Raw genomic sequence first — 54,530 nt, 5'->3', positions numbered from 1 at the left:
TTGGTTTTAGGGCGGCTTCGCCACCCAGCGCGGGGCAAGCCCGCTCACTACAGAGAGACTTAGTTCGCCATGTCCCTCAAAATCACCGCCATTGCTTGCTCTGGCGTCGTGAAGGCCGTGTCGACCGTCAGCGGTACTTCATCCCAGTCTTCGTACTCATGCGCCAACACCGACTCCCAACTGGGTGGAACCAGGCCGGGAATATCCCCCGTTCGGGTCTCCACCCGCCGTTGATGTTCCTGCCTGTCAGAACAAATCACCCGAATATCCAGCAACGCCACACCGGCCATTGCCGCCGTTGTCTTCCATGCCTCCCGGCTTTCCCTGACCGGGTTCACGCAGTCAGCCACCACCCTCTGCCCCAATTGCAGGTTGCTCAACGCCAAGGCATTCGCCACCCCATAACCGCTGGCGCCCACATCGCCCGCCAGCACGCCCCCATCACGGATCGCCTGCTCAATCACATCAATGCGTAGATACACCGCGCCGATCTGGCGTGCCAGTGCCTGGGCCAGGGTGGTCTTGCCGGTACCGGGCAGTCCGCTTAAGACAATTAGCATGGGTGGCTCTCGATAAGGTTGGGCCGCTTCAGGGTATCCTTCAGTTCCTCACCGGTCGACCACAGGACAGCCCATGCCCCTGCCGTTTGTGAAAATGCACGCCCATGGCGATGACTTCATCATCATCGACCGCCGTGGCCTGGACGATCCGATCACCGCGAAAATCGCCCGCCAACTTGGCAACCGCCACACCGGCATCGGCTTCAACCAACTGGCTGTGCTGCTCGATTGTGATGACGCCGCGGCGCGCGTCAAGTTCTGGAACCCCAACGGCACGCCGCTGGCCACCTGCGGCAGCGCCACCCGTGGCGTGGCTGATCGCTTGATGCATGAAGCCGGCACAAACTCGGTGGTGCTGCGTACCGATCGGGGCTTGCTGACCTGCGTGCGGGCAGCGGGGCGGCAGGTGTCGGTGAACATGGGCGAGCCGTCGCTGGACTGGTCAGCCGTGCCGCTGGCCGAGTCCATGGACACCCGCAGCTTGCCCATCGATGGCAACCCGGCGGCGTGCAGCATGGGCAACCCGCATTGCACCTTTTTTGTAGACGACATTGCGGCTGTCGACGTGGCGGCTTTGGGCCCGGCGCTGGAAATTCACCCGTTGTTCCTGGCCAAGACCAATGTGCATTTCGTGCAGGTGCTTGACCGTGGGCACATCCGCCTGCGCATCTGGGAGCGCGGCGGTGGCGTGCCGTTGGGCTCCGGTTCGTGCTGCTGTGGCGCGGTGGTCAATGGCATTCGTCGTGGGCTGCTGGACGATACTGTCGAAGTGCTCTGCGACGGCGGCACGGTCACCGTGCAGTGGGCAGGCGAGGGCGGGGTGGTACTGACGGGCAGCGTCGAGCCGGTGATGCAGGGCAGCGCCTACCAGGGCTGAAAGTTGACGGTAAACGTGGTGCCGCCCGTGACACAGGAACTCACCGCCACATCGCCGCCATGCACCCTGGCCAACTCGCGCACGATATACAGGCCGAGGCCCACGCTGCGCACATCACTGCCTTGGTCGGTGCCACGGGTCATGGGTTCGAACAGTTCGGCGAGCAAGGCTTCGGGGATGACCTTGCCGTGGTTGTGTACTGAGACCTCGCAGCTATCCTGCCCCAATCGTGACGTGACGGTGATCGGCCGTTGCAGGTCGCCATACGCCACGCTGTTGGCCACCAGGTTGCCAATGATCTGCTGCACGCGGTCGGCGTCCAGGCAAGCCTCGCCACTGCCCTCGGCGAGATGCGCCAACGTTGCGGTGGGAAACGCCACGCGCAGTTCATCTACGGCCCGATGAATCACCTCATGCAGGTCCAACGGCGCCGCCTTGATGGTAATGCCCTGGCCAACGCGCGCCTGGGTGAAGTCCAGCAGGTCGGCGATCATGCGCTGGGCCCGCTCGGACGACTGGCCAATATGCCCGAGCAGTTGGCACTCCTTGGCGGTGCGTTCGCCACGGTTAAGAAAATCCGAGGCCATGCGAATGGCCGTGAGCGGGTTTTTCAAGTCATGGCTGACAATCGCCACCATCTGCTCGGCAAACAGCGCCCGGCGCTGAGCGATGGCATAGGCCTCGCTCAATTCGGCTTGGGCCAGTTTGAGCGCGAGTTCGGTGGCGGTCTTTTCCTGCAACAGTGCTTCGGCAAAGTTGCGTGCATTGAGCAACTCGCGCTCGTACTTGTCGCGGTCGGTGGTGCCGAACAGCGCCAGGTCGTACACCGTACCGTGGTCCTGCTCGCGCTTGATGCCGTTGAGCAGCACGGTCAGCTTGTGGCCGTCACGGTGCAGCATGTCGAGTTTCACTTCGGTGACGCTACCGCGCAGGCGCAGCATCGGCGCCAGATGGGTCTGGTGGAAGATCCGTCCGCCCATGGTCAGCAAATCCTGGAAACGCTTGCCGCACAGTTCCGTGGTGCTGAATCCCAGCCACTCGCTGAAGCGCGTATTGGCTTGCAGGATCGTGCCGTCCTGCGCCGTGACGGCGAGGGCGCAGGCGGCGCTGTCGAACAACTCAGACGGCATGGGCGGCCGTCCACGGCGCCAGGAAGCTTTCCATGGCCGCCGCGCACGCTTGCGGCGCGCTCATGTGCGGGCAATGGCCGACGTTGTCCACCAGGCAATAGGTGCTGTTGGGTAGCACGCTGTGCAGGTATTCGCCCACGGCCACGGGGGCGATCAGGTCGTCGCTCGATTGCAGGATCAGCACCGGAGTGGCCAGGCCGATCACGTCCTGGCGGTTGTCCGACATGAACGTCACCCGCGCAAATTGCTTGGCGATCTCAGGTTCGGTGCGGCAGAAACTGTCCGTCAATTCCTCGCTCAACGCCGGTTGCCCAGGCGCGCCCATGATCACCGGGGCCATGGCGCTGGACCAGCCGAGGTAGTTGCTGTCGAGGGTGTCGAGCAGGTCCTGGATATCCGCCAGCTTGAAGCCGCCGACATAGCCGTCGGCGTCGATATAGCGCGGCGAGGGGCCGATCATGACGTGGGCGGCTATGCGGCCGGGGGCCTGGCGGTCGGCGAGGGTGCCGATCATGGCGCTCACCGAATGGCTCACCAGGATCACCGGGCCTACCGCGAAGGCGTCGATGATCTCGTTCAAATCACGGGCGTAGCCGTCCAGAGCACTGTATTTGGCCTTGTCGAACGCACTGAGGTCCGACAGACCGGCGCCCACCAGGTCATACATCACCACGCGAAAGCGCTCGAAAAATGGCGGTGCGAGATAATTCCACATAGCCTGGTTGCAGCCGAAGCCGTGGGAAAACACCAGGGTCGAGCGGCCGTTGCCCATCACACTGACATTGTTACGGTGGCGTAGGTCCATGGGCTTCCCGTTATGGCGTTTTGCTATGCGTGCAGGGAGTTTAGATAGTCAACGGCGCGGGGTCACGCGATATAGCGCGGATAAGGTAAAGTCGCCGCCTTCAGGAAGAAACTTCAGGTAACAAACATGATGGCGATTCTGCGGCAGTCCGTCTTGAACCTGGTGGCGCTGGTGGTCTTGGGCCTGGTGGGCACCGCCCAGGCCGACATTTCACCGATTGGCGTCGCCCTCGACCAGCGGGTGATCGACCTCACCAACACCCTGGATGCCTCGACCACCACCCGTCTGAAAACCCAATTGGCCGACCTCGAACAGCGCAAAGGCTCGCAAGTGGCCGTGCTATTGGTGCCGACTACCGGCGGCGCGAGCATCGAGGACTACGCGAACCAACTGTTCCGCGCCTGGAAGCTGGGACGCAAGGACGTCAACGACGGCATCCTGCTGGTGGTGGCCAAGGAGGACCGCAAGGTGCGTATCGAGGTGGGTTACGGGCTGGAAGGCACGCTCACCGATTTGCTCGCGCACCGCATCATCGAGGAACACATCACCCCGGCCTTCCGCCAGGGTGATTTCGTCGGCGGTGTCTCCCAGGGCGTGAATGACCTGGTGGTGCTGGTGGACGGCGGTGATTTGCCAGCAGCCGCAGGCACAAGGGTCAATCCACAGTTCATCGCCATGGCGCTGGCGTTTGTCATCGGCGCCATTGGCGGCGTGTTCATCAGTGCGGGCAAACTGCGGTGGCGCCGCGCGTTGATTGCCGCGGTGGTTGCCACGTTGCTGCTCGTGATCGTGGGTGAAGGCCGCGACTGGGCGATGTTTCTGCTGGTGATGCCACTGATCATGCTGATCGGCGGCGCGACCTTCGGCGCATTGTGGATGGCGCGTTCGGTGTTTTACGGCGTGATCGGGCTGCTGGCCTACATCCTGGGCTTGGTGGTGGTTGATCAGCGCTATGCCGACGTCAACTTCATCCACTGGCTGGTCTTTCCACTGGGCGCGCTGGTGGTGCTGGGGCTGTACCTGGTGCTGCTGGTGATCATGAAGGATGCCTGGAAGCAGAGCCGCGTGGGTTTTATCGCGCGGCTACTGGCGGCGGTGGGGGTGTATGTGGCGGCGGGGGTGTTACTGGAACTCGGCCGTGATGGCTGGCTGTTCGCGTTCCCGATTGCCTCGTTTGCGGCGCTGTTCATCTTTGGCAAGACCAGCGGCGGGTCGGGGTCTTCGGGCGGTGGCTCGAGTTCGAGCTCCAGCAGCTCCAGTTCCAGCAGCAGTTCATCCGGCGGCGGTGGCTCCAGTGGCGGTGGCGGGGCGTCCGGCAGTTGGTGAAGCCGCTAGCGCGGCTTGTAGCCCACCCAGCCTTTGAAGCTGAAGCCGGCGTAGAACAACTCCACGCCGTCAAAGCCGGCTTCTCTCATCAAGACTTCATCCGTCTCGGGTGACAGCACCGGCAATTTCTCGCTGATTGCCGCAATCGCGCGCTCGGCATCCACCGCCGGCACGCCCGAGTCCACCGCGAACGCCGCGTAGCGCTTCAACCACCGGACTTTATCCTCCGGCGCTTGCGGGAAACTATGATGGGCCACTACCAGCGGCGCGCCCGGCAGCAGGCGTTGCCACAACGCCTTGAGGGTTTGCAGGCGCTGCTCGGCCGGGATGAAATGCAAGGTCAGCAAGCACGTGGCGCCGTTGAAAGGCCCCAACGGCGCCGTGTCGATATAGCCTTCATGCAACTCGGTGCGGTCCATCAACGGGCCCAAGGTTGCCTCGGCCAGCTTCAGCATCTCGGCTGAAGGGTCCACCCCCACAAACCGCCAGCCCGGTTCTGCGTCCGCAAAACGCTTCAATTCCAGGCCGCCGCCGGCGCCCAACACCAGCACATTGCCGGCGGCTGGCACGCTTTCGCGCAGCAGCAGGGTGGTCATGCGTTGCAGGCCATCAAAGCCCGGCACCAGGCGCACGGGGCCTTCGGCGTAACGGGCGACGGCATCCGGGTCGGAAAAAAAGCTCATGCTGGGCTCCTGCAAATTGGGCGGGAATAAACCCTACTGCGGCAAACCCGCAGAGGCAACATTCATGGTAAAACGTCGCTCCTCACCCCTCAGAGTATGGACGCTCGATGTCTGCCATTCTTCTTCGCGACGCCACTCCCGACGACGCCCTGTGCCTGGGCGTGCTGGGCATGCAAGTGTTCCTCGACACCTACGCGACCCAAGGCATTCGCGGCTCGATTGCCACTGAAGTGCTTGAAGCGTTTGCGCCGCAGGTCATGGCCCGGTTGATCGCCGATCCTGGTATCTCGCTGCTGGTGGCCGAGTCCAACCAGCACCTGGTCGGCTTTGCCCAGGTCAAGCTCAACGCCTGTCACCCGATGATCGAAGCGCCCGACGTCGCTGAACTGCAACGCCTGTACATCCAGGAACGTTTCACCGGCCTGGGCATCGGCTATCAGTTGCTGCAAGCGGCAGAGCAATGCGCGACGCTGGGTGGTGCTTCGCTGTTATGGGCGACGGTGTGGGACGGTAACAAGCGCGCCCTGGGGTTTTACCCTCGGCGCGGGTATGGGCTGCTGGGCTCGCCGGTGTACACCTTCCAAGGGGAGAGCCATGGGAATCGGTTGTTTGGCAAAGCCCTGGGCGTCACAGCGATTTAGACAGAAACACCCGGCTGCTGCCCTCAGGCTCGCACGGTAGCTCGCCAAAACGTACCCAGCCATGCTTCTCGTAAAACCCCGGCGCCTGGAAACTCAGGGTGTACAGCACCGCGTTGCGACAGCCCCGGCGCCGGGCCTCATCTTCGAATGTTTGCAATAACTGGCTGCCCAGTCCCGTGCCACGCAGCGAGTCGGGCAAGTGGAACAGGTCGAGAAAGGCCATGCCCAATGTGGTCTTGCCAGTGATGCCGCCGAGGATTTGCTGGGTCTCGGGATCCTTGATCAAAACCGTCAGCAGACGCCGATCGTTATAGCCGGTGATGGCTTCATTGAACGCCGCCAAGCCGCCGCCGAGGATACGCTCGGCGTCGGGATTGGGTTGGTCGCTGATTTCAATATGCGCTGCGTTCATCTCTAGAGCGCCATGACCATTTCATGCCACGCCATGCCACCGTGATCCGACGGCGACGGCTGCACATACTGATAGCCCATGCGCTCATACAGCGGCACGTGTTGCTCCTTGCACATCAAATGAATCGTCTGCTTGCCCATGCGGCGCATGCGCTGCACAAACTCAGTCATCAACATTTTCGAATAGCCCTTGCCCTGATGCGCCGGGTCGACCACCACCGACATGATCACCACATTCGGCGCGTCGGCCGAGTGGCCCACCAACTCCTTGAACGCCTCGTCCGACATCACCACTTCGTGGGCGCAGCCACAATTGATGAAACCCACCACTTCACCCGCGGCTTGCAGGATCAGAAAGCCTTGCGGGTACTGGGCAATACGCGTGGCGATCTTCTCCAGGGTCGCGGCTTCGTCGCCTTCGTAGGCGCTGATCTCGATGTCAAAGCAGCGGGCGGCGTCGGCGGGGAGGGCGTTGCGGAAGGTGAGGGCGGGCATGGGCGTTTCCTGAGGCGTTGAGCGAGAGGCCACATGATAGACAAACATCGACCCCAGCAATACAAATCCCCTGTGGCGATGCGGTTGTTGTGGCGAGCGGGCTTTCTGTGGTGAGCGGGCTTGCCCCGCGTTGGGCTGCGCAGCAGCCCCAAAATCAGCAATGGAGAAATGCCTGAAGCACTGCATTCATTCTTAATGACACCCCCTTCTTAATGGGGCCGCTGCGCAGCCCAGCGCGGGGCAAGCCCGCTCACCACAGGAAGCCTACTCATAGCCACCCCATCAGCCACAAAAAAGAGCGTCCGATTGGCCGTCCAAAAGCCAGAAAACCCGCCAAAGCGGGTTTCCTCACAACTCAAATCACATCAACTCACAACAGCAGACCCAAACCCCCGCCGCTCAATTACCGTAAACACATCCGCCACATCCTGGACCATGATCCGGGCGGTATTGGCGACGGTATTGATATCGTGCTCGGCATAGTCCGACACATTGGAACAGGCCATCAGGTGCAGATAGGCAAGGGCGGCGTTGAGACGCTCACTGGCGCACGCATGCAACTCGCTGAGTGGCGCTTCGCTGTCGATGAGCAGGACGGGGTAGTCGGTTGCGGTTTGGGACATGGGGGTGAAGCGGCGGGGCGGATTTTGATTAGTCATAAGGTTCGATTCTATTTTGGGTAAAAAGAACTGCCACCTTGCTGCTGCGAAACAGATGGGGTGGCAACTGTGCGCGGGTTCGCAGACCAGGAAGAATCACCCCCGGCAGACCCGAAGGTCTCCCACGCACAGCCGCCATAAAGCGAGACTCAGGCGGGCTCCGCCTGTGGGTCTGATGACTGTGCAGGTTGATTCTATTTATGTAGGGCTGCGAAACCCCGTCGTTGTTCGATACCAACGAGCGCAGAACTATAAATGGCAAGCGCCGCATGTGCAACTGTAGCGACAAGTGATTAAAAGCCCTCATTGCGTTCTGACTGATGTTAGGAAGCTATCGAAAAGCTGTATCTCACAAACAGATTTTTTCGTCGAGGTGCAGCGAGCCCGAAACGAAGTATTTATCCTACAAACACTTGACGTCCTCTGCGACATAACGCAGTGTGTCATTGCGCCATCATAGAGCCACTAGTTGGATTCTCAATCTAAATGCTACAAGGAGAGAGCAGTTTATGTCAGATTTTGTTGAAGTTGAATTTATAGGTGTTGAAACTTCGAAGAGTGGCGATGCAATTACTATCAGGTATTCGAAAGGTGGTGAGATGAGCGTTCATATTGTTGATGGTGGGTACATAGATACAGGTACTCAAATAATCGATAATTTGAAAAAGCATTACGGCTCAATGGTCATTGATAACGTAGTGCTTACGCACCCTGATCGTGATCATGCTAACGGTTTAAGGATTGTCTTAGAGGAGTGTGATGTTAAAGCGTTATGGTTAAACCGGCCGTGGATTTATGCACAGGAGCTTTTGCCTCGCTTTGCTAATTACAATTCCGCAGATGCATTAGAAAGGAAGCTTAAATCTATTTATGACGCATCAGCGGCACTGGAGGAGATTGCAATCAGAAAAGGCATTCCTATATATAGTCCTTTTCAGGGAGAAGTTATAGGTGCGTTTCATGTTCTTTCACCTAGTCGAGAAAGATACCTTGATCTGATAGTTGAATCAGAGAAAACACCAGAGGCAGAAGAGCGTGGACTAGTTACGGAGTCTATGGAAGGCTTTAAACGAATTTTGCGCGCAGCAGCTAATCTCATTCGTGGCGCTTGGGGGCATGAATATTTTCCTCCCAGTGGTACAAGTAGTGAAAATGAAATGAGCGTCGTCCAGTACGCTAATATCAACGGTGCCAATATTGTGCTTACGGGCGATACCGGAAGAGATGGTTTGAAAGAGGCGGCGGATTACGCTCCATATGTAGGTCTGCAACTTCCCGGCGTCAATCTTTTCCAAGTCCCTCATCATGGCGGGCGACACAACGTATCAACTGAAATATTGGATCGTTGGCTTGGCCCCCGCTTAGATGATCAGCCTAAAAAAACTACTTGGAGTGCCGTTTGCAGCTCTGCTAAAGCTGATGAAGATCATCCTCGCAAAAGTGTAGTGAGAGCGATGCTTCATCGCGGCGCGCATTTTTCAGCAACAGAAGGTAGGAATATATACTGGGCTCGTGGTGTATCTAGGGATGGATGGAATAGTCTTCCGCAAATCGCTTATCCCGAAGAGTTAGAACAGTGATGGGTGGGTGAATTGATATTCATAATAGTCATATATATTCTAGGTTTGTTGGTGGGCGCTACCTATGCTATAGGCTCAATGGCTTTAGGGTGGCTTCCTTTACCATATGAAGTCCTTCGGATCCCTCTTATGTGTGGAGCAATTGCTTGTACAGGAGGTTCCCTTTACTGTCTGAGGGCTGTTTATTTAAACCGTTGTGTTCACAAGAGGTGGGATAGGGATTGGCACGTTTGGTATTTTATTAGACCTATAGCCAGTACCGTGGCAGGGGCAGTTAGCTATCTGTTTTTGAAAGCTGGGCTTTTGGTGCTGGAGTCAAGCTCAAAGAGTGATGCTACAGAGATAGGTTTTTTTGCGTTAGCTTTCATAGCTGGACTAAATGTTGATAAATTTATCGCCAAGATTGAAGATGTTGCGAAGGCTGTCTGGGGTATAGATAAGTCGAGATCCTCACAAGAGAAGAGCTGAACTCTCTAATAGAGATGGCGTGATAGCAGCACTATGTAAAAAACCGCTCGGTCCGATTAGTTTGGTCGGTCTCGAGCGGTTTCAAATAATTTCATGTCATCAAGTGTTCGTTCAAACCCCACCCACCAACTTCCCCCCGTCCATCCGACGCTTATACGCACTGTCCCGACTCGCCAGCCAGAAATACAACGGCGACGTCACCACCAACCCCACCACCCAGGACAAATCCGCCCCGTTGATGTGTTCCGAAATCGGCCCCACGTACAGCGGTGTGTTCATGAATGGAATCTGCACCACAATGCCGACCGCATACGCCAGCAGGGCTTGCGGGTTATAGCGCCCATAGATCCCGCCATCCACGCGGAAGATCGAGGCAATGTCGTACTTGCCCTTATGGATCGCATAGAAGTCGATCAGGTTGATCGCCGTCCACGGCACCAGCACCACCAGCAGCACCAGCACCATGTCGACGAAGTGACCGATGAAGTCCTTCGAGGCGAACACGGCCGCAATCGCGCAGGCGGCCAATACCAGGATCGAAATCAGCGCGCGGCTTTTGGCCGTTGGAATCCAGCGGTAGGCAAAGGTTTGTACCAGGGTGATGATCGACAGTACGGCACCGTACAGGTTGAGGGCGTTATGGCTGATCACGCTGAGCAGGAACAACACCAGCATCAACGGCCCGATAGCGCCGGTGGCGAGTTTGACCGCGTCCATGGTGTCCATGCCCACCGGCGTCGCCAGCACGGCGACCGCGCCGAAGATGAACGACAGGCTGGAACCCAGTGCCGAGCCGAGGTAGGTGGTCCAAAAAGTGGAGGCTACCGGTACGTCGGCGGGCAGGTAGCGCGAGTAGTCCGACACGTAGGGGGCAAATGCGATTTGCCACAGGGCCGCCAGGGACACGGTCGCCAGCACACCTGCGATGTTGAAGCTGCCACGTGTCAGAAAATCCGTGGTCTGTACGTGGGTGAAGATGTAGCCGAAGCCCAGCACGATACCGGCGCCCAGCACCCAGGTGCCGATACGGTTGAGCACATGGATGAAGCGGTAGCCGATAATACCGATGATCCCGGAGCCGATGGCGCCGATCACGATGCCCACCGGCACCGGTACTGCGTCGACCACGCCGTGCAGGGATTTACCCGCGAGCACGATGTTGGAGGCGAAGAAACCGATGTACATCACGCCGGCGATCACCACCACCAGCAAGGCGCCGAGGGAGCCGAACTGGGCGCGGCTCTGGATCATTTGCGGGATGCCCATTTGCGGGCCCTGGGCCGAGTGCAGCGCCATCAGCACGCCGCCGACCAGGTGGCCGATGAGGATGGCGACGATGCCCCACACCAAGTTGAGGTGAAACAGTTGCACACCCAGCGCACCCGTGACGATCGGCAGCGGCGCGATATTGCCGCCGAACCACAGGGTGAACAGGTCTCTTACCTTTCCATGGCGATCTTCCGGGGGCACGTATCCAATCGTGTGTTTTTCGATAAGCGGGGCGGAGGATGTTGCAGTGGTGACCATGACGAACTCCAAGGCAAGGTGAGTACGTTGACGTACTTCGCTGTGCGCCACGTGCGCGGCGCTTTGTTGTTGGAGTGATGATCTGCAATGGACGCGGGGAGGTAAATTAGTAAGTTTGTTGCTATAGACCTTAAAAAATATAGCTCGCAGCCTTGCTGCGCTCCGGTATGTTGCCTACACCTGTTTTGCGGGCGAAGTCCCACGTTTCTGGAGGTCCCGATGGCTGCGTACAACCTGCGCCAACTCAGATATTTCGTCACCACGGCCGAATGCGGCAGCGTCGCCGAGGCCTCGCGCAAGCTGTATATCGCGCAGCCGTCGGTGTCCACGGCGATCAAGCAGCTGGAAGACAGCTTTGGCGTGCAGCTGTTTATCCGTCATCACGCCCAGGGGGTATCACTGACGCCCAGCGGCGCACGCTTCTATCGCAAGGCCCTGGAGCTGCTGCGCGTGGCCCATGAGTTCGAACAGAACGCCCTGGCGGACAATGACGTGGTGGCGGGGCAGATCGATATCGGCTGCTTTGAAACCGTGGCGCCGTTGTACCTGCCGCGTCTGATCGCGGGCTTCAAGGCGCGTTGGCCGGGGGTGGAGATCCGCATACGTGATGGCGAGCAGCAAGAGCTGGTGCAGGCGCTGACGGCGGGCAGCATTGACGTGGCGATGCTGTTCGAGCACGACCTGGGCGCGACCATCGAGACCACGCCGTTGATGCCGCCGCAGCAGCCTTATGCGCTGTTGCCGGCCGATCATCGTTTTGCGCAGCAGGCCAAGGTGTCGCTGGCGGACCTGGTGCTGGAACCTATGATCTTGCTGGACGTGCTGCCGAGCCGCACCTACTTCGTCAGCATCTTCGAAGAGCGTGGGTTGACGCCGAATATCGTGTTCAGCTCGCCGTCGATCGAGATGGTGCGGGGGATGGTGGGGCGGGGGTTCGGGTTTTCGATCCTGGTGACCAAGCCCTTCACCGAGTACACCTATGATGGGCAGAAGGTGGTGTGCGTGCCGTTGGCGGAGACGGTGACCGGCTCAGGCTTGTCAGCGGTATGGTTGCGCCGCGCGCCGTTGACCAAGCCGGTGCAGCTCTTTGTCGACTACTGCCGCGAGGAACTTGCCCGACTCTTGGGTTGAGTGCAAGGCCAAAAATGTGGGAGCGGTTTGCTCCCACATTTGATTGGTGTTCGGCTCACGCGCGAATAGAATCCAGCATCCGCCCCAGCATTGCATCACACTCCAGCAGTTGTTCCACCTTCACAAACTCATCCGGCTTATGCCCCTGATCCATACTCCCCGGCCCGCACACCACCGTGGGAATACCCACCGCATCAAACAACCCACCTTCAGTGCCAAACGCCACCGTGCCGAACTCCCGTGAACCGGAAAACGCCGCGATCAACTCTGCCGCCTGGCTGCGCTCATCGGTGACCAAACCTGGGTAGGCCGACAGCTCGGTAAAGCGAATCGCACTCTGCGCACTCACCGCCTGCATGCGCGGCAACACCTGCTGCTCGGCGTAGGCCTTCAGTTCTCCAGCCACTTCGGCGGGGTCCTGCGACGGCAACGCACGCACTTCAAAATCAAACCGACAATCCGCCGGGACGATATTCAGGGCCTTGCCACCGCTTATCACACCGGTTTGCACCGTGCTGAACGGCGGATCAAACCGCGCATCCTGGGTCTCCCGCAGCCGCTGGCCAATCCGTCCCAGCTCACCAATCAGCTCGGCAGCCTGCTCAATCGCATTCACCCCATACGGCGCATAGGCCGAGTGACACGCCTCGCCGTGCACATCGCAGCGCATGGCCAACTTGCCCTTGTGGCCGAGTACCGGCTTGAGTTCGGTCGGTTCGCCGATGATGCACAGCATCGGTTTCACTGGCCGTTCTTCAAGCACTTTGAGCAACGAACGCACACCCAGGCAACCGACTTCCTCGTCATAGGACAGGGCGATATGTACCGGCATCCGCAACGGCGCCGCGACCAGCGCCGGCACCAGCGCCAATACACAGGCAATATAGCCCTTCATGTCGGCGGTGCCGCGGCCGAAGAGCTTGCCGTCGCGTTCGGTCAATTCGAACGGCGGCACGGTCCAGGGCTGGCCGTCCACCGGCACCACATCGGTGTGCCCCGACAGCACGATCCCCGGCAACTCAACCGGGCCGACGCTGGCAAACAGGTTGGCCTTGCTGCGCTCTTCGTTGTAGACCAACTCGCTGGATACCCCGAAACCGGCCAGGTAATCGCGTACAAACTCGATCAGGTGCAGGTTGGATTCGCGGCTGGTGGTATCGAACCCCACCAGCGTCTGCAGCAGATCGCGGCTGGTGCTCATCGGTCGTCTCCGGCCACGCCGTAGCCGGGGGAACGGTCCGGGGCGAGGGCGCGGTCGATGTAGTCCTGCACTTGCGGGCGATAGGCATCCCAGAGCTTTTGCAGTTCAAGGATCGGCTGTTCGTCAGCCCAATCCACGCGCAGGTTGATGATCGGCCAAGTCAGTTCGCCCACCACCACCAGCGCGGCGGAGTGCACCGGACCGGCTTCGCCACCGGCGGCAATGGCAGCGTGCATCGCCGCCAGCAGGCGATCGGCCAACTGGCCTTCGCCTTGCTCAAAGGCCGTGACCATCGCTTCGATCACCGCGTGGTCGGCGAGCATGTTGCCCGCCGCCACACACTGTTCGCCCGACACGGCGTTATGGGTGCCGAGGGTTTCGCTGCCGCTGAAATGCACGCTACGGCCCAGGTGATCAATCGCCGTCAGTTGCCGGTACTGGCTGTAGCCGTTGCGCGTCAGGGCCTTGTCGATCGCGTCGGCAGGGGCGAGGCCTTGTTCCAACAGGTCCAGCACGTCCGGGCCCAGGGCCGGGAGGGTGATGTTCTGGGTCGACACCGCGCCCACACCGGGCCGCAGCCATGGGCAACGGGCACCCACGGCAATGCTCGATGAGCTGATGGCAATGCCCAGCTGGCCGGTTTCGGCGCAACGGCCGACGATTGAAAAGGTCATGTGCGGCTCCTTACTCGGGAATAACGGCGATCACATCGATTTCCATCAACCACTGTGGCTGGCCGAGGGCCGACACCACCAGCCCGGTGGAAATCGGGAACACGCCCTTTAGCCATTTGCCGACTTCCTGGTACACCGGTTCGCGGTAGCGCGGGTCGATCAGGTAGGTGGTGGTCTTGACGATGTGCGACAGGTCGCTGCCGGCCTCTTCCAGCAGCTGCTTGACGTTTTTCATGGCTTGCTCGGCCTGGGCGCGCGGGTCGCCAAGGCCGATCAGATTGCCCTCGAAATCCGTGCCCACCTGGCCGCGCACGTACACGGTGTTGCCGGCGCGCACGGCCTGGCACAGGTCGTTGTCCAGGCTCTGGTTAGGGTAGGTTTCCTTGGTGTTGAACATGCGGATGCGAGTGTGAGTAGGCATCAGAAAAACTCCGGGAATAAAGGGATCAGGCACTGACAGGCGAGGGACGAACCACCGGGGCGGCTTCGCGGTATTCAAGGTATTGACGCTGGATCGCGATGTGGTCGGCCACATACTTGGCGTCATGCCAAACGCCCCAGATAAACGACGAACCCCGGCGCGATTGCCACGGCAAGCCGAGGAAGTAGATCCCCGCTTCACTGGACACGCCACGCTGGTGCTGGGGCTTGCCGGCTCCGTCGAAGGCGGCGACCTTCAACCAGCTGTAGTCCACGGCAAACCCGGTGGCCCAGATGATCGAGGTGACGCCGGCCTGGGCCAGGTCCAGGTCCAGGATCGGATTTTTGATGCAGTCCGCATCGGGGAACACGCGACGGGCCTCGGGCTCCAGCGGCAGGTCAACGCCGTTGCGCTCGATATAGGCGTCGGCCGCATCCAACAGGGCCAGGTAGTTTTCATCGCCGCGTGCCAGGTTTTCCACCAGGTTTGGTTGAAAGCGGGCGACGCTGCCATCGAACGCTTGCGTGAGGCCGACCAAGGTCATGCCTTGCTGGGCCAGCTCACGGAAGTCGATGGTCTTGCCGCCGTGTGCACCGCTGACCGCGATGGTCACGTGCTCGCGGCCGGGTTTCATGGCCGCCTGGTCCCACTCGCCCAGCACCCCCAGCCACCAGCAAAAGTCGCGGTTGCGATAGGCGCGAGGCGGGCGGTCATGGGCGCCGACCGAGAGGTACACCTGGCGCCCGGCGCGCTGCAACTCATCGGCGATCTGCACGCCAGAGGAACCCGCGCCCACCACCAGCACGGCGCCGGCCGGCAGTTGTGCGGGGTTGCGATAGTCGGCGGAGTGGATCTGGTGCAATGCCGCGTTTTGCGGCGCGATGGCCGGAATCACCGGTTTCTGGAACGGCCCGGTAGCGGCGACCACACGGTTGGCCTCGATCACGCCTTCGCTGGTGTGCACGGTAAAGCCAGGGCGACCGACATTACGCACCACCGACAGCACCTCCACGCCGGTACGGATCGGCGCGTTGAACTTGCGGGCATAGGCTTCGAAGTAATCCGCCACACGCTCTTTCGGCGCAAACCCATCCGCAGCGACCGTGTCGAATTCCAACCCCGGAAAGCGGTCATGCCAGGCCGGCCCATTGGCCACCAGCGAATCCCAACGCCCGGTGCGCCAGCGCTCGGCAATACGGCTGCGCTCCAGCACCAGGTGGGGCACACCTTGCTTGCTCAAATGCTCGCTCATGGCCACGCCAGCTTGGCCGGCGCCCACCACCAGCGTGTCTGTTTTTGTTATTGCTTCAGTCATGTCTCTGTCCTTGCGTAATGCAGTTGGATTCAGCGTTTGCATGACTTCAAGGCTAGGGGGAGGGGGGTTATAAATAAAATATTATTAAGCTGGGAAGTGAGCATAAATATCGGATGCAGAGCTCATCTAGAACTCCCCGGAATACTTCACCGCCGCCGCCGCCCGCGACGGTACATCCAGCGTGCGCAGCAGCGACGACACATGGATACGCACGGTAAACGGCGAGATATCCAGGGCCTTGGCGATTTCCTTGTTGGTCTTGCCCTGGGCGATCAAGCGCAGCACGTCCTGCTGGCGGGCGGTGAGGGTGTGGGTGTCCAGTGGCAGCAGGCCGGAGGGGGCGAATTTGACCAGTACTTCGCCTTCGCGGATGGCCAGCAGCGCCTGGCCGATCTCGTCGGGGGCGATGTTCTTGCCGATGAAGCCGTCTGCGCCCAGGGCCATTACCTGATCGATCAACGCCGGGTCATCCACCATCGACACCACGATCAACGTGGTGCGCCGCAGTTGCTGGCGCAGGTCGACCAATTGGCTCATGCAGGTCAGGCCGGGGAAGCGCAGGTCGAGGATCAGGGTGTCGACCTCGCCGCTTTCGCGGATCAGCGCGAGTACCCCGTCGAGGTCGCCGGCTTCCTGCACCACGGCGTCCGGCAGCAAGCGCTGCACGGTGCGCAGCATGGCTTCGCGAAACATCGGATGGTCGTCGGCGATGATGATGCGGCCGGTCATGTGGGTGCTCCTTCCTGGGGCAAAGCTGTGCGGTTGCATGCTACCTTATCACCGCGTCCGAGGCCTGCCTGTGACGCAAGTTGGATTTGTTGATTGCCGCACAAGGACGTAACCCCATGAGTCTTGAGACCAACTCCGAACTCGACCAGGCCAACCTGCGCATTGTGGTTGCCTCCATCGCTATCGTTTACATCAGCGTGTTGGGCTTTCTGCCCGGACAGTCGGTGGACACTTACCTGCCGGTGATCCTGTATATCTTCCTGTTCCTGCTGGCCTCCATTGTGTTGCGTCAAGTCATCGCCCGATGGCCAGGACACTACCCGGCGCGGCGGATTTTCGGGATGCTTCACGACTACACCGGCACCTCGTTTGGCATGGTAGTCGGTGGCGAGGCAGCACTGCCGTTGTATGCGGTGATGGTGTGGGTCAACCTCGGCAATGGCATGCGCTACGGCTCGCGATACCTGGCGATTGCCACGGCGTTGGCGTTGCTCGCGCTGTTGATCGTGTACCGCCTCACGCCGGTGTGGCAGGCGCAACCTTTCATGGTGTTGATGCTGATGATCACCAGCACAGTGATCCCGGTGTACGCGCATATCCTGCTGGAGCGCACGCGCAAGGCGTCCGAGCAAGCCATCGCCGCCAACCTGGAAAAATCCCGTTTCCTCGCCCAGGCCAGCCACGATCTGCGCCAGCCGATCCACTCCATCGGCCTGTTCACCGCGTGCCTGCGCGAAGCCCGGTTGGGCGATGAAGAGCGGCGGCTGGTGGACAACATCGACCGGTCGCTGCTGAACGTGTCGCAACTGTTCCGCTCGATTCTCGACCTCTACACCCTCGATAACGGCCGTCTGCTGCCCAAATACCAGGCGGTGCACCTGGGCGAGTTCCTTGCCGATCTGGTGCGGCAGAACGCCGAGGCCGCACGTTGGGCGGGCGTGGAGCTGCGTCTGCGGCCGTGTGCGCACTGGGTGTTGGTTGACCCGGCGCTGTTGGCGACCATGGTGCAGAACGTGCTGTCCAACTGCTTCAAATATGGCGCACAGCGTCCGGTGCTGATCGGCGTGCGTATCCGCGACGGCGGCTTGGCGGTGGAGATTCATGACCGGGGGCGGGGGATTGCCGAGGAGCATCTGTCAAAGGTCTTCGAGGAGTTTTATCGGGTACGCCACCTGCGTGACAAAGACGTCGAAGGCGTGGGCCTCGGGCTGTCCATCGTCAAGCGCCTGGGGCAGTTGATGGGCGTGCACGTGAGCCTGCGCTCACGGGTGGGCCGTGGCACTTCCGTGAGCCTGTATGGCCTCACCCTGGCCACCGCGCCGCGTGCAACAGCACCGCGCGACGACACGCGCCAGGCCGGGTTGCTCACCGGTTTGAAGGTATGCCTGGTCGAAGATGACCACAACGTGCTGCTCGCCACCCAGGCGCTGCTGGAGCGCTGGGGGTGCGAGGTGCAGGCGGAGTCTTCGGGGCGTGATCTGGTCAGTGACTGCGACATCATCGTCGCCGACTACGACCTGGGTAACCACGCCACCGGCATCGAATGCATCGACGCCCTGCGCGAACAACGTGGCTGGGCGGTGCCGGCGCTGATCCTCACCGGGCACGATGTGGAGAAAATCCAGGCCGCGTTGCACGACCGTCAGATCGCCATTCTCTCCAAGCCTGTGCGCCCCGCGGAACTGCGCGGTGTTCTGCGGGAACTGAGTCAGGAGGCGGTTACTGGGTAAAGCCCTGAAGTGGGTTGCCGCGTGCGCCTTTGGGCTGGCAGTAGGCGGCAGGTTTCATCATGCCGAAGCTGGCCACGGCAAACATGCCGCCGCTGGCACCGCTGGGCACCGAGCAATTGTACTCGCCGGATGCTGCGCTGGCGACGTAGTAGGTGGTCATCGAGTCGCTGCGCACGTTGGAGATACGTTTGACCGGTTCGCCCAGGTTGGTTTCCGACAGCGTCTTGAGATGGTCTTCAGTAGGCTTGATATTGCTGCAGCCGGCCACGCCAATGATCAAGGCGCCCAGCAGGGTGAGACGGGTAACGGAGGATTGCAGTTTCATGGTGCTTCTTCCTTGGGGTTGTTATGGTTTTTCCAGCGCACAACGCGCCCACGCGCAAGGGATGCACGGTGCCGGGAGAGCGTTGGAAGTGCCGGGGAATATAGCGCCGCAAGGGAGAAGGGTCGATTAGCACAAGTGTGCTAATGGCACGATGATTTCATGGAGGAGGCGTGAAATGCTGGAGATAAAACGGGCGACCCCAGGGGACGCCCAAGTGGCGTTCGACATCCGCTTGCAGGCCATTCGCAGCCAATGCATCGGCGCTTATACGCGTGAGCAAATGCTGTTGTGGACGCGGGGTAAGGCCGAGGATGGTTACAGCGCGCTGATGAATAAACCGTTTTACCTGGGATGGCTGAACGGTGAGGCGGTCGTCACTGGAATGCTTGACCTGGACAACAATGAAGTAGGCGCCCTGTTCGTATTGCCCGAGTGCAGCGGTCGCAGATATGGCAAGGCGATGCTCGACCACCTTGAGACAGTGGCGCGGGAGCTGGCGATTGAAACCGTGGTGCTGGATGCGACGCTGAATGCGGCGAGTTTTTATCGGGCGTGTGGGTATGTGGGGGATGAACAGGCGGTTTATCACTCACCGTCGGGGTTGACGTTGGCGTGTATCCCGATGACAAAACAACTGATCCCTTGACACCACTCGTCATTGACGCGCAAACGCTACGCGCAACCGCTCAATCACTCGATGCACGGTGTCTCCCTGGATGTGTGGTGGCGTGGGACTTTCGCCAAACTCACGCCATACAAACAACGTCAACTCAGCGCCATCGGTCAATGTTTGCGCCAGTCCCTGTTTGCCAAAACCCTGCAGCAGCCGATAGCGCTCGTCCCGCCAAAACGCTTCCTCCACCCAGTCGTACACCGGGATGAAATGAAAATGCAGCGGGAACCCCGGCATGTGCCCGTAACGGCTGATGTACAGCCATTTCGGTTTCAGCTGCGCTTCCATCACCCGCTGAGTCTTCGCCAGCAACCCACCTAATTCGGCGAGCGCCGCTTCCGGCATGTCGGCCAGGGAGTGGATCGGCGCCTTGGCGCCCAACATCAGGTAGCCGGGCAATGCTGAGGCCAGGTGGTGGTTGAGCAGCCAGTGTTCGGTTTCGTGAAGGATGTACGCGGGGTCGATGTGCATAAGCGAATCCAGGGGAACGTTGCGAGCAGGATACCTGTATCCCAAAAAAGCGTTTGATCTGTGCCTATCGCCCGTTGCTTCAGATGAATAGCCTCAAGCCTCGCTAACCAACCTTCGAGCTCATGATGGAACTCACTGCCGTCCCCTTTGGCACTACCGACTGGTCCACTGTCGAACCCGTGATTCATCCGGGCGTTATCGGCAAGGCGTTATGGCGCACCTGCCACTTCGGCACCACCCGGGTGCGCATGGTCGAATATACCCCAGGCTACCTGGCGGATCACTGGTGCTGGAGAGGGCACATTCTGTTGTGTCTTGAAGGCGAGTTGCACACTGAATTGGAAGACGGCCGTCAGTTCACCCTGACGGCCGGAATGAGTTATCAGGTGGGCAATGACATGGAAGGCCATCGCTCATCGACGAGTATTGGCGCGAAGCTGTTTATTGTGGATTGAGGCGCACGATCAACTTGCCGAAATTGCGCCCTTCCAGCAGTCCGATAAACGCCTCGGGTGCCTGGGCCAGTCCGTCGACAACATCCTCGCGCCATTTGAGTTTGCCTTCAGCGATCCACTGCGCAGCTTCTTTCAAGAATATGTCCTGTTGCTGATCGACAAATTCGGTCTGGATAAATCCGCGCACGGTCAGGCTCTTGGCGAGGATGTCATGCATTGTTGCGGGCAATCGGTCGATCGTTGCTTCTTGAAGGGCGCCATCGTTGTAATGGGCGATCAGACCGCACACGGGTATCCGTGCAAAACCATTGAGTAGCGGTCGCACGGCGTCCCAGACTGGCCCGGCGACGTTTTCAAAGTACACGTCGATACCCTTGGGGCACGCCTTGGCCAGCTGTTCGGCAAAGTCCGGGGCGCGGTGGTCTATGACTGCATCAAAGCCCAGTTCGTCCTTCACGAATGTGCACTTGTCCACTCCACCGGCAATGCCCACGGCGCGTGCACCGTGCAGGCGAGCGATCTGGCCGACCACTGAGCCGACTGCACCGCTCGCCGCTGCGACGACGACCGTGTCGCCGGGTTTGGGCTTGCCGATATTGAGCAGGCCGGCATAGGCCGTGAACCCCGGCATGCCCAGCACGCCGAGGGCGGTGGTCAGCGGTGCGATGCCTGGGTCCAGGCGGCGCAGGTCTTGCCCCTCAGACAACGCGAAGCGCTGCCAGCCGGCGTAGGCCAAGACGAAATCGCCTTCGTGCCAATCGGCATGACGTGAGTGTTTGATACGCGCCACGGTGCCACCGACCATCACTTCACCGATGCCCACCGGCTCGGCATACGATTTGGCGGCACTCATGCGCCAACGCATGTAGGGGTCGAGAGACAGGTAAAGGTTTTCCAGCAGCACCTGTCCATCGACCGGCTCTGGGATGGGTGCGTATTCGAGGCGCAAATCGCTGGTCTTCGGTCGGCCATCGGGACGAGCGGCCAATACGATGCGTGGGTTCCGGGTGTTATCCATGATGTGTCTACTCACTGATTGAACAGGCTGAGCAGCGTAGTCATACGGTGGGTATCAAGGTAGGCTGATAGCAGTTGATTCAGAGTTATGCCAAACATGATATCCGACGCGTTTGAACCCTATTTGCTGCGTACTTTTGTTGCGGTGTGTCATCACGGCAGCCTCAGTGGCGCTGCGCAACAGGCGGGCAGGGCACAATCGGCGCTAAGCGCGCAGATTCGCCGGCTGGAGGAGTTGCTCGGTCAACGCCTGCTGCGTCGCACCGGGCGTGGTGTAGTGCCGACCACTGAGGGCGAATTGTTGCTCAGCTATGCCACACGCATTCTGGCACTCGGCGAAACGGTGGCGACACGCTTGAAGGAACGTACGGTGATGGGCACGGTGCGCGTCGGCCTGTCGGAGGACATCGCCGTCTCAGCGTTGCCGGCTGCCCTGGGCCGTTTACGCCGGGCCAGCCCCCACGTGCACCTGGACATCACCGTGGACCACGGCGATGCCCTCGCTGAACGCTGGCACGATGGTTTGCTCGACGTGGCCGTCGGCGTGAGCTCGGTATTTGCCGCCGACCCCGTGCATACCTGGAACATGCCGCTGTATTGGGTGTGTGGGATCGATGATGAGATCGACCCGACGTCGGCGTTGGATGTGATCGTGTATGCCGAACCCTGCGCGTGGCGGCGCCTGATGTTCGACGCGTTGTTGGCCGCCGGCCGCGATTTTCGCGTGACCGTCACCAGCCCGAATATCGGCGTGATCATGGCTGCCGTGGAAAGCGGCCTGGGCGTCGCATTACTGCCGGCAGAAAATATTCGCCCGGACACCCTGCGTGTGATCTCGCTGGGCCCCAGCGGCAGTCAGGCCTTGAGCGTCAATTACGGATTGTTCGCGGTACCACGTCAAACCAACAGTATTCGCGCAACGGTCGACCTGCTCAGCGAGAGTTTTCACCTGATGACGCAGCCAAGGCCAGGTGGCCTGATCCCTTGCGATACACCCCACCCAACTCCCGCGCCAACCCAATGAAGTTCTGCAACGGCGCCGACGGATTGAACGTGCGTCGCACCAGCGTGATCGGCGCCAGCAGCTTGGGCCGTGCGTCTTTGATCCGGCAATACACCACGCTTTCGCGGTGCACATCGCGCATCGACGCCGGGACCACCGAGATGCCTTCGCCGGCGGCTACCAGGCTGACGTTGGTGAGCATGCGTTCCACTTCAAAGGCGATTTTCGGTTCGAAACCAGCGTTCTGGCAGGCCTTGATCAGGTTCGCGTACATCCCCGGTGCGCCAGGGCGACGTACCAGGATGAAGCGTTCATCCTTGAGGGCTGCGAGGGGAATGGCGCTGGCGAGTGTGTTCAGCAGCGGGTGGCCGATGGGCAGGGTCAGCAGCATTTCTTCATTGAGCAGGCGATGGAACGTCAGGCTCTGGTGCGTACTGACCGGCGCGCGCAGGATGCCGATGTCGATGCGTTTTTCGACACTGTCTTCGGTCACTTCGCGGGCGCTGCCTTCGTTGATCGACAACTCCACGCCGGGGTAGCGCTCGCGGTAGGCACGGATGATCCGAGGGATCAGCGGATGGGCGGCGGCGGAGCTGGTAAAACCGATGACCAGCGTGCCTTCGATGCCCTGGGCGGCGCGGGAGGCTTTGAGCGAACCCTGTTCGACACGGGCGAGGATGATCCGCGCTTCATCGAGGAACACCAGGCCGCCGGCGGTGAGGTCGACGCCCTTGGGGTGGCGCTTGAACAGGTCGAAACCCAGCTCGGTTTCGAGGGCGCGGATCTGTTGGCTGAGGGGCGGTTGTTGCATGTTCAGGCGCGCGGCGGCACGGGTGAAATGTCGCTCTTCAGCCACCATGATGAAATAGCGTAAATGGCGAAGTTCCATGGTGGTATATCCCGTGACAAGACTTTATTATTTGCGGCCGGCAGCGACCGTGGCGCCCAATATGCCCAAAGCGGCAAGGGGCGACAATAACAATAAATAAAAACAGGCTGGAGTACCGATGCCGACCCGATACGCCAAGAACGGAACCCTGCCTATTCTGATTGCCATCGTACTTGGCATGATGTTGGGCCTGGTTTATCCGAACCTGGCGATTGAGATGAAAGTGCTCAGCGACGCCTTTATCAAGATGGTCGGCTGGTTGATGCCCTTCCTGTTGTTTGTGCTGGTGTCCACCGGGGTCGCGGGTATCAAGCGCGAGCCTCATCACCGCCATGTTGTGCGGCGGATCATTGTGTATTTCCAATTGATGTCCTGTGCTGCGCTGATGCTCGGCATGGCCACCGGCTGGGTGTTCAACCTGGAACACAGCGTGTTGCCGACGCCACCTGTACTGCCGGAAAACTTCTTGCATGAGCTGTCGCTGCTGTCGGCTTCCTCGACGTTGTACCGCGTGTTTACCCAAAGCCTGGTCTTGCAAGTGATGTTTGCTGCGATGGTCTGCGGGCTGCTGCTGGGGCGGGGCAGTGCGCTCGGCAATCGCTGCCTGGGCTGGCTGGAAACGGCGGTGCAAGGGCTGTTCTACGTGCTGCGGATTATTCTCACGTTTGCCCCGTTGGCAGCGTTTGGGGCGATGGCCTTCGTGGTGGGTAAATACGGCGTGAGTTCAGTATTGCCCCTGCTGAAGTTTGTCGTGGTTATTTATCTGGTCAGTGCGCTGTTTGTGGTTTTAGTGTTCGCCACTATTACGCGTCTGGTCGGGGTGAAGTTATCCCGATTGATTGTGTATTTAAAAGAAGAGTTATTACTGGTGACATTTACCGGCTCTTCGGTCGCCGCACTTCCAGGCTGCGTGAATAAACTTGAGGCGCTGGGCTGCGACCGGCAATTAGTGCGCCTGGTGTTGACCACCGGCTACACCTTCAATCTGGCCGGCACCAACCTGTACCTCACCACCGCGATCATGTTCCTGGCCCATATGGCCGGGGTCGAGATCGCCTTGCCGGAGTTGCTCGCGGTGCTGGTGATCTGCCTGGTGACGTCGCTGGGCTCTACCAGCGTGGCGGGTTCGGCGTTGTTCACCCTTATCGCCACCTTGAACATCCTGCAACTGGTGCCGCTGGAAGGGGTGGGGCTGCTGCTGGGGGTGGAACGCTTGATGAAGTGCCGCTCGTTGACCAATGTGCTGGGCAACTGCGTGGCGTGCCTGGCGATTTGTGGGTGGCAGCGATCGATTGAGCGTGGGGTGCTGCAACGGGAGCTGTCATGAACTGGCTTTATGTAGTGAGCGGGCTTGCCCCGCGCTGGGCTGCGCAGCAGCCCTAAAACCATTCACCGCATTCATCCAGACCGAATGCAGTGTTTTTAAAGGGCTGCGTCGCAGCCCAGCGCGGGGCAAGCCCGCTCACCACAGTAGGAAACCGCAACATTTGGGACTGGGTGTTAGCCCTTGAGCTTATCGAAGGCCTTATCGAGATTTTCTTCAGCGCCCTTGAGCTTCTCACGCCGCTCTTTCAACCATTGCTGATCGCCTTCCAACGTCTTGCGCGCCTCCACCAGCATGCGCTTGACCTCCTGCGGCTGTGGCCCGCCCGTGCCTTTGCGGGTCTGCACCATGGTGGTTGGCGACAGCGCCGCACGGAAGCCGGCCTCGTCCAGCGGCAAGGTATTGGGCGTCCACTTGTACTTGTCTGCCGCCTGGCGATACAGCTTCTGCGCGTCGGCGTAGGGGAAGGTTTTCGGCGTGGTGCCGTTGCTGCGCGCTTCGGTGACGATCAGCGAGGCAAAGCTATGGCCAATCCGGAACGGCACCTTGAACTGGCGCTCCAGGGTGTCGGCCAGCTCCATTGAGGTGGTCCACTCCGATTCCAGTTCTTCCAATGCGCGCTGCGGGTTGATCTGCAGCGCGTCGAGCACGGCATCCATGCTGTCGAACATTTCCTGGGTGGAACGGAACACGCCCAGGGAATCGAACGCGAATTTGTAGTCGGTCATGCCGGTGGTGACGTTGTGCGCGCGCAAGGTCACCGTCTGGGCCAGGCCGACCACATCCGAGGCGGTCTCGCGGGCTCGCATCAGCAGGCCTGGGTTGCGTTTTTGCGGCATGGCGCTGCTGGTGTAAGTGGCTTCTTCATCCAGCAGCAGCCACGGGCGGATCTGGTGATACTGGGTGTGGATGTCGCCAATCATGGCGCCCACGCGAACCGCCGATGACGACGCCAGGTTGGCCGCCTCGATTGGGATGTCATAGGTCGACACCTGGCTGGAATCCAACGAATTCTCACGCACGCCATCAAAGCCCAGCAACTCGGCCAAGCGCTCGCGGTTCAGCGGGTAGGCCGAATTGGCCAGCACGGCGGTGCCCATCGGGCTTTTGTTCAGGCGTGTGTACAGCTCGCGGATGCGCTGGCCGTCACGGTCGAACGCGGCCTCAAAGGCCAGCAGGTAATGCGCATAGCTGATCGGCATCGCCTGCACGCCGTTGGTGTAGGCCGGCACCAGGGTATCGACGTTCTTGTCAGCAATGTTCAACAGGCGCAGGCGCGTGGCGTTGAGGGCTTCGCTGTAGGCCAGCACCTGGCTGCGCAGGGCGGCCAGGCGGTAAGTGGCGAGCATGTCCTGGCGACTGCGGCCGGAATGGATCAGCGAGGCCTCGGGACCGATCTTGTCGGTCATGATTTTTTCCAGTTGCAGCACATCGCTCGGGCGCGTGCCGCCGGGCTGGTCGGCCTGGGCGATCGCATAACGCACGCCGCCAGCGATCTTCTGGCCCATCTCGGGTTTCACAATGCCTTCTTCGGTGAGCATCACGATCGAGGCTTTGTTGATGCGGTTGAGCCAGGCGAATTGAGTCTGGGTGGGATCGCCTTTGGCTTTGCGCTCGGTTTGCGCACTGTCCGGTGTGGCGCCGACTTTTGCCGCCTGGGCGGCGCATTGTTCGGTGGTGGTGCAGGGCAGCTCGCCGGTGTTGGCCGCGTAGGCGCCAACGCTGTTGAACAGGGCGAAAGCCACCGCCAGGTGCAGCAGGCTTTTAAGGGCGCGGGGGGATGTGTTCACAGGAATACCCGATTTATTGTTGGAATTGTGAGCCGTCAGGCTATCGAGTCTGTTTTCAGATTGAAAATATATAGTAAGTGTCGATGGCAGAGCTTTTAGGTATGGATACCGCATTGGATTGAATGCGCTAGCCCTGTAATGCTGTTCAGGCTTTGAAGTCTGTCTTCACAATGCTTGTGCTATACCGTTCATTTTCTGCGGAACCCTTTATGCGCCAGGATCAACTCGACGGGCTGGTGACCTTCGTCTGCGTCGCTGAATATGCCAGCTTTTCGGCCGCCGCCGTGCGCCTGGGTGTGTCGCCGTCGGCGGTCAGCCAAGTCATTCGCAACCTGGAGCGGCGCCTGGGCGTTGCGTTATTCAATCGCACCACCCGCAGTGTCAGCCTCACGGAAGCAGGTCTGGGCTTCCTGGCCAAGGTACAACCGGCGGTCAGCGCCTTGACGGCTGCGGCCCTGGAAGTCGGTGACAGCAGCGGCTCACCCTCAGGCTTGCTGCGTCTCAACGTGCCGCGCGCCGCGTACATGACCGTGCTGCAACCGGTGCTCGCGGCATTTCTGCAGGTGCACCCGCAGATTGACCTCGAACTGACGATGGAAAATGCCCTGGTGGACATCGTGCGCCTGGGCTATGACGCCGGTATCCGTTTTGGCGATTTCGTCGAGCAGGATATGGTCGCGGTCAAGGTCGGCCCCACTCTGCGCATGCGTGTGATCGCATCACCGGCCTACCTGGCCCGGCACGACGCACCGCAGCACCCCAGCGAATTGCTCCAGCACAACTGCATCACGTTTCGTGCGTCCAGCGGCGTGGTCGAGCGCTGGGACTTCGCCAGGGGCCTGGAAACCCTGCAACTGCCGGTGCGCGGGCGGATGATCGTCAACGACTCGTCGGCCCTGGTGCAAAGCGTGCTGGATGGCCTGGGCATCGGCTACATGATCAGTGGCCACATCGACCCCTTTATCGCCCGTGGTGAACTGGTCAGCCTGTTCGAGGACTGGTGCCCGGCCTTGCCCGGCTTCACCCTGTATTACTCCGACCGCCGTCGCGTGAGCCGCAAGCTGCGCGCACTGATCGACTTTCTGCGCGAGCCGTCCAGCCTCGCGCCGTCGCCACCACTGCAAGTACTTTAGTAAGTTTGCCTTCATAGCCTATGCGGGCTGGCGACGTTCTGTGCCGCGCGGCGTGGCATTGACCTTTTGTTTTGGCACCTATGCGGCGCAAGTGGCCGAAGTCAGTGTGGAGGCGGGCCAGGTGCGGGTGCACAAAGTCACCTGCGTGGTGGACTGCGGCCGAGCCATCGTGCCCGACAGCGTGGTCGCGCAGATGCAGGGGGGGCAATCTTCGGCCTGACGGCGGCGTTGTTCGGCAACATCACCTTCAAGGACGGGCGAGTGGAACAAGCCAATTTCGACAGCTACCGCCTGCTGCGGATGAATGAAGCGCCGCTGATCGACACGTACCTGCTGGACAGCGAGGAAACGCCGGGCGGGATTGGCGAGGTGTCGACGGTGACGATTGCCCCGGCGGTGGTGAACGCGGTGTTTGCGGCGACGGGTAAGCGCGTGCGCCGGTTGCCTATTGTTGTGTGACTGATTCAAGCAGGGCTTTGTGGAGGGCAGGTTGGCCTGTGGTGAGCGGGCTTCTGTGGTGAGCGGGCTTGCCCCGCGCTGGGCCGCGAAGCTGCCCTAAACCGGTTGCCGCGTTATACCTGAATGAACGCGGTGATCTTACTTGGGGCCGCTCCGCAGCCCAGCGCGGGGCAAGCCCGCTCACCACAAACAAGCCCGCGGACCACAGGCAAGTCTGCTCACCACCACAGCCTGCCCATCACAGAGCCTCATGCCTCAATGCATCTTGCTGTGGTCCATCCCATCTACGCCACGGGCCGGGGCCTTCACTTCAATTGCCTGCTTTTCGCCCTTGGCATTTTGTACGGTGAGGGTCAGCGGTACTTGGTCGCCTTCTTTGATCTGCCCAGTCAGGCCCATCAGCATCACGTGGTAGCCGTTGGGGTCGAGGGTCACGGCCTTGCCGGCAGGCAGGGCTACCGAGTCCACCGGGCCCATGCGCATGACGTCGTCCTTCATGCTCATTTCATGGATCTGCACGTCCTTGGCCACCGGCGAGGCCACGCTCAGCAGTTTGCTGTCAGTGTCGGCGGTGACGGTCATGAACGCGCCGCTGGACGGCTGGCCCGGCACGGTGGCGCGTACCCAGGCGTCGGTGACTTGCACCTGGGCGCTGGCGTGGGCGGCGAGGCCCAGCAGGGTCATGCCGATGAGGGTGCGTTTGAGGTGTTGAACGGCAGTCATTAGCAGACCTCCATGACGGTGAGCAGGTCTTCTGCGCACTCTTTAGCGGTAAGGGATGCCTGCAGGCCCAGGCGCAGGTTGCCACGGGTGTCGAACACGAAACTGGTGGCGGTGTGGGACAGGGTGTAGGTGTCGCCGGCGGGGATCTTTTCATAAAAGATCCCGAACTCCTTGGCGGCCACGGCGATTTCTTCCGGGGTGCCGTACAGCGCTTCGAAGCTCGGATCGAAAGCCTTGACGTACTTGTCGAGAATCTCGGGGGTGTCGCGTTCCGGGTCCAGGGTGATGAACACCACTTGCATGATTTCGCCGTCGCGGCCCATCAGCTTCTTGGCCTGCGCAGCGCGCGCCAGGGTGGTCGGGCACACGGCCGGGCATTGGGTGAAACCGAAGAACACCACCGGCATCAGGCCACGGAACGAGCTCAAGGTGACGGTTTCGCCGTCGGTGTTCTTGAGCTTGAAGGTACGGCCCATGATTTTGTCGCTCAGGTCCTTGCCGTACTTGAAGTTCAGCTTGGGGCTGTAGTCACAGCCGCCCAGCAGGCTGCCCAGGCCCAGCAGGCCCATTCCGGTCAGCACTTTGCGGCGGGTGAATAAGGTACTCATCAACTGTGCATCCTGTGAAACGCCTGCATTGCTCTGGATCAATACGTCAGGCTTTGAGGGCGCCCAGTCTACCAACCCTGGGAAGTGCACGTAATCTGCGACGTTCTGCCACAGGGGCCTGCGACACTTCATCCTTGAGCGGCTCTGGTGGTAGAGTCGCCGCCATGAAATTGAGCCACCCCGACCGTTCCCTGATTGCCTGGGCCCTGTACTTCTGCGTGCTGATGAACCTGTTCGTCTGCGGTTTGGGGCATGGGCAGATGATGGGCCAGGAGCTGAATGGCATCGGCGGGGCGTTCTGTTCGGTGGACGGCAAGCCAGCGCCACTTTCCGACAAAGGGTTGGGCAGCCCGTCTTCCAGCAACATCTCGAACTACTTTGCCTGCCCGGTCTGCAACGCCTTGACGGTCGCCCTGGTGTTTTTGGTCGGCTTGGCCTGGTTGCTCGGCCTGGGACAAACCCCGCGCCCGGCCCACGAACGGCGCAACAAGGCGCCGCCGCGCTATTCCTGGCCGTCGGCCAACCCCCGCGCTTCCCCCGCATTCTGACGTATGCCTTGGGCCTCCCGTGATCGGGAGGCATTCCCTCGTCATGACAGTGAGTGCGTTTCATGAACCACCTGTTGCCCGCAGGCGCCAGCCGCCTGGTCAGCAAGGCGTCCCGCCGCCTGCACGCGGAACCGACGCTGCCTGAATACCCAAGTAATTCGCGCAACTTCGTGCACCTGGATGCGCGGTTGTTGCCGTATTGGCACACCCTGTTCGATATCTGCCCGGCGCTGCTCAAGCTGGATCCGCCTGAAGGATTGAACCTGTTCCGCAGCTTCATGACCTGGGCTTATCGCCATCGGCCGCCGTTGGATTGGACCTATCACCTGAATGTCTGCCGTTGGCTGCTGGGCTCGCCGTATCGGGCGCAGATCGACGACGAACCGATCGAGGCGTTCATGGCGGCGGCTGCCGCGCGCTGGGTCAATACGGACGCAAGCCAGGCCCAGGGAGTGGCCCTGGCCTGGCAGGCGTCACGGGTTGTCGATTGGAAAGACCCCCGCTTTTTCGGGGCCGAACCGCAGGCGTTACCGCCGTCTCCCTGGGATTTCGCCTGGTGCCCGTTAAAGGCGTCGGGTGGTTTCAGTGGGTGGTCGTCGGTGCCTTGAGGTGCTGTCGGATCCATTGCTCGACGTCTGTCACCGCAATGCGCTGCCCGGCATTGAAGGTCACGGCGGGGTCCCAGGCCACGCCGTTGCCCTGGGCGAATACGGCGCGGTACTTCTTCAGGTTGTCGTCGGGGGCCTGGGCCAATTCTGCCAGCAACCTCGGTACCGACCAGGCTTCGCGCTGGAGTTGCAGGCCGAGGGTGGCGTCCACGGTGTCCGCCAATTGCCCATAAGTCAGGGTGTCGCCGGCGGTGAACACCACCTGATTGTTCAGCGCCGGTTCGGCCAGCACGATGCGCGCGGTCAACCGGCCGATATCCTCCGGTGTGGTGACCGTGACGGCGGTGTCCCAGTCGCCCAGGGCATGCACGCGGTTTTGCGCCAGGTCGACTACGCCAAATGACGGCTCGAACAGAAAACTGGTGAACATGCCGGTGGAGATGATCAGCCATTGCGTGGCCTGTTGCCCGCGCAGCAGGTCGCGCACATCCAGTTGTTCGTCGAACGTGTCTTGCGGGCTGCCACGACCGATCACGTCGTAGTCCACACCGAATTGCCACGGCACATAGCGCTGCACGCCGCCTTCAATGGCCGCGCGTGCCAGCTTGCGTTGGGTGCCGGGGCCGGCGGCGAAACCGGTGCAGCAGATCACAGTGTGGAAAGGCGCAAACCGTTCGGCGAGCGCACCTTGGCTATCGTTCTGTAGATCACCGGCGACCAGTTCAATACCGCGCTCACGCAGGGTGTTGGCCGCCGCCGAGTGCAGGCTGGCGGGGCGCAGCAGTACAGCGATGCGTGTGGTGCGGGGTTCGGCCAGCTCGGCCAGTGCGTGCAACACGGCCATGCCCAGTTCGCCGGCACCGAGTACCAGGAGAGAAGAGGGGGTCATAGGAGGCTCCGTCTGTGTGGAAAGTCGTGGCATGCTTGCAGAATTAATCGCTGCGCATAAGAAGGCACACCCGTGATACCGAGGCTCTCCCATGGATAACGACGAGATCATCCGCCGCTCGCAAGCCGCCTGCGACGCCCTCAGCGCCGACGACGATGGCCTCAAGCGCGAGGTGCTGACCCACGCGGGAAACCGCTGGTCCTTGGGCATCGTGCATGTGTTGGGGGTGAGCGGGCGCCTGCGTCACGCCGAGATCGGCCGGCGCATGCAGGGCGTGACCCAACGCATGCTGACCCGCACTTTGCGCCAGCTGGAACGTGACGGTTTAGTGCTGCGCCATGACTTTCGCGAAGTACCGCCCAGGGTTGAATATGAGCTGTCGAGCCTGGGCACGGAACTGCTGGTGCATATGATCCCGCTGTGGACCTGGGTGGTGGAGAAGGGCGATGAATTCCGCCGTGCGCGTGAGCGGTTTGATCACGCCTGATCAGGCAAACAGCCGCGTCTTGAGAAAGTCGATAAACACGCGCAACTTGGGCGACGGGTGCCGGCTCGATGGCCACATCATGCGAAAGCTGCCACGCTCGGTGCAGTCGTGCAGCACCTGCACCAACTCGCCGCTTTCGAGCCATTCACGTATGGCAAAGTCAGGCAAGTAAGCAAGGCCAATGCCCTGGCGCGCAAAGCACACCCTGGCTTCAAGGTTGTTGCAGATCATCGCGGCGGGCAACTGCATGTCCAGCTCGACGCCGTCCTGGCGCAGCGGCCAGCGCTGCAACTTGCCGGTATTGGGGAAGCGGAACAGGATGCAGCTGTGCGCGGCCAGGTCACTCGGTTGCCCAGGCGTGCCTCGGCTGGCGAGGTAGGCAGGGGCTGCCACGACGATCATCCGGTAGTCCCCGACCAGCCGTGAACTCAAGCGCGAGTCCGGCGCCTCACCGCTGCGCAGCACCGCGTCGTAGCCTTCTTCCACCACGTCCACGCGGCGGTCGGTGAAGCTCAGGTCCAACTCGACGTCGGGATAGTCCTTCTTGAAGTCGGCCAGTACCGGCAGAAACGGATGACCCACCAGCGGCAGGCTGACCTTGAGACGGCCACGGGGTGCCTGGCTGACCTGAGACAACTCCGCCTCGGCTTCCTCGATCTCCAGCAGGATGCGCCGGCTGCGCTCCAGGAACAGTTCGCCCTCGGCGGTCAGGGTCACGCTGCGCGTACTGCGGTGAAACAGCCGGACGCCCAGGCGCTCCTCCAGCCGCGCCACGCTTTTGCCGACCGCCGATGCAGTGATGCCCAGCACACGCCCGGCGCCGACAAAACTGTGGGTGTGCGCGACCTGCACAAAGGCATTCAGGGTGGTGAGGCTGTCCATCGATGCACCGAATGGCGACGGGAAGTGCCGCTACCCTAGCGCAATTGCCGGCATTGCGGAATGAAAGCTCCGCAGACACAGGAACTGCCCCCTACTTAATCCCGTGAAGCGCGGTTCTTATCCTTGCGCCAAATCCTTCACGAGAGACTTGAACATGACCGACATGATGCAGCGCTGGGAAATCCCGAGCTTTGGTCTTCACACCTTGCACCTGGCCCGCGTGCCGCGACCGGTCGCCAAGGCCGGGGAAGTGCTGGTGCGCGTTGCGGCGGTATCGCTCAACTACCGTGATGCCGAAGTGGCGGAAAACGGCATGGGCGCCAGCCTGCAATTTCCCTTCACCCCGGCCTCGGACATGACGGGCACGGTGGTGGCGGTGGGCGAGGGCGTGCAACGCTTCAAAGTGGGCGACCAGGTGCTGTCGAGCTTCTTTGCCGGCTGGGTCGATGGCCAGCCCTTGTCCTGGGCCGAGGCACCACCGCAAGGCGGTCCGATCCCCGGCATGCTCGCCGAATACGTGGCCACACCCGCCGAGTGGTGCGTACTGGCGCCACGCTCGCTGAGCGCTGCTCAAGCCAGCACCTTGCCCGTGGCGGGGTTGACGGCCTGGATGGCCCTGGTTGAACTCGGCCACCTGCACGCCGGCCAGACCGTCGTGGTGCAAGGCACCGGCGGCGTGTCGCTGTTTGCCGTGCAACTGGCGGCGGCCCACGGCGCCCGCGTGATCATCACCAGCAGCAGCGATGACAAAATTGCGCGTGCCGTTGAGTTGGGCGCGACCCATGGCATCCACCGTGGGCGCGTGCCGGACTGGCACACCGCGGTGCTGGAGCTCACCGGCGGACGCGGCGCCGAGCATGTGCTGGAAATGGCCGGCGGCGACAACCTGGCGCGCTCACTGCAAGCGGTGGCCAACGGCGGGCGTATCTCGGTGATCGGCTTGCTGGAGAGTGACCAGTTGAGCGCGCCGCTGATGAGCCTGCTGGCCAAGCGCGCATCCATCGTCGGCGTGGCCGTGGGCCCGCGCCGCGGCCTTGAAGACCTGATCCGCAGGGTGGATCGACACACCCTTGCCCCGGTGATCGACCACACCTACCGGTTTACCGAGGTGCCTCAAGCCTTCGCCCATTTGCAGCGTGGCGCTTTCGGCAAAGTGGTGATCGAGGTCAGCCCGTGATCTACCTCATTCTTGGGTTGTTCGGCCTGTACACGTTGGAGTTTGGCGTGGTGGGCATTTTGCCGATGATCGTCGAGCGTTTCGGTATCAGCGTGTCCCAGGCGGGGTGGTTGATGGGCTTGTTTGCGTTGATCGTCGCGGTGCTGGGGCCGTTCCTGGTGTTGCTGGCCTCGCGGCTGGCGCGCAAGAAGATCCTGGTGGGGGCATTGCTGGGGTTCTCGGTGTGCAGTGTGTTGTCGGCGTTCGCGCCGAACTTCGAAACGCTGATGGCGCTGCGCGTGATCCCGGCCATGCTGCACCCGGTGTTTTTTGCTGCGGCATTTTCCACGGCGGTCTCGCTGTACCCCAAGGAGCGCGCGGCCCATGCCACGGCCCTGGCGGTAGTGGGTACCACCCTCGGGCTGGTGCTGGGCGTGCCGTTGACCACCTGGGTGGGCGCGCGTATTTCCTATGAAGCCTCGTTCTACTTCTGTGCACTGGCGACGGCAGTGGCGGCGTTGGGTGTGTGGATCAAACTGCCCGATCATGCGCGCGCGGCGCCGTTGAGTTTCGGCAAGCAACTGGCCGTGCTGCGCAGCCTCTCGGTGTGGCTGGCGATCATTGCCACCGTGCTGGTATTTAGCACGATGTTTTCGGTGTACAGCTACGCCGCCGAATACCTCAAGACCCAGGTCGGCATGGACGGCCAGACCATCAGCCTGATGCTGGTGATCTTTGGCATCGGCGGTGTGGTCGGTAATCTGCTGGTGGGGCGTGTGCTCAGTCGACACCTGGTGGTGACGGCCGTGGGGTATCCCGTGGTGTTGGCAGTGGCGTACCTGGTGTTGTATGGCTTTGGCAGCCTGTCGTGGGTGTCGATGAGTGTGATCGTGTTGCTCTGGGGCGCGGCGCACACCTGCGGCCTGGTCGTCACGCAAGTCTGGCTCACGTCTTCGGCACCCCAGGCGCATGAGTTCGCGACCAGCCTTTACGTGTCGTCGGCGAATGCCGGCGTGGTGATCGGCGCGTCCATGGGCGGTCTGTTCATCAATGCCTTCGGCACCACCGGGGTGATTGGCTGCGGGTTGGTCTTTGCCGGGTTGTCGCTGCTGGTGATTGCCTGGAAGGCCCTGGCATTCAGCGATGCCAAGGGCCTGCCTGCACGGGCGTGATCAGCGCAAGGTATACCCGCCGTCCACCACCCAGTCCTGGCCGAATACGCTGCGTGCGCCTTGGCTCAGCTGGAACAGGATCACATCGGCCACCGCGCCGGGCTCCAGGAACTGCCCGTCGAGCAGCCGTGCGTTGACGGTCTTCGCCACGGAGCCGAGTGTCTCGTCATTGAGCCCCAGCGTGCTCCAGATCGGGGTGGCGGTCGGGCCGGGCGAGACCATGTTCAGCCGAATGCCGTGGGGCGCCAGCTCCACCGCAAGGGTGCGAACCTGGGCCCGCAGCGCGGCTTTTGAGGCAATGTAGGCGGCCAATCCGGGAAAGGTCACCTGCTCCAGGAACGTCCCGATGAACACGACCGACGCCTGCGCTGCCAACTGCCCGCGCAAGGCGCCCAGGGTGTTCAGCGCGCCGGCCCCGTTGATCGCCCATTGTCGGTCAAACGCCGCCAGGTCGAGCCCGTCGGCCAGTTGTGCAATCCCCGCGTTTGGCACCAGGCAATCCACTGGGCCGATCGATGCTGCCAATTGCGCCAGGCGTGCCAGGTCGGCAGCCTTGGTCACATCCCCGCTGAGCCACGACAACTGCTCGCCAAACGTCTCGGCCAGCTCGCCAAGCTCACCCCATTGACGCGACATCGCCACCACCTTCGCACCGCGTTCGAGCAGGCGCTGGGTCACGGCCAGGCCGATACCGGAACTGGCGCCGGTGACGACGGCAAGGCGTTGGTTGAATTCATTGCTCATGGTGATCTCTCTGTGGGTGTCGAAGATTAACTTCACACCTATCAGGAACCATGCCAGTTAATAACTTCAGATAAATCAATTAGATAGTAAGTATCAGGTCATTTTGACCGCAACGTTTTGTAGTCGCAATGACGAGCTGTAGTCGTTATGACTCGACGACGCTGAGCGGCACGCGGGTTTTCAGCACGGCCTTGTGGTCGGCGAGCACTTCCGGCAGGGAGCTGCGCAGGTATTCCACCCAGGTCTTGATCTTGGCATCCAGGTAATGCCGGGAAGGGTAGATGGCGTACAGGCTGAGTTCTTCCAGGCGGTAGTCGGGCAGTACGCGGACCAGGCTGCCGCTGCGCAGTCCTTTGATCGCGGCGTGCACCGGCAGAATGCCGATACCCATGTCATTGCTGATCGCGGTCTTCATCGCGTCGACCGAGTCCACCAGGAACGGCGAGTGGGTGATGATGACGTTTTCCTTGCCGTTGGGACCGTCGAACGTCCAGTCCTCCAGGGGGATCACGGGGCTGACCAGGCGCAGGCAGGCGTGGTCGAGCAGGTCCTTGGGAACTTGCGCGATGCCGTGGTTTTTCACGTAGGAAGGCGATGCGCAGACGATGCTGTAGGTCGTCCCGAGTTTTTGCGAAACATGGCTGGAGTCCGGCAAGTCGATGGCCAGCACGATGGACACGTCGAAACCTTCATGCACCAGGTCGGGCGTACGGTTGCTCATGCTCAGGTTGAAGGTCACGTCCGGGTAGTGTTGGCGGTAACGGGCGATGGCGTCCACGACGTAATGCTGGCCGATGCCCGTCATCGAATGCACCTTGAGCTGGCCGATAGGACGGGTGTGGGCATCGCCGGCTTCCACTTCGGCTTCTTCGATCGAATGCAGGATCTGCTCGCATCGCAGCAGGTAGCGTTGCCCGGATTCGGTGAGGGCAATGCGGCGCGTGGTGCGATTGAACAGGCGCGTGCGCAGGTGGGCCTCCAGGTTGGAGATCGAGCGCGAAACGTGGGTGGTGTTGGTCTTCAGGCGCAAGGCCGCGCTGGTGAAACTGCCGGCTTCGGCGACGCAACGGAAGATGCGCATGTTCTGCAGAATGTCCATCGGGGCTTACCAGGGATGACGAGTTTTTCCAGTGTGACATGAAGACGCGGGGCGCTGTAAACGCTATTTATTGTGGAGTTTTGCGTAACAGTCATTCACGTTCTGGATGACTTACCGACCCTGGCACAACTGCCTAAAGTCGCCGGCCTTGTGTGCCAGCCAGCTTGTCGGGAGTCGTCTTTTCGTGCCATCACTCACTGATTTTTCGCGCTGGCTGACAGCGCTGCCCTGGCGTCGGGGTTTCCTGGAATGGGCGCGCACCGATGGGGTGATGTGGGTCTACCTGTTCAAGGTGCTGATCGCGTCGTACCTCGCGCTGTGGCTGGCGATGCGCCTGGAATTGCCGCAGCCCAGCACCGCGATTACCACGGTGTTTATCGTGATGCAGCCGTTCAGCGGGCATGTCCTGGCCAAGAGCGTTTATCGCGTAATCGGCACCTTGGTGGGGTCGGCGTTCATGGTGTTGTTGATGGCCCTGTTTGCCCAAAGCACCGAGCTGTTCCTGAGTGGCCTGGCGTTGTGGGTGGGCGTGTGTTCGTGTGGTGCGGCGCGCAATCGTCACTTTCGTGCCTATGGGTTTGTGTTGGCGGGGTACACGGCGGTCATGGTCGGCTTGCCGGTGGTGGGGCATCCGGAGCTGGTGTTCATGGCGGCGGTCTGGCGCGTGCTGGAAATTACCCTCGGCGTGCTGTGCGCCACCTTGGTCAGCGCAACGCTGTTGCCCAATACGGCAGGCGCCGCCCTGCGCAATACCCTCTATCAGCGCTTCGGCCGCTTCGCCGCATTTGTGCTGAGTGGGCTGCGCGGCAGCCACGATCAGGCGGCATTCGAGGCCACCAACCTGCGCTTCATTGCCGAAGCGGTGGGCCTGGAAGGGTTGCGCAGCGTCAGCGTGTTCGAAGACCCTGCACTGCGCCGACGCAAGGGCCGGCTTGATCGCCTCAATGTCGAGTTCATGGCCATCACCACACGCTTCAATGCCCTGCATCAGTTGCTGGACCGCTTGCAGGTGCGCGGTGCCACGGCAGTGCTGAACGCCGTCGACCCAGGCCTGGTTGCGTTGGTCAAGGTGCTGGAACCGTTCGCCGGCCAGGTACTGACGGACCTGGATGCGGCGCACCTGTCGGCACGGCTGCAACGCTACACGCAGGGGTTGCCGATGCAGATCCGTCACCTGCGCGCCGAGCTGTTGCGCGCCCATCCCCACGCCGACGATTGGCTGGACTTTCACACAGCGTGCGAGCTGCTCTATCGCTTCGCCGACGAGTTGCACCGCTACGCCCAGACCCATGCATCCCTGGCCGACCATCACCCCGTGCGTGAGCGCTGGGCCGAGCCTTTCCAACCCCAGACCAATTGGCTGGCGGCGGTGGCGGCAGGCCTGCGTGCAGCGCTGGTATTGCTGGTGTTGTGTGCCCTGTGGATCGCCACCGCCTGGCCCAGCGGCGCGGCAATGACCCTGGTGTCTGCGCTGACGGTGGGGCTGTCGGCATTCTCCACCAACCCCCGGCGGATGTCGTTCCAGATTGCCTGCGGGACGCTGGCAGCGGCGGTGATCGGCATTTTCGAAGTGTTCTTCGTCTACCCGCAGATCGATGGGTTCCCCTTGCTGTGCCTGGTGATTGCGCCGGTGATCATGCTCGGTTCGTTTCTGCTGGCCAAGCCGCAATGGGCGGGCTACGGCCTGGGCATGCTGGTGTTTTTCGGCACCAGTTCGATACCCGGCAACCCCACGCTCTACAACCCTTATGGCCTGATCAACGACTACCTCGCCATGGTGTTTGGCATGCTGGTGTGCGCGGCAGCCGGGGCGATCATCCTGCCGCCCAACAGTCCGTGGTTGTGGCGTCGGCTGGAACAGGACCTGCGCCGCCGCGTCGTGTTCGCCATCAACGCGCCTTTGCCGGCGCTGGGCTCAGGCTTCGAAAGCGGCACGCGTGATCTCTTGAACCAGGCCCATGGCTTGTCGGCCGGCCAGCCCCAGGTGCAACACCGCCTGCTGCGCTGGACCTTTGTGGTGCTGGACGTGGGCCACGCGATTATCGAACTGCGCCGCGAACAGGCGCAGCTGCCGACGCTGGCCTGCTACGCCGAGTCCACCGCTTGGCGCCAAGCGGTACGCGCCATGGGGCAGGCGTTGGTTCGCCTGTTCCTGAAGCCGGAGCATAAGCCATGGCGGCGTGCATTGGCCGCCGTGGAACAGGCGATCGAGTGTGTGCAGCACAGCGTAGAACCCTTCGAGGCGCACTTCGAAACCTCGGCGTTGCGCCGGGTGGAAAGCTATCTGCATTTCATCCGCACCTCGCTGCTGGATACACGCTCGCCGTTCGCCGGATTGTTACCCAAACTGAAAAAGTGATTGGCAGTTTTGCCGGCTTTTTCCCTGTGCCCCAACCCTATACCGTGCGCGCTCCCGCTGAATGCCGCAGCACCTGGCCGACAAAAAAACAGGGCGCCGGCGGGATCGCCTCAATCACTTCTCGGAGCCTTCATGAACCACAAGACTTGCCTGGCGCTCGCCGTCTCCCTCGGCGCCGCGCAGCAGGCGGCTGCGTCAGGTTTTATCGACGACAGCAAAGCCAGCCTCGACCTGCGCAATTTCTATTACAACCAGGACACCCGCAACGCCAAGGCCGCCTCGGACAAGGAGTGGGGCCAGGCCTTCATGTTCAATTACCAGTCGGGTTTCACCGAGGGCACGGTCGGCCTGGGCGTGGATCTGCAAGAGTGGTACGGCCTACGCCTGGACGCTTCGGGCCGGGCGGGCAAGGCCGGCGCAGACAACACCCCCGGCAGCGTCTTCCCGCTGGACGATGGCAAGGCCGCCCATGACTTCAGCAAGACCGGCGTCACCGGCAAGATGCGGATCGCCCAGACCCAACTCAAGGCCGGCAGCCTGATGCCCAAGCTGCCCATCCTGACCACCGAAGACGGTCGCCTGTTGCCTCAGACCTTCCGGGGGTATCAAGTGGAATCCAGGGACTTCAAGGACGTCAACCTGATCGCCGGCAAGATCGAGCAGGTGATGGACCGTAACTCCAGCAATGGCCAAGGCCTTTCGATTGCCGGTGCCAACGACCCCATCAAAGGCAAGGCGAGCAACCAGTTCTATTACGGCGGCGTGGATTACGCCGTCAGCAAGCAGTTGCAGGTGCAGTACTACTACGCGAGCCTCGAGAATTTCTACCAGCAGCATTTCCTCGGTTTGGTGCACAACTGGCAACTGCCGGTGGGTCAGCTCAAGAGCGACCTGCGGTATTTCTACAGCACCGCCGACGGCAAGAATGGCAGCGCTGCCGGGCGCGGCGAAGGTTACGTCAGCTCGGGTTACTACGGGACGGGCGTCAATGCGGGCAAGGTCGACAACCGCCTGTGGAGCGCGATGTTCACCTATGCCTTGAGTGGGCACTCGCTGAGCCTCGGCTACCAGAAAACCAGCGGGCAAAGTGACTTCCCGCACATCAACCAGGGCCAGGGCCGCTCCCTGTACCTGATCACCAATTCCCAGTCGCTGAAGTTCGTGAATGCCGGTGAGCAGGCCACCGTTGGCAGCTACGCCTATGACTTTGCCAGCCTTGGCGTGCCGGGACTGCGCTCCAGCGTGACCTACCTGCACGGCAGCCATATCCGCACCGCGAGCCGCGACAATAGTGAATGGGAGCGCGACTTGCGCCTGGATTACGTGATCCCCACCGGCACCTTGAAAGGCCTGGGATTTACCTGGCGCAGCGCGGTACTGCGCGGTAACGACACGGCCGACAAGGACGAGACACGGTTGATCGTCAGCTACAGCATCCCGTTGCTCTAGCGCAGTGGAGTAGGCAAAAAGCGTGGGATTGGACCTGGGTTTCCCGCGTGCCAGCCAGTAGGGTCGCGAGGGAAAATCCATGAGTAAGGACGTTGTCATGTCATGCGTACAAAAGCTCACCCACACCCGGCTCGAATGGCTCTGGCTGCTGCCATTCGCTGCTGCGCTCTATTACCCCTGGGCGCTGCAATGGAGCAACCAGGCCCATGTCGCCGAGGCTGGCGCGCCGGTGACGCTGGCGTTGATGTTGAGTGCTTATGCGGTGCCGGTGCTGGCGTTCTACTGCGTTTTCGTCACAGGCATGCAGCCGGTGATGACGGCACGCCTGGTACTTGCCCGACGCCTGGCCTGCCTGGCGGTGGCCGCGCCGCCGGCCTACACGTTGATGGGCGTGTTGTTGTACCTGATGAAGATCAATGGCCATGACCTCTGGGTGTGGAGCGGCCTGTGGCTGGCGTTGATCGCCTACTTCTCGATGGTGTCGGGCACATTGCCGAGCATTGATTTCAGTCGGCACGCGCGTACCTACGTCAAGCTGCGGGTTGCCCATGGCATTGCGTCGGTGGCGATCCTGTTGGTGTTCCTGGCGCCGCATCTGTTCAACCATCTGTTCGGCGTGCTGGGCAGCGATGCGCAACGGGCGGTGATGGAGGTGTTGCGCGGGGTCTACCGCAATGGCTGGCTGGAGCCGATCATCATTGTCACGTTCTTCTTCCAGATACTCAGCGGCCTGGTGCTGATCCGCCCCAGGACCCAGCAGCGCGCCGACCTGCTGGATGCCTTGCAGACGGCTTCCGGCGCTTACCTGGCGCTGTTTATCGCCTCCCATATCAACTCAGTATTCACCCTGGCACGCTACTTCGGCACCGACACCGATTACGCCTGGGCCGTGGCCGAACCGGTGGGCTTGTTGGCCGATGCCTGGAGCATCCGCCTGGTGCCGCATTACTCCCTGGCGGTGTTCCTGCTGATCGCGCACCTGGCCTGCGGTTTGCGCGGGGTACTGCGCAACCATGGGGTGAGCGAAACACGTTGCGCGACCTTGACCTGGGCGGTGATCGGGATCGGTGCGCTGGTGACACTGGTCATTACCGCCGGCATGCTCGGCGTGCGCGTTTAGCTTGATCGGCATCAAGGTTTGGCAGCGTCAGGCCGACCACACTGGAGCCTCGACGCGACCTGCGAGGCCACCATGCTTTACCTGCTGTTTCTGCTGGCCCATCTGTTCGCCGCGCTGATCTTTATCGGCACGGTGTTTTTCGAAGTGCTGATCCTGGCGCGACTGCACCAGCAACTGCCCGCGAGGGTGATGGTGCAGGTGGAGCAGGGCGTCGGCCAGCGCGCCAGGGTGTTGATGCCCTGGGTATTGCTGATGCTGTTCGGTGCCGGGATCGGCATGGTCTGGTTGCGTTACCTGCCGGTGCTGGCCGCGCCACTCGCCTCGTCCTTCGGGACTTTGCTGGCCCTCAAACTGATCCTTGCGGCGAGTGTGTTGCTGCACTTTCTGTTGACGATGTTGCGTATGCGGCGGGGGCGTGTGGGGCCGGGGTATCTGCGGTTTGTGCACCTGAGTTTGTTTGGGCATATGGTTGCGATTGTGGTGTTGGCCAAGAGCATGTTTTACCTCACTTGGTAAAACCCTCGATACAGAGACCGATGATGAGTTGAGGAGCCGCAGCATGCACGTACTGGATCGACGCAAGGCAATGTCGATAACCCCGTTGTTCCGCTTGGCCTTTCGGCCGTTTTTTCTCGGTGCGTGTCTGTTGGCTGCGCTGGCGGTGCCGTTGTGGCTGTTGGCCCTGGGCGGTCTGACTGGCGAGTGGCAGCCGGCCGGTGGCTGGCTGGCCTGGCATCGGCATGAACTGCTGTTCGGCTTCGGCTTGGCGATCATCGCCGGGTTTCTGCTGACGGCGGTGCAGACCTGGACCGGCCGCCCCGGCCTCAGCGGTGGGCCCTTGGCGGTGTTGGCGGCACTGTGGCTGGTGGCGCGTGTGGGTTGGTTGCTGAATATTCCATTGCCATTGCTGGTCGCGCTGGAGTTGGGCTTTCCGCTGGCGGTTGCCGGGGTGATGGGGTGGACGCTGTGGAAGGTCCGGCAGACGCGCAATTACCCGATTGTGCTGGTGTTGGTCTTGCTGGCCTTGGCTGACGGGCTATCGCTGTTCGACCCTGGTCTGCAGCGCCAGTCGGTACTCACCGGTTTGTGGTTGGTAGCGGCGATGATGGGCTTGATCGGTGGCCGCGTGATTCCGTTTTTCACCCAGCGTGGTCTGGGCCGGGCCAAGGCGGTCAAACCCTGGCCTTGGCTGGATCACCTGCTGCTGGGTGGTTCGATTCTGGTGGCGTTGTTGTATGCCAGCGGATGGGCTTTGATGCCCAATCTCTGGTTTGGCGTGTTATTCGGCGCCTTGGCCCTGGGCCATCTGTTACGCCTGCTGCGCTGGCAGGATCGCGGCCTCTGGCGAGTGCCGTTGCTGTGGTCTCTGCACCTGGCGTATGCATGGCTCGCGCTGGCGTGCCTGGGCATGGCGCTATGGCATTTCGGCGCGCCTTTCAATCCAAGCCTGGCCGTGCATGCCCTGACCATTGGGGCGATGGCCGGGTTGATCCTGGCGATGATCGCGCGGGTCAGCCTGGGCCATACTGGCCGGCCGCTGCAACCGCCGGCGGGGATGACCTTGGCGTTTGTCTTGCTGAACCTTGCATGTGTGTGCCGAGTGTTGCTGGTGCTGATCTGGCCCATGACGGCGTTGTGGTTGGCGGGCCTGTGCTGGTCCGTCGGCTTGGGCCTGTACCTGTGGCGCTATGGGCCGATGCTGTGGCAGGCGCGGGTCGATGGGCATCCGGGCTAGAAAAGGCCGTCGCCAAATGATTAGGGTGGCCCCTCATGCGGCGTCATGCCGCGGCCGAGTGTTGATCACGGTCAAGGGATAGCACGGCGGCAGTTCCCACACTGTGGCGAACTTCCTGGAGGACCGCGCCATGCCCCTGTCCCTTGCGCAACTGCGCCGCAACTACACCCTTTACGGCCTTCGCGACGACTGCTCGCAGGACAATCCACTGGTACTGTTCGGCCAGTGGCTGGACCAGGCACGCAAGACCGAGGTCCCCCCGGCCGAGGCCAACAGCATGGCCCTGGCCACGGTGGACAGCCACGGCCATGCCCATTGCCGCATCCTGTTGCTCAAGGGTTTTGGCGCTGACGGGTTTTTCTTTTTTGGCAACTACCAGAGCGCCAAGGGCCAGGAACTGGCGGACAACCCCCATGCCGCCATGACGTTTTTCTGGCCGGGCGTGGAGCGTCAGGTGCGGATCGAAGGTCCGGTGGTGAAGGCCGCTGCCGAGTTGTCGGACGACTATTTCGATGCGCGCCCGGCCGCCAGCCAGTTGGGCAGTTGGGCCTCGCCCCAGAGCCAACCCTTGGCTCATCGCAACGAGTTGGAAGCGCGCCTGCGTGAGGTCACCGAGCGTTTCGCCGGTCGGCAACCGCCTCGGCCCGACTATTGGGGTGGCTTCTGCCTGCAACCACGGCGTATCGAGTTCTGGCAGGGACGACCTGACCGCCTGCATGACCGCCTCGATTATCGCCAGCAGGGCGGTGAATGGCAGCGCACGCGCCTGGCCCCCTGACGACATACCTCCTTCGAGGAATAGTCCCTGCGCACATTGCGGCGCAGGCTGGATGCATCTTCTCTACCTCTGGAGCCTGGACCATGGCCCATCTGACCCAACGCAGTTTTGTCGCCCTGAATATCGCGGTGCTGACCATCAGCGACACCCGCACCTACGACACCGACACCTCTGGGCACACCTTGGTGGACCGCCTGCAACGCGCCGGTCACAGGTTGATCGACCGTGGCATGGTGATGGATGACATCTACCAGATTCGCGCGCGTGTCTCCCAGTGGATCGCCGATCCTCAGGTGCAAGTGGTGCTGATGACCGGCGGCACTGGCTTCACCGCCCGTGACAATACTCCTCAGGCTGTGCTGCCGTTGCTGGACAAACAGGTGGATGGGTTCGGTGAGTTGTTCCGCCAGGTGTCCTTGGCTGAAATCGGCATGTCGACCTTGCAATCCCGTGCCCTGGCCGGTTTCAGCAACGGCGTGTTGGTGTGCTGCATGCCCGGTTCGCCGGGCGCTTGTCGCACGGCCTGGGACCAGATCCTGGTCGGCCAACTGGACAGCCGCACCGGCCCGTGCAACTTCGTGCCGCATCTCAAGCCGCAACTTGATCAACCGCTAGAAGCCTGTGAGGCACGGCCATGAACCCGTGCGACAGCGGCGACCTGCTGCCGGTGGAGGAGGCCATCGAGCAATTGCTGGCTCAGGCACCGCCGCCACCGCCCACTGAGGTGATCGCGTTGGCCGAGGCCCTCGGGCGTGTCACCGCCGAAGAGGTGTTTTCACCGATCGACCTGCCGGGTTGGGACAACAGCGCCATGGACGGCTATGCCCTGCGCGCGTTCGACGTGCCGGAGCAGGGTGGTTACCTGGAAGTGGCCGGGCGGATCGCCGCGGGACACAGCTGTGACGTGCCGTTGCTGCCGGGGCAAACCGTGCGGATCTTTACCGGTGCGCCGCTGCCTCCAGGTGCCGACAGTGTAGTGCCCCAAGAGCGCTGCCGCGTGTACGGCCAGCGCATCTGGTGCCCGCCGGTGCGCCTGGGCGAACACGTGCGCAAGCGCGGCGAAGAGTTGCAACGCGGGCAGCGCGTGTTGAGTGCCGGCAAACGCCTGCGGGCCCAGGAAATCGGCCTGTTGGCAGCGTCGGGCATTCCACGGGTGAAGGTCTACCGGCCACTGCGTGTGTGCCTGCTCAGCAGTGGCGATGAACTGCGCGAGCCGGGTGAGTCCCTGGCGCCAGGACAGATCTACTACAGCAATCGCTACCTGGTCGCGGCGCTGCTGCGCGGCTGGGGTGTGGAGGTGCACGACTACGGCGTGATGGTCGACGCCCTCGCGGCCAGTCGCGATGCGCTGGTGCTGGCCTCCTCCGAATGTGACGTGCTGCTGACGACGGGCGGTGTGTCGGTGGGCGAAGAGGACCATCTCAAACAAGCGATCCAAGCGCTGGGCAAGATTGAGTTCTGGCGCCTGGCAATCCAGCCCGGCAAGCCCTTGGCGTTCGGCCAGGTGGCGGGCAAACCTTGGATCGGCTTGCCGGGTAATCCGACGGCCGCGCTGGTCACTGCACTGATCATGGTGCGCCCGTTCCTGTTGCGCGCTCAAGGCGCGGAACGGGTGCTGCCGGTGCCCATCAACGTGCCGGCTGCGTTTGAATGGCTCAAACCCAACAAACGCCGCCAGTACCTGCGCGCACGTTTGAGTCCCGGCAGCGACGGGCAACTGCGCGCCATCCTGCACCCCCAGCAAAGCTCGGCGATGCTCGTCGCCGCCTGTTGGGCCGATGGCCTGGTGATTGTCGAGCGCGAGCAGCAAGTGCTCAAGGGCGCCGCGGTGCCGTTCCTGCCTTTCACCGGATTTGAATAAGGAGCCGTCATGCAACTGGTCTGCCCGGCAGGTAACCTGCCAGCGCTGAAAGCCGCCGTGCGCCAAGGCGCCGATGCGGTGTACGTGGGGTTTCGCGATGACACCAATGCCCGGCATTTCGCCGGGCTGAACATGGACGACAAACAATTCGACGCCGCTGTCGCCCACATTCGCCAACATCAGCGCAAGCTCTATGTGGCGGTCAACACCTACCCGCAGCCGAAGATCTGGCCGCGCTGGCAACGCGCCGTGGACCGCGCCGCCGACCACGGCGTAGACGCCTTGATCGCGGGCGACCCTGGCGTACTGGGTTACGCCGCGCAACGCCATCCGCACATGGCGTTGCACCTTTCGGTGCAAGGCTCGGCCACCCATGCGGCGGCGTTGAAGTTCTACGTCGAACACTACGGCATTCGCCGCGCCGTGCTGCCACGGGTGCTGTCGCTGGCCCAGGTCAAACAAGTGGCGGCCAGCGGCACCGTGCCCATCGAAGTGTTCGGTTTTGGCAGCCTGTGCATCATGGCCGAGGGGCGTTGCCATTTGTCTTCCTACATCACCGGCGAGTCGCCCAACCTCTGTGGCGTGTGCTCACCGGCCAAGGCGGTACGCTGGAGCGACGACGCCGACGGCCTCAGCGCACGCCTCAGCGACGTGTTGATCGACCGCTACACTCCGGATGAACCCGCCGGCTACCCGACCCTGTGCAAGGGCCGCTTTCTGGTGGGCGGCAAGCGCTTCCACGCACTGGAAGAACCCGCCAGCCTCGACACCCTGGATCTGCTACCCGAACTCAGCGCCATCGGCGTGGAAGCGGTGAAGATCGAAGGCCGACAACGCAGCCCAGCCTACGTGGAACAAGTCACCCGCGTGTGGCGCGCAGCCCTCGACACCTACCGCGCCAACCCCGCGAACTTTGCGGTCAAGGACCCGTGGCGCCAAGTGCTCGCAGGGCTTTCCGAAGGCAGCCAGACCACCCTGGGTGCTTACCATCGTGCATGGCAGTGAGGACACACAGATGAAACTCAGCCTGGGACCGGTGCTGTTTTATTGGGACAAAGAACACCTTGGGCGCTTCTATGCGGACATGGCAGGCTTGCCCCTGGACGTGATTTACCTGGGGGAAACCGTGTGTGCCAAACGCCGCGCATTCAACCTGGATCAATGGCTTGGCCTGGGCCGCGAATTGCACGCGTGCAGCTCGGCGCAGATCGTGTTGTCGAGCCTCACGTTGATCGAAGCTGCGTCCGAACTGTCCAGCCTGCGTCGCCTGTGTGACAGCGGTGAGTTTTTGGTTGAGGCAAACGACATGGGCGCCGTGCAGTTGCTGATCGAGCGCAAATTGCCCTTTGTCGGCGGCCCGGCGCTCAACCTCTACAACGGTCATGCCCTGGTGCAACTGCTCGATGTGGGTATGCAGCGCTGGGTGCCGCCGGTGGAATGCTCCCACGGCCTGATCGCCGATGTACTGGAGCAAGTGCGTGAGTTGGGGCGGCCATTGCCGGAAGTGGAAATATTCGCCTACGGGCATCTACCCCTGGCGTACTCGGCGCGTTGTTTTACAGCGCGGGCGGAGAATCGGCCGAAGGATGATTGCCAGTTCTGCTGCATCAACTATCCGGATGGCATGGCCTTGGCCAGTCAGGAAGGGCAGGCGTTGTTTACCTTGAATGGGATTCAGACGATGTCCGCCGAGGTGACCAACTTGTTGGCTGACTATCGCGGCTTGGTCTCGTGTGGTGCTGATGTGCTGCGCCTGAGTCCTCGGGCGCAGGGGATGGTTGATGTGGTGCGTGCGTTTGATCAAGTACGTCAGGGCGCCACGCCGCCGTTGTTTGTCGACGGCTGCAATGGTTACTGGCATGGGCAGGCGGGGATGTTGCGGGTTGAGGAGGTGGTGGGGTGTTGAGTCGCAAGCAGTGGGTGCTCAAGGGCGCGGATCGGGTGTTGCCGTTGATTCGGCGGGTGCCGTTTGCCGTTCAGCGGTTGGCGTTGGAGCAGGGGCTTAATCGGTGTTTGGCGCAGCCTCTGCGCGACGGTGGGTTTGATTTGTTGCGTGGGCGGTGGATGTGCCTGCGTGTTCAGGATGTGGGGGTGTGTTGGTATTTGACGTTGGGGCGGGATGGGTTGCGCGTTGCTTCGAGGGCTGAGGCCGAGGTGACGATCAGTGGCAATTGGCGGGAGTTTTTGTTGTTGGCCAGTCGGCAGGAGGATCCGGATACGTTGTTTTTTCGGCGGCGGTTGGTGATTGAGGGGGATACGGAGTTGGGGTTGGGGTTGAAGAATTTGATTGATAGTCTTGATTCGGATGTGTTGCCGGGGTGGTTGTGGTGGGGGATGGAGAGGGCTGGGGGCGCTGTTTGACTGTTTGACCACCCCACATCACCCCACCTGCCTCAAATGCTCCATAGCCCAAACCGCCGCCTCCACCCGCGACCTCAACCCCAGCTTATGCAGCAAATTCTTCACATGCACCTTCACCGTCCCCTCGGTGATCCCCAACTTATGCCCGATTACCTTGTTGCTGTAGCCACTGGCAATCGTCCTCAACACCTGCCGCTCCCGCTCAGTCAACTCCACCGCCGCATGCGGCTGCGGCGAGCGCAACGCCTGGGCCAGTACGCGAGTCAAGCCAGGACTGATCACCAAGGCCCCCTGCAAGGCATCACGGATGAACTCCACCACCAACTCCGGTTCCATGTCCTTGAGTAGATAACCATTGGCATCCAGGCGTAGCGCATCACGAATATCGTCCTCCGCGTCGGACACCGTAAACAGCAGCACCTTCCCCGCATAGTCCATGCCCCGCAGGCGACGCAGAGTCTCCAGCCCATTCATGTGCGGCATGTTGTTGTCCAGCAACACCAGGTCCGGCTGCAACGTAGCGATCTGATCAAGCGCCTCCTGACCATTCCCAGCCTCACCGACCACGTGCAAGTCGTCTTCCAGTTCAAGCATCTGGCGCATGCCGTGGCGCATCATCGGGTGGTCGTCGACCAACAGGATTCGGTGGCGAATAGCGGTGTTCATGAGGCGGTGCCTTGTAGAGAATGGCCAAGAAATTCCGGCTGGAAACGCAATTGCACCCGCGTGCCCTGGGGTTCGCGCGGGCTGATGTCAAGGTGGCCGTGCAGGCTGCGCGCACGCTCGTCCATGATGGTCAGGCCGTGGTGTTCGCGCTGGTCGACGTCGCCACAGAAACCCCGGCCATCGTCTTCGATGCTCAGGCTTACGGTCTCACCAACCTGGCGCAGTTGCAGCCAGGTATTGTGCGCATGGGCGTGGCGCAGGCAGTTGGACAGCGCCTCGCGGGTGATCTGCAGCATATGGATCTGTTCGCTGGCCGACAGCTGGAAGGCCAACGCGTCCACGTGCAGATGCACCTGGAATTCGCCACGGCGGGAGAATTCTTCGGCGGTGTCTTGCAGCTCCTGCACCAGTCCGGCGTCATGGATCTGCAAGCGAAAGGTCGTGAGGAGTTCGCGCAGCTGGCGGTAGGCGTTGTTAAGGCCTTCGCGCAACTCGCTGGTGACGGTGGCCAGGGTTTCCACCGGCTCGCCACGGCGGATCAGGGTCTGCATGCGGCTCACTTGCAGCTTCATATAGGACAGTGCCTGGGCCAGGGAATCGTGCAGTTCACGGGCAATGATGGTGCGTTCGTCCAGCAGCAACAGGCGGTGGTCCTGTTCGCGCTGGCGCTTGAGGGACAACGAGGTGCCGATCAGGTTGGCCAGGGCCTGGATCAGTTGTTTTTCCCAATCCTGCGGCGCGTGGCCATCCAGGAAGTGCGCCTTGAGTTCGCCCAGTTCGGCACCCTGGTTGCTGATGCTAAATACCTCGGGCGGTGCAGCGTGGTGACGCTCGCAGGTGGCGCAATCACCGATCGCGCAGACGTTGCGGCTGTGTTCGCCATGCAGCGCCAGCATCTGCTGGGCGGGTGCCAGGAAGTGGCCTTGCAGGCACAGCGACAGGCGCAAGCCCGGCAGGCGTTTCTGGAAACGGCGGATCAGTTCATCCAGGCCCTCGGCATTGGCCAGCCGTGTAGCGAGGCTGCGGCTGCTCTGGTAAAGCAATTCCAGGGCCGCGTTGGCTTGTTGCAGGTTGAGGGTCTTGAGCTGCACCTGGGTTTCCAGGGTGCGGTGGGAGGCCTCGATGGTCTGGGCCATAGCGTTGAAGCTCAGGGCCAACTGGCCCAACTCATCTTCGGAGCGGTGGTTGACGCGGGTCTGGTAGTTGCCATCGCGAAAGCGCCGCGTGGCGTGTACCAGTTCCTGCAAGGGCGTGACCACGCCGTACTGCAACTCGTACAGGCCGATCAGCAGGATGATCAAGGTGCTGAACAGCGCCAGGCCCTGGATCGCTTGCTGCCAGCCCTGTTTGTGCTCGCTCTGTTGCTGCAACAGGCTGACGAACTGGTTCATTTGCTCGACGAACGCGGGTGCGCTGGCCTGGAACAGCGCCGCATCGCCGCGCATCACCGCCGGACGCAGCTCGTCGTTCCAGCGCTGCTGGATCTGCTGGTAACTCTGTAGCAAGGCGCTGTGGGGACCATCTTCAAGCACGGCCTTGAGCGACTGGCTGTCGAGGCGCCGTTGCAGGCTCTGGCTGACCTCGGCCACTTCATCCGGCCGTGCACCGGTCGCCAGTTTCCAGCTGAGGTGATAGGTCTCCATGCGCACCGAGCCGGCGGTGTTGATCGCGGCGGCGTCGCCCTGGCTGAACCAGGCGATCAGCCCGGCGCTGAGGGAGCTGGCCAGGGCCAGGATCGCAATCAGGATCACCGCCAGGCCGGCGCGGGCGGGCAGGGAGCTGCGCAGCCAATCAAGCATGACGGCGCAGTCGAAAGGGGCAGCAGAGCAGCATGGTCGCACCTGGAGCGGGAAAGGGGGTGGAGATGGCCTTCCCTGGCGCACTACCTCTAAAGAATTGCCGGCGAACCCTCCCACGGATAAAAGCCGGCACAAGAGAACAATCCATTGATAAATAAAGGCTTTCTCTTGTCTTGCTGGCTACCTCCTTGGAGGTAGACGGGGCCAGCATAGCCCCATACCCACCCGGCTCACGTTGATCTGGGTCAAGTTCGGCGGGGGTGTCGCCCCTAACCTGCGCTCATGGAATCACTTTCTGGAGCGCATACCGTGACTCAACCCCGTATGAGACAAGGCCTGGTGCTGGGCATGAGCACCCTGGCCTTCACCGTCTGCTTTATGGTGTGGATGATGTTCGCCGTGCTCGGCGTGCCCATCAAGGATCTGCTGCAACTCAATGAAACCCAGTTCGGCCTGCTGGCTGCCACCCCGGTATTGACCGGCTCCCTGGTGCGCCTGCCCCTGGGCTTGCTCACCGACCGCTTCGGCGGACGCATCGTGTTCTTCCTGCTGATGCTTGCCTGCGTGTTGCCGCTGTACCTGATCACCTATGCTACTGCCTACTGGCAGTTCCTGGTGCTGGGCCTGTTTGTCGGCCTGGCCGGTGGATCGTTCTCGGTGGGCATTGCCTACGTCGCCAAATGGTTCGACAAGGACAACCAGGGCTTCGCCATGGGCGTGTTCGGCGCCGGCAACGCGGGGGCGGCGGTGACCAAGTTTCTCGCCCCGGCGCTGATCGCCCTCGGCTCCTGGCACCTGGTGCCCAAGGTGTTCAGCGCGATCCTGTTCATCACCGCGCTGTTGTTCTGGTTTCTCACCAGTGAGAACAAGGGCCATCGCAGTGCTGGCGACGCCACTTTGCGTGAACAGTTGCTGTGCCTGAAAGACCCGGCCGTGTGGCGCTACTGTCAGTACTACTCCATCGTCTTCGGCGGTTACGTGGCACTGGCCCTGTGGGTGACCAAGTACTACGTGCAGGAATACGGCTTCAGCCTGCAAAGCGCTGCGCTGCTGGCAGCGTGTTTCTCCCTGCCCGGCGGTGTGCTGCGTGCGGTCGGCGGTTGGATGTCGGACCGCTGGGGCGCGCAGAGCGTGACCTGGTGGGTGCTGTGGGTGAGCTGGATCTGCCTGTTCCTGCTCAGCTATCCGCAGACCCAGCTGCAAGTGATGACCGTCAACGGCCCCTTCGACTTCCATATCGGCCTCAATGCCAGCCTGTTCACCGTGCTGCTGTTTGTGATGGGCATCGCCTTCGCGTTCGGCAAGGCCTCGGTGTTCAAGTACATCGCCAATGACTACCCACAGAACATGGGCGCGGTGTCCGGCATCGTCGGCCTGGCCGGTGGCCTGGGCGGCTTTGTGCTGCCGATCCTGTTCGGTGCCCTGGTGGACCTCACCGGCGTGCGCTCTTCCTGCTTCATGTTGATGTACGGCGTGGTCTGGGTCTCCCTGACCTGGATGTACCTCAGCGAAATCCGCAAACAGCCGTTGCTCGGCAAACGAGCTGGCCAAGGAGAATGATCATGTCTATCGCGCAAAAGCCCGACTCGGGCCCGGTGATCCACGACTGGCGCCCCGAAGACCCGGCGTTCTGGGGCGCCAGCGGCAAGAAGACCGCCACCCGCAACCTGTGGATCTCAATTCCTGCGCTGCTGCTGGCCTTTGCGGTGTGGATGGTGTGGAGCACGGTGATCGTGCGCCTCAACGCCATCGGCTTCAGTTTCACCACCGACCAGTTGTTCTGGCTGGCGGCGCTGCCAGGTTTGTCCGGCGCTACCTTGCGGGTGTTCTACTCGTTCATGGTGCCGATCTTCGGCGGGCGCCGCTGGACGGCCCTGAGCACCGCGTCACTCTTGCTGCCGTCACTGTGGATGGGCTTTGCGGTGCAGGACCCGAGCACGCCCTATAGCGTCTTCGTATTGATCGCGTTGCTCTGCGGTTTTGGTGGCGGCAACTTTGCCTCCAGTATGTCCAACATCAGCTTCTTCTACCCCAAGGCCCAGCAGGGCACCGCCCTGGGTTTGAACGCCGGCCTGGGCAACCTGGGGGTGTCGGTGATGCAGTTCTGCGTGCCGCTGGTGATCACCTTCGGTGTATTCGGGCTGATCGGCGGGCAAGCGCAAACCCTGGCGGACGGTAGCCAACTGTGGCTGCAGAACGCTGGCTTCATCTGGGTGCCGTTCATCCTCATCGTCACTGTGGCGGCGTGGTTCGGCATGAACGACCTGTCCAGCGCCCGCGCCTCGTTCAGTGACCAGGCGGTGATCTTCAAGCGCAAGCACAACTGGCTGATGTGCTGGTTGTACCTGGCGACGTTCGGCTCGTTCATTGGCTTCTCGGCGGCGTTTCCCCTGCTGATCAAAACCTCGTTCCCGGACGTGGTAGCACTGAAGTTCGCCTTTCTCGGCCCCTTGGTGGGTGCACTGGTCCGTCCACTGGGCGGCTGGTTGGCGGACAAACTGGGCGGTGCACGGGTGACCCTGTGGAACTTCGTGCTGATGATCGTGATGGTGTTCGGCGTGCTGTACTTTTTGCCGCAGAACGGGCAGGGCGGTAGCTTCTACGGCTTCCTCGGCCTGTTCATGCTGCTGTTCATCACCACCGGCATCGGCAACGGCTCCACCTTCCGCATGATCCCGGTGATCTTCCGCACCCTTCACGAGAAAGCCAGCGCCGGTAAACCTGCCGCCGTGCGTGAACAGGCCTTGAAGGACGCCAGCAAGGAGTCCGCCGCCGTGCTGGGTTTCAGCTCGGCCATGGGCGCGTTCGGTGCGTTCTTCATCCCCAAATCCTTCGGCAGTTCCATGGCCGCTACCGGCAGCCCGGCCATGGCCTTCTACCTGTTTGTCGGTTTCTACCTGAGCTGCATCGTCGTGACCTGGTGGTGGTACGCCCGCAAAGGCTGCGCCACACCCTGCTAGTCCGACCTGAATTCGCGGGGCAACGCACCCCACGGCACGCCTGATGAGGAAAGCATCATGAGTCACTTACTGGATCAACTGCGGTTCTTCAACCGCAAGCAAGACGAGTTCTCCGAAGGCCACGGCGAGACCCGCAAGGAGTCGCGCGATTGGGAAAACGTCTACCGTTCGCGCTGGCAGTACGACAAGATCGTGCGCTCCACCCACGGGGTGAACTGCACCGGTTCCTGCTCGTGGAAGATCTATGTGAAGAACGGCCTGATCACCTGGGAAACCCAGCAGACCGACTACCCGCGCACCCGCAACGACTTGCCCAACCACGAACCCCGGGGCTGCCCGCGTGGCGCCAGCTACAGCTGGTACATCTACAGCGCCAACCGGCTCAAGTACCCGAAAATCCGCAAGCCCCTGCTCAAACTGTGGCGTGAAGCACGCCTGACGATGGCCCCGGTAGACGCCTGGGCGAGCATTGTCGAGGACAAGGCCAAGGCCGAGTCCTACAAGAGTAAGCGCGGCATGGGCGGTTTCATCCGTTCCAATTGGGAGGAGGTGAACGAAATCATCGCCGCCTCCAACGTCTACACCATCAAGCAATACGGGCCGGATCGCATCGTCGGCTTCTCG

The 54,530-nt window shown here is 61.7% G+C and carries 59 protein-coding genes (1 of these 59 running past the window's edge); 33 read left to right on the top strand and 26 right to left on the bottom strand.

What is annotated here, in order from left to right; translation table 11 throughout:
• Positions 1-59 precede the first annotated feature (59 nt).
• Positions 60-560, bottom strand: coding sequence for an AAA family ATPase (locus tag OZ428_RS19540; protein ID WP_269130974.1), 501 nt, complete (start codon positions 558-560; stop codon positions 60-62).
• 73 nt (positions 561-633) lie between these two features.
• Here OZ428_RS19540 and dapF point away from each other — a divergent pair, with 73 nt between their 5' ends.
• Positions 634-1,437, top strand: coding sequence for a diaminopimelate epimerase (gene dapF / locus OZ428_RS19535; protein ID WP_269130973.1), 804 nt, complete (start codon positions 634-636; stop codon positions 1,435-1,437).
• On the opposite strand, the gene OZ428_RS19530 is transcribed toward dapF, so the two are convergent.
• Both OZ428_RS19530 and OZ428_RS19525 read right to left on the bottom strand, forming a co-directional pair.
• Positions 1,425-2,567: a PAS domain-containing sensor histidine kinase gene (locus OZ428_RS19530; protein WP_269130972.1), complete on the bottom strand. Its 1,143-nt coding sequence runs from the start codon at positions 2,565-2,567 to the stop codon at positions 1,425-1,427. The genes dapF and OZ428_RS19530 overlap by 13 nt on opposite strands.
• Positions 2,557-3,372 carry an alpha/beta fold hydrolase gene (locus OZ428_RS19525; RefSeq protein ID WP_269130971.1) on the bottom strand — a complete coding sequence of 272 codons (816 nt, stop codon included), beginning with the start codon at positions 3,370-3,372 and terminating at the stop codon, positions 2,557-2,559. Before OZ428_RS19525 ends, OZ428_RS19530 begins: the two co-directional genes overlap by 11 nt.
• Before the next feature lie 126 nt (positions 3,373-3,498).
• Here OZ428_RS19525 and OZ428_RS19520 point away from each other — a divergent pair, with 126 nt between their 5' ends.
• On the top strand, positions 3,499-4,698 hold the full coding sequence (locus tag OZ428_RS19520; RefSeq protein WP_269130970.1) for a TPM domain-containing protein: 1,200 nt from the start codon (positions 3,499-3,501) through the stop codon (positions 4,696-4,698).
• A 5-nt stretch (positions 4,699-4,703) separates the two neighbouring features.
• Here OZ428_RS19520 and OZ428_RS19515 read toward each other — a convergent pair whose 3' ends face one another.
• On the bottom strand, positions 4,704-5,381 hold the full coding sequence (locus OZ428_RS19515; protein WP_269130969.1) for a class I SAM-dependent methyltransferase: 678 nt from the start codon (positions 5,379-5,381) through the stop codon (positions 4,704-4,706).
• Positions 5,382-5,488: 107 nt separating this feature from the next.
• On the opposite strand from OZ428_RS19515, the gene OZ428_RS19510 reads away from it, so the two are divergent.
• Positions 5,489-6,022, top strand: coding sequence for a GNAT family N-acetyltransferase (locus tag OZ428_RS19510; RefSeq protein WP_269130968.1), 534 nt, complete (start codon positions 5,489-5,491; stop codon positions 6,020-6,022).
• On the opposite strand, the gene OZ428_RS19505 is transcribed toward OZ428_RS19510, so the two are convergent.
• The 3 genes from OZ428_RS19505 to OZ428_RS19495 all read right to left on the bottom strand — a co-directional run bounded on the left by OZ428_RS19505 (position 6,009) and on the right by OZ428_RS19495 (position 7,587).
• Positions 6,009-6,434, bottom strand: a complete 426-nt coding sequence (locus OZ428_RS19505; protein ID WP_033896680.1) for a GNAT family N-acetyltransferase — start codon at positions 6,432-6,434, stop codon at positions 6,009-6,011. The two genes, OZ428_RS19510 and OZ428_RS19505, sit on opposite strands and share 14 nt — an antisense overlap.
• Before the next feature lie 2 nt (positions 6,435-6,436).
• Positions 6,437-6,928, bottom strand: coding sequence for a GNAT family N-acetyltransferase (locus tag OZ428_RS19500; protein WP_269130967.1), 492 nt, complete (start codon positions 6,926-6,928; stop codon positions 6,437-6,439).
• Positions 6,929-7,293: 365 nt separating this feature from the next.
• Positions 7,294-7,587: a fructose-bisphosphate aldolase gene (locus tag OZ428_RS19495; RefSeq protein WP_269130966.1), complete on the bottom strand. Its 294-nt coding sequence runs from the start codon at positions 7,585-7,587 to the stop codon at positions 7,294-7,296.
• Between the two features lie 509 nt (positions 7,588-8,096).
• Here OZ428_RS19495 and OZ428_RS19490 point away from each other — a divergent pair.
• Positions 8,097-9,167 carry a ComEC/Rec2 family competence protein gene (locus OZ428_RS19490; RefSeq protein WP_269130965.1) on the top strand — a complete coding sequence of 357 codons (1,071 nt, stop codon included), beginning with the start codon at positions 8,097-8,099 and terminating at the stop codon, positions 9,165-9,167.
• 3 nt (positions 9,168-9,170) lie between these two features.
• A complete protein-coding gene (locus OZ428_RS19485) occupies positions 9,171-9,635 on the top strand; it encodes a hypothetical protein (RefSeq protein WP_269130964.1) in 465 nt (154 codons plus the stop codon).
• Between the two features lie 111 nt (positions 9,636-9,746).
• On the opposite strand, the gene OZ428_RS19480 is transcribed toward OZ428_RS19485, so the two are convergent.
• Complete coding sequence (locus OZ428_RS19480; RefSeq protein WP_269130963.1) at positions 9,747-11,162, bottom strand: purine-cytosine permease family protein; 1,416 nt, start codon at positions 11,160-11,162, stop codon at positions 9,747-9,749.
• Between the two features lie 219 nt (positions 11,163-11,381).
• Here OZ428_RS19480 and OZ428_RS19475 point away from each other — a divergent pair, with 219 nt between their 5' ends.
• Positions 11,382-12,293: a LysR substrate-binding domain-containing protein gene (locus tag OZ428_RS19475; RefSeq protein ID WP_033896676.1), complete on the top strand. Its 912-nt coding sequence runs from the start codon at positions 11,382-11,384 to the stop codon at positions 12,291-12,293.
• A 55-nt stretch (positions 12,294-12,348) separates the two neighbouring features.
• Here OZ428_RS19475 and argE read toward each other — a convergent pair whose 3' ends face one another.
• From argE to OZ428_RS19450, 5 genes are all read right to left on the bottom strand, one after another.
• A complete protein-coding gene (gene argE / locus OZ428_RS19470) occupies positions 12,349-13,494 on the bottom strand; it encodes an acetylornithine deacetylase (protein ID WP_269130962.1) in 1,146 nt (381 codons plus the stop codon).
• The gene (locus tag OZ428_RS19465; RefSeq protein ID WP_269130961.1) at positions 13,491-14,168 is read right to left on the bottom strand and encodes a DUF1028 domain-containing protein; all 678 of its coding nucleotides are present in this window, start codon (positions 14,166-14,168) and stop codon (positions 13,491-13,493) included. The genes argE and OZ428_RS19465 overlap by 4 nt, the downstream gene beginning before the upstream one ends.
• Before the next feature lie 10 nt (positions 14,169-14,178).
• Positions 14,179-14,589, bottom strand: coding sequence for a RidA family protein (locus OZ428_RS19460; protein WP_016969085.1), 411 nt, complete (start codon positions 14,587-14,589; stop codon positions 14,179-14,181).
• Positions 14,590-14,614: 25 nt separating this feature from the next.
• Positions 14,615-15,946 carry a flavin-containing monooxygenase gene (locus OZ428_RS19455; protein ID WP_442964806.1) on the bottom strand — a complete coding sequence of 444 codons (1,332 nt, stop codon included), beginning with the start codon at positions 15,944-15,946 and terminating at the stop codon, positions 14,615-14,617.
• 84 nt (positions 15,947-16,030) lie between these two features.
• Positions 16,031-16,633: a LuxR C-terminal-related transcriptional regulator gene (locus OZ428_RS19450; protein ID WP_061448834.1), complete on the bottom strand. Its 603-nt coding sequence runs from the start codon at positions 16,631-16,633 to the stop codon at positions 16,031-16,033.
• A 116-nt stretch (positions 16,634-16,749) separates the two neighbouring features.
• On the opposite strand from OZ428_RS19450, the gene OZ428_RS19445 reads away from it, so the two are divergent.
• A complete protein-coding gene (locus tag OZ428_RS19445; protein ID WP_177077762.1) occupies positions 16,750-18,363 on the top strand; it encodes an ATP-binding response regulator in 1,614 nt (537 codons plus the stop codon).
• Here OZ428_RS19445 and OZ428_RS19440 read toward each other — a convergent pair.
• Entirely contained in the window at positions 18,353-18,688 is a 336-nt protein-coding gene (locus OZ428_RS19440) for a hypothetical protein (RefSeq protein ID WP_033896666.1), read from the bottom strand. The two genes, OZ428_RS19445 and OZ428_RS19440, sit on opposite strands and share 11 nt — an antisense overlap.
• 175 nt (positions 18,689-18,863) lie before the next feature.
• On the opposite strand from OZ428_RS19440, the gene OZ428_RS19435 reads away from it, so the two are divergent.
• Positions 18,864-19,334 carry a GNAT family N-acetyltransferase gene (locus tag OZ428_RS19435; RefSeq protein ID WP_269130959.1) on the top strand — a complete coding sequence of 157 codons (471 nt, stop codon included), beginning with the start codon at positions 18,864-18,866 and terminating at the stop codon, positions 19,332-19,334.
• 9 nt (positions 19,335-19,343) lie between these two features.
• Here OZ428_RS19435 and OZ428_RS19430 read toward each other — a convergent pair whose 3' ends face one another.
• Entirely contained in the window at positions 19,344-19,832 is a 489-nt protein-coding gene (locus OZ428_RS19430) for an HIT family protein (protein ID WP_269130958.1), read from the bottom strand.
• Positions 19,833-19,957: 125 nt separating this feature from the next.
• Between OZ428_RS19430 and OZ428_RS19425 the strand changes: the two genes are divergently transcribed.
• A complete protein-coding gene (locus OZ428_RS19425) occupies positions 19,958-20,287 on the top strand; it encodes a DHCW motif cupin fold protein (protein WP_016976107.1) in 330 nt (109 codons plus the stop codon).
• Here OZ428_RS19425 and OZ428_RS19420 read toward each other — a convergent pair.
• Complete coding sequence (locus OZ428_RS19420; RefSeq protein WP_269130957.1) at positions 20,274-21,305, bottom strand: NADP-dependent oxidoreductase; 1,032 nt, start codon at positions 21,303-21,305, stop codon at positions 20,274-20,276. The two genes, OZ428_RS19425 and OZ428_RS19420, sit on opposite strands and share 14 nt — an antisense overlap.
• Before the next feature lie 87 nt (positions 21,306-21,392).
• Between OZ428_RS19420 and OZ428_RS19415 the strand changes: the two genes are divergently transcribed.
• On the top strand, positions 21,393-22,328 hold the full coding sequence (locus OZ428_RS19415; protein WP_269130956.1) for a LysR family transcriptional regulator: 936 nt from the start codon (positions 21,393-21,395) through the stop codon (positions 22,326-22,328).
• On the opposite strand, the gene OZ428_RS19410 is transcribed toward OZ428_RS19415, so the two are convergent.
• Positions 22,237-23,196: a LysR substrate-binding domain-containing protein gene (locus OZ428_RS19410; protein ID WP_269130955.1), complete on the bottom strand. Its 960-nt coding sequence runs from the start codon at positions 23,194-23,196 to the stop codon at positions 22,237-22,239. The two genes, OZ428_RS19415 and OZ428_RS19410, sit on opposite strands and share 92 nt — an antisense overlap.
• 118 nt (positions 23,197-23,314) lie before the next feature.
• Between OZ428_RS19410 and OZ428_RS19405 the strand changes: the two genes are divergently transcribed.
• The gene (locus tag OZ428_RS19405) at positions 23,315-24,523 is read left to right on the top strand and encodes a cation:dicarboxylate symporter family transporter (protein WP_269130954.1); all 1,209 of its coding nucleotides are present in this window, start codon (positions 23,315-23,317) and stop codon (positions 24,521-24,523) included.
• Between the two features lie 173 nt (positions 24,524-24,696).
• On the opposite strand, the gene OZ428_RS19400 is transcribed toward OZ428_RS19405, so the two are convergent.
• Positions 24,697-26,310: an argininosuccinate lyase gene (locus OZ428_RS19400; protein WP_269130953.1), complete on the bottom strand. Its 1,614-nt coding sequence runs from the start codon at positions 26,308-26,310 to the stop codon at positions 24,697-24,699.
• Between the two features lie 209 nt (positions 26,311-26,519).
• On the opposite strand from OZ428_RS19400, the gene OZ428_RS19395 reads away from it, so the two are divergent.
• Genes OZ428_RS19395 through OZ428_RS19385 form a run of 3 tightly spaced genes read left to right on the top strand, consistent with a single transcriptional unit; the run spans position 26,520 to position 27,902 of the window.
• Positions 26,520-27,443, top strand: a complete 924-nt coding sequence (locus OZ428_RS19395; protein ID WP_269130952.1) for a LysR family transcriptional regulator — start codon at positions 26,520-26,522, stop codon at positions 27,441-27,443.
• A 52-nt stretch (positions 27,444-27,495) separates the two neighbouring features.
• A complete protein-coding gene (locus OZ428_RS19390; protein WP_269130951.1) occupies positions 27,496-27,663 on the top strand; it encodes a molybdopterin cofactor-binding domain-containing protein in 168 nt (55 codons plus the stop codon).
• Positions 27,664-27,671: 8 nt separating this feature from the next.
• Entirely contained in the window at positions 27,672-27,902 is a 231-nt protein-coding gene (locus OZ428_RS19385) for a xanthine dehydrogenase family protein molybdopterin-binding subunit (protein WP_016976101.1), read from the top strand.
• Between the two features lie 255 nt (positions 27,903-28,157).
• On the opposite strand, the gene OZ428_RS19380 is transcribed toward OZ428_RS19385, so the two are convergent.
• Positions 28,158-28,625, bottom strand: a complete 468-nt coding sequence (locus OZ428_RS19380) for a copper chaperone PCu(A)C (protein ID WP_033896646.1) — start codon at positions 28,623-28,625, stop codon at positions 28,158-28,160.
• On the bottom strand, positions 28,625-29,233 hold the full coding sequence (locus OZ428_RS19375; protein WP_016976099.1) for an SCO family protein: 609 nt from the start codon (positions 29,231-29,233) through the stop codon (positions 28,625-28,627). The genes OZ428_RS19380 and OZ428_RS19375 overlap by 1 nt, the downstream gene beginning before the upstream one ends.
• Positions 29,234-29,397: 164 nt before the next feature.
• Here OZ428_RS19375 and OZ428_RS19370 point away from each other — a divergent pair, with 164 nt between their 5' ends.
• On the top strand, positions 29,398-29,781 hold the full coding sequence (locus OZ428_RS19370; RefSeq protein WP_033901858.1) for a DUF2946 domain-containing protein: 384 nt from the start codon (positions 29,398-29,400) through the stop codon (positions 29,779-29,781).
• Between the two features lie 62 nt (positions 29,782-29,843).
• Complete coding sequence (locus tag OZ428_RS19365; protein ID WP_269130950.1) at positions 29,844-30,389, top strand: putative natural product biosynthesis protein; 546 nt, start codon at positions 29,844-29,846, stop codon at positions 30,387-30,389.
• Here the strand turns inward: OZ428_RS19365 and OZ428_RS19360 are convergent.
• Positions 30,364-31,278, bottom strand: coding sequence for an aromatic alcohol reductase (locus OZ428_RS19360; protein WP_269130949.1), 915 nt, complete (start codon positions 31,276-31,278; stop codon positions 30,364-30,366). The genes OZ428_RS19365 and OZ428_RS19360 overlap by 26 nt on opposite strands.
• Positions 31,279-31,369: 91 nt before the next feature.
• Between OZ428_RS19360 and OZ428_RS19355 the strand changes: the two genes are divergently transcribed.
• Positions 31,370-31,765: a winged helix-turn-helix transcriptional regulator gene (locus tag OZ428_RS19355; protein ID WP_177111421.1), complete on the top strand. Its 396-nt coding sequence runs from the start codon at positions 31,370-31,372 to the stop codon at positions 31,763-31,765.
• Here the strand turns inward: OZ428_RS19355 and OZ428_RS19350 are convergent, their stop codons facing one another.
• The gene (locus OZ428_RS19350; RefSeq protein WP_269130948.1) at positions 31,766-32,647 is read right to left on the bottom strand and encodes a LysR family transcriptional regulator; all 882 of its coding nucleotides are present in this window, start codon (positions 32,645-32,647) and stop codon (positions 31,766-31,768) included.
• 154 nt (positions 32,648-32,801) lie between these two features.
• Between OZ428_RS19350 and OZ428_RS19345 the strand changes: the two genes are divergently transcribed.
• Positions 32,802-33,824, top strand: coding sequence for a zinc-dependent alcohol dehydrogenase family protein (locus OZ428_RS19345; RefSeq protein ID WP_269130947.1), 1,023 nt, complete (start codon positions 32,802-32,804; stop codon positions 33,822-33,824).
• Entirely contained in the window at positions 33,821-34,975 is a 1,155-nt protein-coding gene (locus OZ428_RS19340; protein ID WP_269130946.1) for an MFS transporter, read from the top strand. The genes OZ428_RS19345 and OZ428_RS19340 overlap by 4 nt, the downstream gene beginning before the upstream one ends.
• On the opposite strand, the gene OZ428_RS19335 is transcribed toward OZ428_RS19340, so the two are convergent.
• On the bottom strand, positions 34,976-35,719 hold the full coding sequence (locus tag OZ428_RS19335; RefSeq protein WP_269130945.1) for an SDR family NAD(P)-dependent oxidoreductase: 744 nt from the start codon (positions 35,717-35,719) through the stop codon (positions 34,976-34,978).
• Positions 35,720-35,864: 145 nt separating this feature from the next.
• A complete protein-coding gene (locus OZ428_RS19330) occupies positions 35,865-36,818 on the bottom strand; it encodes a LysR family transcriptional regulator (RefSeq protein WP_269130944.1) in 954 nt (317 codons plus the stop codon).
• A gap of 184 nt (positions 36,819-37,002) precedes the next feature.
• Between OZ428_RS19330 and OZ428_RS19325 the strand changes: the two genes are divergently transcribed.
• From OZ428_RS19325 to ubiT, 11 genes are all read left to right on the top strand, one after another.
• Positions 37,003-39,177, top strand: coding sequence for an FUSC family protein (locus OZ428_RS19325; protein ID WP_442964805.1), 2,175 nt, complete (start codon positions 37,003-37,005; stop codon positions 39,175-39,177).
• Positions 39,178-39,309: 132 nt separating this feature from the next.
• On the top strand, positions 39,310-40,626 hold the full coding sequence (locus tag OZ428_RS19320) for an OprD family porin (protein WP_269130943.1): 1,317 nt from the start codon (positions 39,310-39,312) through the stop codon (positions 40,624-40,626).
• Positions 40,627-40,723: 97 nt separating this feature from the next.
• On the top strand, positions 40,724-41,746 hold the full coding sequence (locus OZ428_RS19315; RefSeq protein ID WP_269130942.1) for a hypothetical protein: 1,023 nt from the start codon (positions 40,724-40,726) through the stop codon (positions 41,744-41,746).
• Positions 41,747-41,818: 72 nt separating this feature from the next.
• A complete protein-coding gene (locus tag OZ428_RS19310) occupies positions 41,819-42,262 on the top strand; it encodes a hypothetical protein (RefSeq protein ID WP_269130941.1) in 444 nt (147 codons plus the stop codon).
• Between the two features lie 43 nt (positions 42,263-42,305).
• Positions 42,306-43,481, top strand: coding sequence for an NnrS family protein (locus tag OZ428_RS19305; RefSeq protein ID WP_269130940.1), 1,176 nt, complete (start codon positions 42,306-42,308; stop codon positions 43,479-43,481).
• A 130-nt stretch (positions 43,482-43,611) separates the two neighbouring features.
• Complete coding sequence (pdxH, locus tag OZ428_RS19300; protein WP_269130939.1) at positions 43,612-44,259, top strand: pyridoxamine 5'-phosphate oxidase; 648 nt, start codon at positions 43,612-43,614, stop codon at positions 44,257-44,259.
• Between the two features lie 83 nt (positions 44,260-44,342).
• A complete protein-coding gene (moaB, locus tag OZ428_RS19295; RefSeq protein WP_269130938.1) occupies positions 44,343-44,897 on the top strand; it encodes a molybdenum cofactor biosynthesis protein B in 555 nt (184 codons plus the stop codon).
• The gene (locus tag OZ428_RS19290; protein WP_269130937.1) at positions 44,894-46,120 is read left to right on the top strand and encodes a molybdopterin molybdotransferase MoeA; all 1,227 of its coding nucleotides are present in this window, start codon (positions 44,894-44,896) and stop codon (positions 46,118-46,120) included. The genes moaB and OZ428_RS19290 overlap by 4 nt, the downstream gene beginning before the upstream one ends.
• Positions 46,121-46,129: 9 nt before the next feature.
• Positions 46,130-47,125, top strand: coding sequence for a ubiquinone anaerobic biosynthesis protein UbiU (gene ubiU / locus OZ428_RS19285; protein WP_269130936.1), 996 nt, complete (start codon positions 46,130-46,132; stop codon positions 47,123-47,125).
• Positions 47,126-47,135: 10 nt separating this feature from the next.
• Positions 47,136-48,026: a U32 family peptidase gene (locus tag OZ428_RS19280; protein ID WP_269130935.1), complete on the top strand. Its 891-nt coding sequence runs from the start codon at positions 47,136-47,138 to the stop codon at positions 48,024-48,026.
• On the top strand, positions 48,020-48,481 hold the full coding sequence (ubiT, locus tag OZ428_RS19275) for a ubiquinone anaerobic biosynthesis accessory factor UbiT (RefSeq protein WP_269130934.1): 462 nt from the start codon (positions 48,020-48,022) through the stop codon (positions 48,479-48,481). Before OZ428_RS19280 ends, ubiT begins: the two co-directional genes overlap by 7 nt.
• 18 nt (positions 48,482-48,499) lie before the next feature.
• On the opposite strand, the gene narL is transcribed toward ubiT, so the two are convergent.
• Entirely contained in the window at positions 48,500-49,147 is a 648-nt protein-coding gene (gene narL, locus OZ428_RS19270) for a two-component system response regulator NarL (RefSeq protein WP_269130933.1), read from the bottom strand.
• The gene (locus OZ428_RS19265; protein ID WP_269130932.1) at positions 49,144-50,946 is read right to left on the bottom strand and encodes a HAMP domain-containing protein; all 1,803 of its coding nucleotides are present in this window, start codon (positions 50,944-50,946) and stop codon (positions 49,144-49,146) included. Before OZ428_RS19265 ends, narL begins: the two co-directional genes overlap by 4 nt.
• A gap of 309 nt (positions 50,947-51,255) precedes the next feature.
• On the opposite strand from OZ428_RS19265, the gene OZ428_RS19260 reads away from it, so the two are divergent.
• The 3 genes in view from OZ428_RS19260 to OZ428_RS19250 are tightly spaced (at most 57 nt apart) and all read left to right on the top strand, a layout consistent with a single transcriptional unit that may run on beyond the window.
• A complete protein-coding gene (locus OZ428_RS19260; RefSeq protein ID WP_269130931.1) occupies positions 51,256-52,506 on the top strand; it encodes an MFS transporter in 1,251 nt (416 codons plus the stop codon).
• 2 nt (positions 52,507-52,508) lie between these two features.
• Entirely contained in the window at positions 52,509-53,906 is a 1,398-nt protein-coding gene (locus OZ428_RS19255; RefSeq protein WP_269130930.1) for a NarK family nitrate/nitrite MFS transporter, read from the top strand.
• Positions 53,907-53,963: 57 nt separating this feature from the next.
• On the top strand, positions 53,964-54,530 hold the start of the coding sequence (locus OZ428_RS19250; protein ID WP_269130929.1) for a nitrate reductase subunit alpha. It continues 3,207 nt past the right edge of the window; the window shows 567 of its 3,774 coding nt (coding positions 1-567); it begins with the start codon at positions 53,964-53,966; its stop codon lies beyond the right edge, outside the window.

Source organism: Pseudomonas sp. GXZC (assembly GCF_026967615.1).
GTDB lineage: Bacteria > Pseudomonadota > Gammaproteobacteria > Pseudomonadales > Pseudomonadaceae > Aquipseudomonas > Aquipseudomonas azotoformans_A.
Note: the sequence above shows the minus strand (reverse complement) of the source record. Positions and strands in the feature narration are given on the sequence as shown.

Excerpts from the sequence above, each read along its gene's own strand:
- OZ428_RS19255 (WP_269130930.1), top strand. The coding sequence starts at position 52,509 with ATGTCTATCGCGCAAAAGCCCGACTCGGGCCCGGTGATCCACGACTGG.
- OZ428_RS19405 (WP_269130954.1), top strand. The coding sequence starts at position 23,315 with ATGCCGACCCGATACGCCAAGAACGGAACCCTGCCTATTCTGATTGCC.
- OZ428_RS19305 (WP_269130940.1), top strand. The coding sequence starts at position 42,306 with ATGCACGTACTGGATCGACGCAAGGCAATGTCGATAACCCCGTTGTTC.
- OZ428_RS19315 (WP_269130942.1), top strand. The coding sequence starts at position 40,724 with ATGTCATGCGTACAAAAGCTCACCCACACCCGGCTCGAATGGCTCTGG.
- OZ428_RS19500 (WP_269130967.1), bottom strand. The coding sequence starts at position 6,928 with ATGCCCGCCCTCACCTTCCGCAACGCCCTCCCCGCCGACGCCGCCCGC.
- OZ428_RS19540 (WP_269130974.1), bottom strand. The coding sequence starts at position 560 with ATGCTAATTGTCTTAAGCGGACTGCCCGGTACCGGCAAGACCACCCTG.
- OZ428_RS19370 (WP_033901858.1), top strand. The coding sequence starts at position 29,398 with ATGAAATTGAGCCACCCCGACCGTTCCCTGATTGCCTGGGCCCTGTAC.
- OZ428_RS19415 (WP_269130956.1), top strand. The coding sequence starts at position 21,393 with ATGCCAAACATGATATCCGACGCGTTTGAACCCTATTTGCTGCGTACT.
- OZ428_RS19455 (WP_442964806.1), bottom strand. The coding sequence starts at position 15,946 with ATGCAAACGCTGAATCCAACTGCATTACGCAAGGACAGAGACATGACT.
- OZ428_RS19395 (WP_269130952.1), top strand. The coding sequence starts at position 26,520 with ATGCGCCAGGATCAACTCGACGGGCTGGTGACCTTCGTCTGCGTCGCT.
- narL (WP_269130933.1), bottom strand. The coding sequence starts at position 49,147 with ATGAACACCGCTATTCGCCACCGAATCCTGTTGGTCGACGACCACCCG.
- OZ428_RS19280 (WP_269130935.1), top strand. The coding sequence starts at position 47,136 with ATGAAACTCAGCCTGGGACCGGTGCTGTTTTATTGGGACAAAGAACAC.
- OZ428_RS19310 (WP_269130941.1), top strand. The coding sequence starts at position 41,819 with ATGCTTTACCTGCTGTTTCTGCTGGCCCATCTGTTCGCCGCGCTGATC.
- OZ428_RS19265 (WP_269130932.1), bottom strand. The coding sequence starts at position 50,946 with ATGCTTGATTGGCTGCGCAGCTCCCTGCCCGCCCGCGCCGGCCTGGCG.
- OZ428_RS19350 (WP_269130948.1), bottom strand. The coding sequence starts at position 32,647 with ATGGACAGCCTCACCACCCTGAATGCCTTTGTGCAGGTCGCGCACACC.
- pdxH (WP_269130939.1), top strand. The coding sequence starts at position 43,612 with ATGCCCCTGTCCCTTGCGCAACTGCGCCGCAACTACACCCTTTACGGC.
- OZ428_RS19530 (WP_269130972.1), bottom strand. The coding sequence starts at position 2,567 with ATGCCGTCTGAGTTGTTCGACAGCGCCGCCTGCGCCCTCGCCGTCACG.
- OZ428_RS19515 (WP_269130969.1), bottom strand. The coding sequence starts at position 5,381 with ATGAGCTTTTTTTCCGACCCGGATGCCGTCGCCCGTTACGCCGAAGGC.
- OZ428_RS19440 (WP_033896666.1), bottom strand. The coding sequence starts at position 18,688 with ATGAAACTGCAATCCTCCGTTACCCGTCTCACCCTGCTGGGCGCCTTG.
- OZ428_RS19290 (WP_269130937.1), top strand. The coding sequence starts at position 44,894 with ATGAACCCGTGCGACAGCGGCGACCTGCTGCCGGTGGAGGAGGCCATC.
- OZ428_RS19420 (WP_269130957.1), bottom strand. The coding sequence starts at position 21,305 with ATGGATAACACCCGGAACCCACGCATCGTATTGGCCGCTCGTCCCGAT.
- OZ428_RS19320 (WP_269130943.1), top strand. The coding sequence starts at position 39,310 with ATGAACCACAAGACTTGCCTGGCGCTCGCCGTCTCCCTCGGCGCCGCG.
- OZ428_RS19445 (WP_177077762.1), top strand. The coding sequence starts at position 16,750 with ATGAGTCTTGAGACCAACTCCGAACTCGACCAGGCCAACCTGCGCATT.
- OZ428_RS19480 (WP_269130963.1), bottom strand. The coding sequence starts at position 11,162 with ATGGTCACCACTGCAACATCCTCCGCCCCGCTTATCGAAAAACACACG.
- OZ428_RS19330 (WP_269130944.1), bottom strand. The coding sequence starts at position 36,818 with ATGGACATTCTGCAGAACATGCGCATCTTCCGTTGCGTCGCCGAAGCC.
- OZ428_RS19375 (WP_016976099.1), bottom strand. The coding sequence starts at position 29,233 with ATGAGTACCTTATTCACCCGCCGCAAAGTGCTGACCGGAATGGGCCTG.
- OZ428_RS19410 (WP_269130955.1), bottom strand. The coding sequence starts at position 23,196 with ATGGAACTTCGCCATTTACGCTATTTCATCATGGTGGCTGAAGAGCGA.
- OZ428_RS19380 (WP_033896646.1), bottom strand. The coding sequence starts at position 28,625 with ATGACTGCCGTTCAACACCTCAAACGCACCCTCATCGGCATGACCCTG.
- ubiU (WP_269130936.1), top strand. The coding sequence starts at position 46,130 with ATGCAACTGGTCTGCCCGGCAGGTAACCTGCCAGCGCTGAAAGCCGCC.
- OZ428_RS19360 (WP_269130949.1), bottom strand. The coding sequence starts at position 31,278 with ATGACCCCCTCTTCTCTCCTGGTACTCGGTGCCGGCGAACTGGGCATG.
- OZ428_RS19365 (WP_269130950.1), top strand. The coding sequence starts at position 29,844 with ATGAACCACCTGTTGCCCGCAGGCGCCAGCCGCCTGGTCAGCAAGGCG.
- OZ428_RS19430 (WP_269130958.1), bottom strand. The coding sequence starts at position 19,832 with ATGCACATCGACCCCGCGTACATCCTTCACGAAACCGAACACTGGCTG.
- OZ428_RS19450 (WP_061448834.1), bottom strand. The coding sequence starts at position 16,633 with ATGACCGGCCGCATCATCATCGCCGACGACCATCCGATGTTTCGCGAA.
- dapF (WP_269130973.1), top strand. The coding sequence starts at position 634 with ATGCCCCTGCCGTTTGTGAAAATGCACGCCCATGGCGATGACTTCATC.
- OZ428_RS19475 (WP_033896676.1), top strand. The coding sequence starts at position 11,382 with ATGGCTGCGTACAACCTGCGCCAACTCAGATATTTCGTCACCACGGCC.
- OZ428_RS19335 (WP_269130945.1), bottom strand. The coding sequence starts at position 35,719 with ATGAGCAATGAATTCAACCAACGCCTTGCCGTCGTCACCGGCGCCAGT.
- OZ428_RS19345 (WP_269130947.1), top strand. The coding sequence starts at position 32,802 with ATGACCGACATGATGCAGCGCTGGGAAATCCCGAGCTTTGGTCTTCAC.
- OZ428_RS19510 (WP_269130968.1), top strand. The coding sequence starts at position 5,489 with ATGTCTGCCATTCTTCTTCGCGACGCCACTCCCGACGACGCCCTGTGC.
- OZ428_RS19525 (WP_269130971.1), bottom strand. The coding sequence starts at position 3,372 with ATGGACCTACGCCACCGTAACAATGTCAGTGTGATGGGCAACGGCCGC.
- OZ428_RS19435 (WP_269130959.1), top strand. The coding sequence starts at position 18,864 with ATGCTGGAGATAAAACGGGCGACCCCAGGGGACGCCCAAGTGGCGTTC.
- OZ428_RS19495 (WP_269130966.1), bottom strand. The coding sequence starts at position 7,587 with ATGACTAATCAAAATCCGCCCCGCCGCTTCACCCCCATGTCCCAAACC.
- OZ428_RS19460 (WP_016969085.1), bottom strand. The coding sequence starts at position 14,589 with ATGCCTACTCACACTCGCATCCGCATGTTCAACACCAAGGAAACCTAC.
- OZ428_RS19465 (WP_269130961.1), bottom strand. The coding sequence starts at position 14,168 with ATGACCTTTTCAATCGTCGGCCGTTGCGCCGAAACCGGCCAGCTGGGC.
- moaB (WP_269130938.1), top strand. The coding sequence starts at position 44,343 with ATGGCCCATCTGACCCAACGCAGTTTTGTCGCCCTGAATATCGCGGTG.
- OZ428_RS19425 (WP_016976107.1), top strand. The coding sequence starts at position 19,958 with ATGGAACTCACTGCCGTCCCCTTTGGCACTACCGACTGGTCCACTGTC.
- argE (WP_269130962.1), bottom strand. The coding sequence starts at position 13,494 with ATGAGCACCAGCCGCGATCTGCTGCAGACGCTGGTGGGGTTCGATACC.
- OZ428_RS19355 (WP_177111421.1), top strand. The coding sequence starts at position 31,370 with ATGGATAACGACGAGATCATCCGCCGCTCGCAAGCCGCCTGCGACGCC.
- OZ428_RS19520 (WP_269130970.1), top strand. The coding sequence starts at position 3,499 with ATGATGGCGATTCTGCGGCAGTCCGTCTTGAACCTGGTGGCGCTGGTG.
- OZ428_RS19505 (WP_033896680.1), bottom strand. The coding sequence starts at position 6,434 with ATGAACGCAGCGCATATTGAAATCAGCGACCAACCCAATCCCGACGCC.
- OZ428_RS19490 (WP_269130965.1), top strand. The coding sequence starts at position 8,097 with ATGTCAGATTTTGTTGAAGTTGAATTTATAGGTGTTGAAACTTCGAAG.